At 53.9% G+C, this 56782-nt stretch carries 51 protein-coding genes and 5 tRNA genes (1 of these 56 cut by a window edge); 32 read left to right on the top strand and 24 right to left on the bottom strand.

Annotated features, from left to right (window positions below; translation table 11 throughout):
- The first annotated feature begins 502 nt into the window (after positions 1-502).
- Positions 503-1138, top strand: a complete 636-nt coding sequence (locus FAP39_RS17905; protein ID WP_281280264.1) for a sulfatase-like hydrolase/transferase — start codon at positions 503-505, stop codon at positions 1136-1138.
- Positions 1135-1914 (top strand): sulfatase-like hydrolase/transferase, encoded by a 780-nt coding sequence (locus FAP39_RS17910; protein WP_281280261.1) that lies wholly within the window; start codon positions 1135-1137, stop codon positions 1912-1914. The genes FAP39_RS17905 and FAP39_RS17910 overlap by 4 nt, the downstream gene beginning before the upstream one ends.
- A gap of 709 nt (positions 1915-2623) precedes the next feature.
- Here FAP39_RS17910 and FAP39_RS13380 read toward each other — a convergent pair.
- The 6 genes from FAP39_RS13380 to cysG form a co-directional block, all read right to left on the bottom strand.
- Positions 2624-3481, bottom strand: a complete 858-nt coding sequence (locus tag FAP39_RS13380) for a ferredoxin--NADP reductase (protein WP_138016906.1) — start codon at positions 3479-3481, stop codon at positions 2624-2626.
- A 101-nt stretch (positions 3482-3582) separates the two neighbouring features.
- Positions 3583-4008, bottom strand: a complete 426-nt coding sequence (locus tag FAP39_RS13385) for a DUF934 domain-containing protein (RefSeq protein ID WP_138016907.1) — start codon at positions 4006-4008, stop codon at positions 3583-3585.
- A complete protein-coding gene (locus tag FAP39_RS13390) occupies positions 4005-4802 on the bottom strand; it encodes a phosphoadenylyl-sulfate reductase (protein ID WP_138016908.1) in 798 nt (265 codons plus the stop codon). The genes FAP39_RS13385 and FAP39_RS13390 overlap by 4 nt, the downstream gene beginning before the upstream one ends.
- Positions 4792-6459 carry a nitrite/sulfite reductase gene (locus FAP39_RS13395; RefSeq protein ID WP_138016909.1) on the bottom strand — a complete coding sequence of 556 codons (1668 nt, stop codon included), beginning with the start codon at positions 6457-6459 and terminating at the stop codon, positions 4792-4794. The genes FAP39_RS13390 and FAP39_RS13395 overlap by 11 nt, the downstream gene beginning before the upstream one ends.
- The gene (locus FAP39_RS13400; protein WP_138016910.1) at positions 6452-6757 is read right to left on the bottom strand and encodes a DUF2849 domain-containing protein; all 306 of its coding nucleotides are present in this window, start codon (positions 6755-6757) and stop codon (positions 6452-6454) included. Before FAP39_RS13400 ends, FAP39_RS13395 begins: the two co-directional genes overlap by 8 nt.
- On the bottom strand, positions 6757-8145 hold the full coding sequence (gene cysG, locus FAP39_RS13405; protein ID WP_138016911.1) for a siroheme synthase CysG: 1389 nt from the start codon (positions 8143-8145) through the stop codon (positions 6757-6759). Before cysG ends, FAP39_RS13400 begins: the two co-directional genes overlap by 1 nt.
- A 143-nt stretch (positions 8146-8288) precedes the next feature.
- On the opposite strand from cysG, the gene FAP39_RS13410 reads away from it, so the two are divergent.
- From FAP39_RS13410 to FAP39_RS13420, 3 genes are all read left to right on the top strand, one after another.
- A complete protein-coding gene (locus FAP39_RS13410) occupies positions 8289-8759 on the top strand; it encodes an Lrp/AsnC family transcriptional regulator (protein WP_138016912.1) in 471 nt (156 codons plus the stop codon).
- Between the two features lie 92 nt (positions 8760-8851).
- Positions 8852-10606, top strand: a complete 1755-nt coding sequence (locus FAP39_RS13415) for a sensor histidine kinase (protein ID WP_138016913.1) — start codon at positions 8852-8854, stop codon at positions 10604-10606.
- Positions 10603-11832 carry a sigma-54-dependent transcriptional regulator gene (locus FAP39_RS13420; protein WP_138016914.1) on the top strand — a complete coding sequence of 410 codons (1230 nt, stop codon included), beginning with the start codon at positions 10603-10605 and terminating at the stop codon, positions 11830-11832. Before FAP39_RS13415 ends, FAP39_RS13420 begins: the two co-directional genes overlap by 4 nt.
- Positions 11833-11866: 34 nt before the next feature.
- Here the strand turns inward: FAP39_RS13420 and FAP39_RS13425 are convergent, their stop codons facing one another.
- Positions 11867-12943 (bottom strand): fatty acid desaturase, encoded by a 1077-nt coding sequence (locus tag FAP39_RS13425; RefSeq protein ID WP_138016915.1) that lies wholly within the window; start codon positions 12941-12943, stop codon positions 11867-11869.
- Positions 12944-13291: 348 nt separating this feature from the next.
- Here FAP39_RS13425 and FAP39_RS13430 point away from each other — a divergent pair, with 348 nt between their 5' ends.
- The 3 genes from FAP39_RS13430 (at position 13292) to FAP39_RS13440 (ending at position 16486) form a co-directional block, all read left to right on the top strand.
- The gene (locus FAP39_RS13430; RefSeq protein ID WP_138016916.1) at positions 13292-14296 is read left to right on the top strand and encodes a DctP family TRAP transporter solute-binding subunit; all 1005 of its coding nucleotides are present in this window, start codon (positions 13292-13294) and stop codon (positions 14294-14296) included.
- Positions 14297-14381: 85 nt separating this feature from the next.
- Entirely contained in the window at positions 14382-15092 is a 711-nt protein-coding gene (locus FAP39_RS13435; RefSeq protein WP_138016917.1) for a TRAP transporter small permease, read from the top strand.
- Entirely contained in the window at positions 15092-16486 is a 1395-nt protein-coding gene (locus tag FAP39_RS13440; RefSeq protein WP_138016918.1) for a TRAP transporter large permease, read from the top strand. Before FAP39_RS13435 ends, FAP39_RS13440 begins: the two co-directional genes overlap by 1 nt.
- A gap of 87 nt (positions 16487-16573) precedes the next feature.
- Here FAP39_RS13440 and tpiA read toward each other — a convergent pair whose 3' ends face one another.
- The 5 genes from tpiA to FAP39_RS13465 all read right to left on the bottom strand — a co-directional run bounded on the left by tpiA (position 16574) and on the right by FAP39_RS13465 (position 19557).
- Positions 16574-17323: a triose-phosphate isomerase gene (tpiA, locus tag FAP39_RS13445; RefSeq protein WP_138016919.1), complete on the bottom strand. Its 750-nt coding sequence runs from the start codon at positions 17321-17323 to the stop codon at positions 16574-16576.
- A gap of 160 nt (positions 17324-17483) precedes the next feature.
- Positions 17484-17834 (bottom strand): HesB/IscA family protein, encoded by a 351-nt coding sequence (locus tag FAP39_RS13450; protein ID WP_138016920.1) that lies wholly within the window; start codon positions 17832-17834, stop codon positions 17484-17486.
- A 28-nt stretch (positions 17835-17862) separates the two neighbouring features.
- Positions 17863-18225 carry an SUF system Fe-S cluster assembly protein gene (locus FAP39_RS13455; RefSeq protein ID WP_138016921.1) on the bottom strand — a complete coding sequence of 121 codons (363 nt, stop codon included), beginning with the start codon at positions 18223-18225 and terminating at the stop codon, positions 17863-17865.
- Between the two features lie 166 nt (positions 18226-18391).
- On the bottom strand, positions 18392-18667 hold the full coding sequence (locus FAP39_RS13460; RefSeq protein ID WP_138016922.1) for an NfeD family protein: 276 nt from the start codon (positions 18665-18667) through the stop codon (positions 18392-18394).
- Positions 18667-19557: an SPFH domain-containing protein gene (locus tag FAP39_RS13465; protein ID WP_138016923.1), complete on the bottom strand. Its 891-nt coding sequence runs from the start codon at positions 19555-19557 to the stop codon at positions 18667-18669. The genes FAP39_RS13460 and FAP39_RS13465 overlap by 1 nt, the downstream gene beginning before the upstream one ends.
- A 106-nt stretch (positions 19558-19663) precedes the next feature.
- Between FAP39_RS13465 and tgt the strand changes: the two genes are divergently transcribed.
- The 4 genes from tgt (at position 19664) to FAP39_RS13485 (ending at position 24089) form a co-directional block, all read left to right on the top strand.
- Positions 19664-20794 (top strand): tRNA guanosine(34) transglycosylase Tgt, encoded by a 1131-nt coding sequence (gene tgt / locus FAP39_RS13470; protein WP_138016924.1) that lies wholly within the window; start codon positions 19664-19666, stop codon positions 20792-20794.
- A 222-nt stretch (positions 20795-21016) separates the two neighbouring features.
- Positions 21017-23413 (top strand): endopeptidase La, encoded by a 2397-nt coding sequence (gene lon, locus FAP39_RS13475; RefSeq protein ID WP_138016925.1) that lies wholly within the window; start codon positions 21017-21019, stop codon positions 23411-23413.
- A gap of 182 nt (positions 23414-23595) precedes the next feature.
- Positions 23596-23994, top strand: coding sequence for an HU family DNA-binding protein (locus FAP39_RS13480; protein WP_138016926.1), 399 nt, complete (start codon positions 23596-23598; stop codon positions 23992-23994).
- A 19-nt stretch (positions 23995-24013) separates the two neighbouring features.
- Positions 24014-24089: transfer RNA gene (locus FAP39_RS13485), tRNA-Val, on the top strand.
- Positions 24090-24104: 15 nt separating this feature from the next.
- On the opposite strand, the gene FAP39_RS17915 is transcribed toward FAP39_RS13485, so the two are convergent.
- Positions 24105-24230: a hypothetical protein gene (locus tag FAP39_RS17915; RefSeq protein ID WP_281280263.1), complete on the bottom strand. Its 126-nt coding sequence runs from the start codon at positions 24228-24230 to the stop codon at positions 24105-24107.
- Between the two features lie 127 nt (positions 24231-24357).
- A tRNA-Thr gene (locus FAP39_RS13490) sits at positions 24358-24433 on the bottom strand.
- Between the two features lie 198 nt (positions 24434-24631).
- Between FAP39_RS13490 and FAP39_RS13495 the strand changes: the two genes are divergently transcribed.
- The 5 genes from FAP39_RS13495 (at position 24632) to FAP39_RS13515 (ending at position 28888) form a co-directional block, all read left to right on the top strand.
- Positions 24632-26575 (top strand): hypothetical protein, encoded by a 1944-nt coding sequence (locus FAP39_RS13495; protein WP_138016927.1) that lies wholly within the window; start codon positions 24632-24634, stop codon positions 26573-26575.
- Between the two features lie 123 nt (positions 26576-26698).
- A tRNA-Val gene (locus FAP39_RS13500) sits at positions 26699-26774 on the top strand.
- 302 nt (positions 26775-27076) lie between these two features.
- Positions 27077-27592, top strand: coding sequence for a sigma-70 family RNA polymerase sigma factor (locus FAP39_RS13505; protein WP_138016959.1), 516 nt, complete (start codon positions 27077-27079; stop codon positions 27590-27592).
- 1 nt (position 27593) lies between these two features.
- Positions 27594-28229: a ChrR family anti-sigma-E factor gene (locus tag FAP39_RS13510; protein ID WP_138016928.1), complete on the top strand. Its 636-nt coding sequence runs from the start codon at positions 27594-27596 to the stop codon at positions 28227-28229.
- A 152-nt stretch (positions 28230-28381) separates the two neighbouring features.
- Complete coding sequence (locus tag FAP39_RS13515) at positions 28382-28888, top strand: hypothetical protein (RefSeq protein ID WP_138016929.1); 507 nt, start codon at positions 28382-28384, stop codon at positions 28886-28888.
- A 111-nt stretch (positions 28889-28999) separates the two neighbouring features.
- Here the strand turns inward: FAP39_RS13515 and FAP39_RS13520 are convergent, their stop codons facing one another.
- Positions 29000-29182, bottom strand: a complete 183-nt coding sequence (locus tag FAP39_RS13520) for a hypothetical protein (protein ID WP_138016930.1) — start codon at positions 29180-29182, stop codon at positions 29000-29002.
- A gap of 204 nt (positions 29183-29386) precedes the next feature.
- Between FAP39_RS13520 and FAP39_RS13525 the strand changes: the two genes are divergently transcribed.
- The 3 genes from FAP39_RS13525 to FAP39_RS13535 all read left to right on the top strand — a co-directional run bounded on the left by FAP39_RS13525 (position 29387) and on the right by FAP39_RS13535 (position 29881).
- A tRNA-Asp gene (locus FAP39_RS13525) sits at positions 29387-29463 on the top strand.
- Between the two features lie 54 nt (positions 29464-29517).
- Positions 29518-29594: transfer RNA gene (locus FAP39_RS13530), tRNA-Asp, on the top strand.
- A gap of 59 nt (positions 29595-29653) precedes the next feature.
- Positions 29654-29881 (top strand): RND transporter, encoded by a 228-nt coding sequence (locus FAP39_RS13535; RefSeq protein ID WP_138016931.1) that lies wholly within the window; start codon positions 29654-29656, stop codon positions 29879-29881.
- Positions 29882-29967: 86 nt separating this feature from the next.
- Here FAP39_RS13535 and FAP39_RS13540 read toward each other — a convergent pair whose 3' ends face one another.
- Positions 29968-31341 carry a M20/M25/M40 family metallo-hydrolase gene (locus FAP39_RS13540; protein ID WP_138016932.1) on the bottom strand — a complete coding sequence of 458 codons (1374 nt, stop codon included), beginning with the start codon at positions 31339-31341 and terminating at the stop codon, positions 29968-29970.
- Positions 31342-31521: 180 nt separating this feature from the next.
- On the opposite strand from FAP39_RS13540, the gene hemA reads away from it, so the two are divergent.
- The 3 genes from hemA to ispG all read left to right on the top strand — a co-directional run bounded on the left by hemA (position 31522) and on the right by ispG (position 35295).
- Complete coding sequence (gene hemA, locus FAP39_RS13545; RefSeq protein ID WP_138016960.1) at positions 31522-32784, top strand: 5-aminolevulinate synthase; 1263 nt, start codon at positions 31522-31524, stop codon at positions 32782-32784.
- Between the two features lie 110 nt (positions 32785-32894).
- Positions 32895-34091, top strand: coding sequence for a helix-turn-helix domain-containing protein (locus tag FAP39_RS13550; protein ID WP_138016933.1), 1197 nt, complete (start codon positions 32895-32897; stop codon positions 34089-34091).
- Between the two features lie 85 nt (positions 34092-34176).
- Positions 34177-35295, top strand: a complete 1119-nt coding sequence (gene ispG / locus FAP39_RS13555) for a flavodoxin-dependent (E)-4-hydroxy-3-methylbut-2-enyl-diphosphate synthase (RefSeq protein ID WP_138016934.1) — start codon at positions 34177-34179, stop codon at positions 35293-35295.
- A gap of 66 nt (positions 35296-35361) precedes the next feature.
- Here ispG and FAP39_RS13560 read toward each other — a convergent pair whose 3' ends face one another.
- Positions 35362-36111, bottom strand: a complete 750-nt coding sequence (locus tag FAP39_RS13560; protein ID WP_138016935.1) for a DsbA family protein — start codon at positions 36109-36111, stop codon at positions 35362-35364.
- A 13-nt stretch (positions 36112-36124) separates the two neighbouring features.
- Entirely contained in the window at positions 36125-37480 is a 1356-nt protein-coding gene (locus FAP39_RS13565) for a M48 family metalloprotease (RefSeq protein ID WP_138016936.1), read from the bottom strand.
- Between the two features lie 22 nt (positions 37481-37502).
- Between FAP39_RS13565 and FAP39_RS13570 the strand changes: the two genes are divergently transcribed.
- The 3 genes from FAP39_RS13570 to FAP39_RS13580 all read left to right on the top strand — a co-directional run bounded on the left by FAP39_RS13570 (position 37503) and on the right by FAP39_RS13580 (position 42613).
- The gene (locus FAP39_RS13570) at positions 37503-38654 is read left to right on the top strand and encodes a pyridoxal phosphate-dependent aminotransferase (RefSeq protein WP_138016937.1); all 1152 of its coding nucleotides are present in this window, start codon (positions 37503-37505) and stop codon (positions 38652-38654) included.
- 57 nt (positions 38655-38711) lie between these two features.
- Entirely contained in the window at positions 38712-39935 is a 1224-nt protein-coding gene (locus tag FAP39_RS13575) for an N-acetylmuramoyl-L-alanine amidase (protein ID WP_138016938.1), read from the top strand.
- Between the two features lie 125 nt (positions 39936-40060).
- A complete protein-coding gene (locus tag FAP39_RS13580) occupies positions 40061-42613 on the top strand; it encodes a penicillin-binding protein 1A (RefSeq protein ID WP_138016939.1) in 2553 nt (850 codons plus the stop codon).
- On the opposite strand, the gene FAP39_RS13585 is transcribed toward FAP39_RS13580, so the two are convergent.
- Positions 42542-43678, bottom strand: coding sequence for a DUF418 domain-containing protein (locus FAP39_RS13585; RefSeq protein WP_138016940.1), 1137 nt, complete (start codon positions 43676-43678; stop codon positions 42542-42544). The genes FAP39_RS13580 and FAP39_RS13585 overlap by 72 nt on opposite strands.
- Positions 43679-43822: 144 nt before the next feature.
- On the opposite strand from FAP39_RS13585, the gene prfB reads away from it, so the two are divergent.
- Together prfB and FAP39_RS13595 are read left to right on the top strand one after the other, a co-directional pair.
- Complete coding sequence (gene prfB, locus FAP39_RS13590; protein WP_138016941.1) at positions 43823-44950, top strand: peptide chain release factor 2; 1128 nt, start codon at positions 43823-43825, stop codon at positions 44948-44950.
- A 220-nt stretch (positions 44951-45170) separates the two neighbouring features.
- On the top strand, positions 45171-45947 hold the full coding sequence (locus FAP39_RS13595) for a DUF2189 domain-containing protein (protein ID WP_138016942.1): 777 nt from the start codon (positions 45171-45173) through the stop codon (positions 45945-45947).
- Between the two features lie 114 nt (positions 45948-46061).
- Here FAP39_RS13595 and FAP39_RS13600 read toward each other — a convergent pair whose 3' ends face one another.
- On the bottom strand, positions 46062-46877 hold the full coding sequence (locus tag FAP39_RS13600; protein WP_342777190.1) for a helix-turn-helix domain-containing protein: 816 nt from the start codon (positions 46875-46877) through the stop codon (positions 46062-46064).
- 224 nt (positions 46878-47101) lie between these two features.
- Between FAP39_RS13600 and FAP39_RS13605 the strand changes: the two genes are divergently transcribed.
- The gene (locus FAP39_RS13605) at positions 47102-47476 is read left to right on the top strand and encodes a S1 domain-containing protein (protein ID WP_138016943.1); all 375 of its coding nucleotides are present in this window, start codon (positions 47102-47104) and stop codon (positions 47474-47476) included.
- A 67-nt stretch (positions 47477-47543) separates the two neighbouring features.
- Here FAP39_RS13605 and ilvN read toward each other — a convergent pair whose 3' ends face one another.
- From ilvN to FAP39_RS13625, 4 genes are all read right to left on the bottom strand, one after another.
- Positions 47544-48107 carry an acetolactate synthase small subunit gene (gene ilvN / locus FAP39_RS13610; protein ID WP_138016944.1) on the bottom strand — a complete coding sequence of 188 codons (564 nt, stop codon included), beginning with the start codon at positions 48105-48107 and terminating at the stop codon, positions 47544-47546.
- 11 nt (positions 48108-48118) lie between these two features.
- Entirely contained in the window at positions 48119-49873 is a 1755-nt protein-coding gene (locus tag FAP39_RS13615; protein ID WP_138016945.1) for an acetolactate synthase 3 large subunit, read from the bottom strand.
- A gap of 357 nt (positions 49874-50230) precedes the next feature.
- Positions 50231-50875, bottom strand: coding sequence for a response regulator transcription factor (locus FAP39_RS13620; protein ID WP_138016946.1), 645 nt, complete (start codon positions 50873-50875; stop codon positions 50231-50233).
- Complete coding sequence (locus tag FAP39_RS13625; protein WP_138016947.1) at positions 50872-52296, bottom strand: cache domain-containing protein; 1425 nt, start codon at positions 52294-52296, stop codon at positions 50872-50874. The genes FAP39_RS13620 and FAP39_RS13625 overlap by 4 nt, the downstream gene beginning before the upstream one ends.
- A gap of 245 nt (positions 52297-52541) precedes the next feature.
- Here FAP39_RS13625 and FAP39_RS13630 point away from each other — a divergent pair, with 245 nt between their 5' ends.
- The 3 genes from FAP39_RS13630 to FAP39_RS13640 form a co-directional block, all read left to right on the top strand.
- The gene (locus FAP39_RS13630) at positions 52542-53624 is read left to right on the top strand and encodes a TRAP transporter substrate-binding protein (RefSeq protein WP_138016948.1); all 1083 of its coding nucleotides are present in this window, start codon (positions 52542-52544) and stop codon (positions 53622-53624) included.
- 95 nt (positions 53625-53719) lie between these two features.
- On the top strand, positions 53720-54634 hold the full coding sequence (locus tag FAP39_RS13635) for a TRAP transporter small permease subunit (protein ID WP_138016949.1): 915 nt from the start codon (positions 53720-53722) through the stop codon (positions 54632-54634).
- 17 nt (positions 54635-54651) lie between these two features.
- A protein-coding gene (locus FAP39_RS13640; RefSeq protein WP_138016950.1) for a TRAP transporter large permease crosses the window boundary here: on the top strand, positions 54652-56782 show its 5' portion. It continues 224 nt past the right edge of the window; the window shows 2131 of its 2355 coding nt (coding positions 1-2131); the start codon lies at positions 54652-54654; its stop codon lies beyond the right edge, outside the window.

The following is a 56782-nucleotide window of genomic DNA, read 5'->3' on the forward strand; positions in this document are numbered from 1 at the left end:
ATAGTTCATCTCCTTTGTTGCAGTAAATGCTATCAAAGGAGCGGCATCAAACCGTGACAGGTCCACAATTGACCATTTAGCCTCTCCAGAACGGATCTCTTAACTGAGCACATTCTCGGCTCAAATCCGAGAATATATTGAACTGAATGCTCGTTTGACTTGGAGCTCAGTGGCTGATTGAAATGGAAAGGAATGGTCACGCTCCATGCCACAATTGTTCCGGTTTGGACGTTTTTTGAATTTCGATAAGGAGATAATAATGCGCTTGTCTAAGGCAATACTTTGAGCATTCGCAGGACTTTGTATCGGTCATCAAGCCTATGCAGCGGATATTATCTATGATGGTGAGTTCAATTTCATCAAGGCGCAGCATGAAAAAGAGTGGCAAGAGCAAGACCTGAGAATTGACGCCAAGCTGGCCGAAATACAAGAACAGCAGGGTGGGAAGCGCCCGAATATTCTTTACATCCTAGTTGATGACGTAGGTTTTGGCGATTTCGGAATTCCCGAGCTTAATTTTGTCCGGGGCACTCAGACTCCCCGCATCAACAAGCTGGCTGATCAGGGCATGTCTTTCATGCGCATGTATACCGAGCCATCTTGCACCCCGACTCGGACGGCAATGATGACGGGCAGACAACCGGTCCGCACCGGCCTGAAAGAAGTTAAAGTGGCGTTGGTCGGAGAAGGTTTGCCCGCGAGTGAGGTCACCATTGCAGAAGTGCTTTCGCAGGCAGGTTACAACACTGCGCATATTGGTAAGTGGCATATGGGGGATATTGAAGAATCGTATCCCCATAACCAAGGGTTTGATTTTGCAGCCTTTCCAATCCACCAACAGGTTCAGTTGGCTTGGATGACCACAGACGCGGACCACGCCAACACGATGATTGGTTTCATGGGGAGCTCTTATTCCGATCCCTATGCGATAGACACGAAATTCAAGCCATTTGGTTTGGTAACGGGTGTCGAAGCCCGCAAGGGTGAAGAAGCACATGAAGTCGGGATGCAACCCGGCGAGCAGTGGAGCCAAGCAAAATACAATGAATTGAACCAGCGTTACCAAGATCAAACGCTGGACCTGTTGCGGGATCTGTCTGCCAAGACGAGCCCTTCTTTCTACAGTACTGGCCTATGATCCCGATCAATCTGGCGCGGAACGATCGGGAACAATTCAAGACTCAGAACGGCGGCACCATTATTGAAAGCATGCAGCAGCTTGACGGTTGGGTCGGCAACATTTTGGATGAACTGGACACGCTGGGGATTGCAGAGAATACACTGGTTGTGCTCATGGGCGACAATGGCCCGTTTCTGTTGGGCTACCAAAAAACCACCGGCATGAATGATATGATTTATCGTGGCGGAAAATCTGATCACCTTGAAGGTGGGGTCCGGGTTAATGCATTTGCCCGGTGGCCTGCCGCCATTTCGCCCGACACTCTGGCCGGCGATATGATCCACGTCAGTGACCTTTACACGACATTTGCACGCGTGGCACAGGCAACTGATTTCATTCCAAGAGACCGCATTATTGACGGAGTTGATCAGGCGGCTTTGCTATTGGAAGGTGATACCAATGGACGCCGTGACTATGTGTATATTTACGAAGGTCCATTGCTTCGGTCCGTGGTGAAGCAGAAATTCAAAATGCACCTGCCTGCTCCGGGCGTACCAGGTGCTGCTGCACCCGTATTTGATTTGACCCGTGACCCTCGGGAACGGATTCCATTGATCGAGGCCGCTCTGTGGTCAGGCGCCAGCTTCCAAGACATGGTCAAGCGCCACAAGATGGGAATTCACCAGTACCCTCATGCAAAAGGCGGAAAAGGCGTACCATACGAGGGTATCAGCAATCTGCGTCCTGAATCAAAAGAGACTGTGAAAGTCTTTGAATCCTGGCAGATGAGATAACAAACACTCAAGCTATCTGCGGAGCTTGTCATAGTCATCTTGGAGACTTCAACCTCGACAAGTGCGAACTTGGAGATGAGCCTCCCCAGTTTCATGGGGAGGCTCAATTGCTTGCCAAAAGTAGTGGGGAAGTTGGCAGAGAGCCTTGAAGTGACCAGCTGACGCAACCGCGGTTCGTCAAACTTATTTGGTGAAACACAGTTCCCTAAATGTAGGTGGGAGCGCTCAACCATAGTGCGCTCTGAGTGCAAAACGTTCGTTCTGAGATCAAGTCAGGAGTCGATGGTACTGTCTGTGTTTTTCGTTGAAGAGCCATTTACACAATTCGAGACTGGTAGAAGGGCTTATAAAACCTTTGCCGCAAAACAGGAATGCGCACTCATTGAGGGTCATGCCAAACAAGAAATGCTCGGCATCTTGCAATCAAAGTCTGCTCAAGCGCCCACTATTGCACATTGGGGTACGGGTTCTTTGGACTTGCTGCATCCTGCACCCTAGCGTCGACTTATCCAGTTGAGGGGGGTGACATACAGGATCTACACGATTGCGCGCGGGCCTGTGTCATAAGAACGAAATATGGTCGCGACTCGATGAATCGCGACCAATTCTCAATTTTTGGAGACAACGGAATAGGTGTCCAATCGTGTCCCATAAGGTGGAATGCGTCACCACACAGGCGTGATCAATAATAAGCCTCTGGATGGTAATCCTAGTCCAGAAACGCCTTTTCGACCACGTATTGTGCGGGCTTGGAGTTGGCACCTTCTTCAAGGCCGGCCTCTTCAAGCATATCCTTGAGTTCGAGATTGAACGCGAGATTACCACAAATCATAGCTCGGTCATTTTGCGGGCAGAGCGGTTCGACGCTCAGATCTTTGTACGCTTCGCCCGAGCGGATCAGATCCGTGATCCGGCCCATTTTCGGGCTCTCTTCGCGAGTGGTGGTCGGGTAATATTTGATTTTTTTCCAGAAACCGTCGCCGATGACTTCGTTCAACAGCTCGTCTTCTTTCAGACCTTCAATCAGTTCACGACCATAAGTCAATTCGCCTGCGGTGCGGCAGGTATGCGTGATGATCACTTCTTCATAGTCTTCATAGGTTTGTGGCTCACGGAGCAAGGATGCAAAAGGCGCAAATCCTGTACCTGTGGCAAAGAACCAGATGCGGCGACCGGGAATCAATGCGTCATGCACCAAGGTGCCCACCGGTTTGGGACGCAAAATAATGTCGTCACCGGGCTGGATATGCTGAAGCTTGGATGTGAGCGGCCCGTCCTGAACCTTGATCGAGTAAAACTCGAGCTCTTCATCCCAAGACGGGGACGCAATAGAATATGCCCGCAGCAGCGGCTTTTGTTTGCCTGTCTTTGGGTCAGGATCGCCCATCAGGCCAATCATCACAAATTCTCCAGACCGGAACCGCAGCGACGCGGGGCGTGCGACGCGGAACGAGAAAAGACGATCTGTCCAGTGCTTGACCTCGGTAACTTTCTGAGCGTCAGGCAGGGTAGGGACTTTGGGGATGGCAGGTGCTTGAGTGTCGGTCACAGGTGTTTGCTCAGTCATATGATGTCAGACGGGAAATTCCGCCCCTCATTATCAGTTCGGGGGAAGTTTTGAAGGTGTATTTTCTGTACGTCTTTGATGTGGCGCAAATATTGGCGTGTTTAGGCGCTATTTTTGCCGCGTTGGCGCATACGGGCCTGATAATCATGTGACTGCCAATCGGCGCGAAATACCCAATCTTCTTGGGGCTGGCGTTCTGCCAGTTCGTCACTGATCTCGACTTCGTCAAATCCAGAACGGCGCGCCATCGCGTATTGGTCGGAAATCACGTGACCATGGGCGCGCAAACGCCCGGTAAAGCCCGCCAGTCTTAGCTGCCGTGCAAGGGTAAACCCGCGCCCGTCAGCAAAACTTGGGAAATCGATGCGGATCATGACAACGCCGCTTAGGTTCGCAACAAGATCCGTAACGTCCGCATCTGAGGCAACATCAAGCGCAGTTACATCATTCGCGGCCTCGCTTTTGGGGACAAACCCATGCGACCAGTCATCTTTCGCAAAGCCAGTATCGGTTACAAGTACGGTCATGCTGTTTCTCCAATTCGCACCATTTTGCCATCGACAACATGGATGCCACATTCTGTTTTGTTCTGTCCCCGCCAGCGGCCTGACCGTGGGTCTTCGCCTTCCTTGACGGGGGATGTGCACGGTGCACAGCCAATCGACGGATACCCCTGAGCGACCAGCGGATGTCGAGGCAGCCGGTTTTCTTCCATATAGGCGCGGACGTCTTCGGGGGCCCAATGGGCCAAGGGGTTCACCTTGATGCGGCCTGTCATGTCTTCGACCTCAAAGAAATCCAGAGCGGCGCGCGTGCCGGCCTGAAACCTCTTGCGTCCGGTGATCCAGCCATCAAACTCGCGCAGGGCTTTTTGCAAGGGTCGGGTTTTGCGCAATGCACAGCATGCGTCGGTGTCGACTTGATGTAACGTCCCGTCCGGATCTTCGGCCTGTTGGGTTGCTTCAGAGGCCCTGATTGTCTGGATGTTGCTCAGGTGCAGCCGCTCTGCCAACTCGGTCTGATACACCAAAGTCTCAGTAAAGAGCATTTCTGTATCAACAAACAGCACAGGAATTGACCGGTCCACGATGGCCGCCAAATGCAGCAAAACCACCGATTCCGCGCCAAATGATGACACCAGAGCGACTTTTCCAGCCTGCGGATCGCGCAGGGCGGCTTCGATGACCGAGGTTGCAGAATGGTGCTTGTAGCGCGCATTCAAATCCTCGACACGCTTGGCCAGCTCTTGCGCGCGGGGCGCAAGAGGGCCGCCGGCTGTAGTGCCGACCAAAGGTGTGATACCGTTTGGGCTATGCAGCATGAGCCCGAGCCTCTGGATAGAGATACGCCTTGAACGGTGCCAGACCAAGACGGCGATAGGCCTGAAGGAAGGTTTCTTCAGGGGCCGCGCGCAGGTCAAGATAGCCCAGCACAAGACGTTCGATTGCAGGCACGATTTCGTCATAGGCAAAGCCCGGACCTGCGCGCTCGCCTATGGCTGCGGTTTCGGTGGCATCGCCGCCAAGGGTGATCTGATAGTTTTCAACACCCGCACGATCCAGACCCAGAATGCCGATGTGGCCGACATGGTGGTGGCCACAGGCATTGATGCAGCCTGAAATTTTGATTTGCAGATGGCCGATATCGTGCTCGAGCTTGAGTTCATCAAACCGCGTGGCGATCTGTTGCGCCACAGGAATAGAGCGCGCCGTGGCCAACGCGCAATAATCCATACCGGGGCAGGCAATGATATCGCTGATTTTGCCAATGTTTGCGGTGTGCAGGTCGGCTTCGCGCAGGGCGGCATAGACATCCGGAAGGTCAGACTTGTGAACGTGCGGCAAGATCACATTCTGTTCGTGGCTGATGCGCAATTCGTCATGCCCATACAGGCGCGCCAGCTCGGCCAGCACGCGCATTTGTGCGCTGGATGCATCACCAGGTGTTTGCCCGTGTTTCTTGATGGATACCGTGACAATGGCATATCCCGGCGCTTTGTGGTCGCTCAGGTTGCTATCAGCCCAGCTTTGGAAGGTCGGGTTGCTTTGATAAGCTTGGTCAAAGGCGGCCGTCTCAGCAGACCGGAAGGCCGGCGCTGCAAATTCGGATTTGATGCCCGCAAACAGCTCTTGGTCAATTCCGTCAAAGGATGGGCGAATGGCGTCGAAACGCTCCTGAACGCGGGCGCGGATGTCCTCCAGACCATGTTCATGCACCGTGATCTTGATGCGTGCTTTGTATTTGTTGTCGCGCCGGCCCAGCAGGTTCCACACAGAGACCACCGCCTCTAGATACGGCAGAAGGTCCGCTTCGGGCAGGTGATCGTGCAGGACTTTGCCAATCATTGGCGTGCGGCCAAGACCACCGCCGACGATGACCTGATATCCGGTCTCGCCTTGGTCGTTCTGTACAATCCGCAACCCGATATCATGGGCTTTGATCACGGCGCGGTCGTTTGGGCTTCCGGTGACGGCAACCTTGAACTTGCGCGGCAGGAACTGGAATTCGGGGTGATCGGTCGACCACTGGCGGATCAATTCGGCCACAGGGCGCGGATCAGCGATTTCATCGGCGGCGGCCCCGGCAAAGTGATCTGCGGTCACATTGCGGATGGTATTGCCCGAAGTCTGGATCGCGTGCATCTCGACCTTGGCCAAGGCATCCAGCATATCAGGGATGTCATTCAGCTTTGGCCAGTTGTATTGAATGTTTTGGCGCGTCGTGAAGTGGCCATAGCCCTTGTCCCACGTATCCGCCAAATAGGCCAATTGGTCCATTTGGGCGCTGTTGAGTGTGCCATAGGGGATTGCCACACGCAGCATATAGGCGTGCAGTTGCAGATAGACGCCATTCATCAGGCGCAGAGGCTTGAATTCATCTTCGGTGAGGGCGCCCGATATGCGGCGTTCCACTTGGTGGCGGAACTGACGGTTGCGCTCTGCTACAAAGGCGGTGTCAAAGTCTGAATACTTATACATGGGTCTCTGCCTGTTTGCCGTGGAAGTAGTTCGAGGGGCCTGTGCGGCGGAACGCTTCGCGGAAATGGGTGGGTTCTGGGCCGTTAGGGCCCGCGATTGCATCTGCCAGATAGGCACCAACGATGCGCTCTGACTGTTGTTCGGCATGCAGCAAGCGTATTTGCGCGTCTGCCTCATCAGTCAAAAGCTCGGCGTCTGACAGGGTGCGGGTCCAGCTATCGTCTGCCGCAAGATAGATGACATCGCCTTCCAAGAGGGCATTGGCTGTGACGACTTTTGGGGTGAAAGCTCGGGCCATCAGGCTAGCTCCTGTTTCATAGGGTCAAGGACAAGTGCGCAAGCCGCGCGCGGATGGAGCCCAAGTAACATCAGGGCAGGGCCATCAAATGCGGCTGTGGCAAGTGCGTTTGGTAAGTTCGAGAGGGTGGTGGACAGAACACGCTGATTTGACCGCGAGGCGCTTTCGACCACGGTCACGGCTGTGTCAGGGGTGGCGCCATGCATAAGCAAGCGTCCTTGGACAAAGCGCGCGGCCTTTTTCCCCATATATATTGCGGCAACCTGATCTGGCATCGCAAGGGTGCGCCAGTCATGGTCTGCAAATCCTTGCATGTCATGTCCGGTCAAGAAACGCACAGAGCCGTTGCGCCCGCGTTTGGTCAGGCTTTGGCCGATAGAGGCGACCGATGCCGATGCGGCGGTGATCCCCGGTACAATGCTCCAGCTGACACCGGCGGCGTCGCAGGCCTCGATTTCTTCGTCGAGACGGCCAAACACAGTGGGATCGCCAGACTTGAGGCGCACCACTTGGGCACCTTGCTGGGCGTGCTCAACAATAAGGGCGTCGATATCTTCTTGGGGTGTGGATGGCCCAAATCCGTGTTTGCCAACATCCAATAGGGTGGCTTCGCGGCGGGCAAGTTCCAAAATCTCGGGGCTGATCAGGCGATCGTGAATCACCACATCTGCGGTATCCAGTGCTTTGCGCGCCTTAAGCGTCAGCAGCTCGGGATCGCCAGGTCCAGCACCAACAAACTGAACGTGGCCTGCGCGATCACGGGCTTCGAGATGTTGTGTGAGCAGTTCTTGCAGTTTCTCGTGCGCATCGTCTTGATTGGAAATGCGGGGGCCAGCGGTGAAGTAATAATCAGCCCAGAAATCCCGCCGCCGCCGCCCCATAGGCAGCGCATCCGCGGCCTTGCGAAACGATTTGCCGATGCGCGCCAAAAATCCCAGTCGGGGGGGCAGGCGTTCTTCCAAGTCGGCCTTGAGAGCGCGGGCCAATACAGGTGCGGCACCTTCTGTTCCAATGGCAATGGTCACCGGATCACGGTCAACGATCGCGGGGGTGATGAAGTCACTGTCCTTGAGGTTATCGACAACATTGAGCAGAACCCCCGCTTTGACAGCAAGCGCCTGAGTGCGGGCATCAACAGAAGGGTCTTCGTCAGCCGCATACACCAGCTTGGCGTTGGTCAGGTCCTCTAGCATGAGAGGCCGCGATACCAGTGTCAGACGTGACTGCTCTGCCCACTGTACGATCTCTGGGGCGGGTGTCGGCGCATAGACATCAATCTGGGCTTCGGTCTTCAACAGCAAACGCAGCTTTGCCAAGGCGGCTGCGCCCCCGCCAGAGAGCACGATACGCGTGTCTGTCATCGACAGATATATAGGGAAGTGTTTCATCTCAGACTCCACCACGGCAATAAATCTGGTTGTAATATAGGAAATTATTCCGTATTTCCGCTAGGTGTTCACAAAAATAGAAACGTTTGTTCTTCCTCTGTGAGAAAACAAACCACCTGTTCTAAATGAAAAGGGAAAACAGAATGGCGTTGCGAATTGATGACATGGATCGGAAGATCCTTGAGGAGTTGCAGCGGGATGCGTCGTTGTCTTTGGATGATATTGCCAAGCGTGTGGGGTCTTCGAAGACACCCGTCTGGAATCGCATCCGTAAACTGCGAGAGGCCGGAATCATCAAACAAAACACTGTGGTGCTTGATGCAGAGGCGCTTGGCTTTGAGGCCTGTTTTTTTGTGTTGATCCGAACCAGTGAGCACGAAGCCGATTGGCAGGCGAAGTTCCTCAAGGCATTGCAGGATCGCCCCGAAGTCCAAGAAGCGCACCGTCTGGCTGGAGATATTGATTACATTCTCAAGGTACGGGTTGCGAATGCGCGCGCCTATGATCTGTTCTATCAGCAATTGATATCCGAAGTACGCGTGCACAACGTCACCGCGTTGCTCTCCATGGAAGAAATCAAATCCACCACAAGCTTGCCAATGTTCACAGGATGATGCCTGTGTAAGCGCGTAAGGGGAGGAACGGTGAGAGCCGTTGTTGTCTTGTGGCTGGCCAATATGCGCATTGCCTTGGTACTCTGACAGGAATGAAAACTTGGGTCCGTCATAGGTTTGCGATTCTGGCGCTGTTTGTTGTCTTTCTGACAGCAATTACCGCCGGTGTGTGGCGGGCAGGGTATGGTCAGGCGCTTGATCAGCTTGCCCAGCGGGGGGCGGCTGACCTGGCTTTGGCTTCAGATCGTCTAACAGCCCAACTGCAAAGATATCAGGAATTGGCCGTTCTTATGGCTGGCCATCCCATCCTAGAGGCGTTGCCCAAGGATGGGGCCAGTGCCCGTGAGGCCACATCATTGTTGTTAGAGGCTGCGGATAAGACTGCGGCGCTTGATCTTGCCTATGTGGATATTGACGGGCGCGTCCTGGCGTCGGCGCAAAAAGACATCACAGCGTCCTTGTCTGGCACGCCGTATTTCGAACGGGCCTTGCATGGCGCACTGGGGGCGCATCATGGGGTAGATGCCCGCACGGGGCGGCGCGCATTCTATTTTGCCTCGCCCAGCTTCGGGGCAGATGGCCGTGTCAGCGGTGTTTTGGTGGTCACGGTTGATATCGAAAATGTCGAGTGGAATTGGCGTGGGGATCGGCCCGCCGTGTATTTTGTCGATGAATACGGAGTGGTGTTTATCTCCAACCGATCCGAGCTGTTGTTTTGGGAACGCCTGTCGGGCTCTGCTGCGATTGTCCCCGGTCAGGGGCGCGCTCCAGAGTTTCAGAGCTATGCGCGCGCTGGGCATACATTGTGGCGGCTGGACTGGGGGCCATACCTGCCCAAACGCGGGATGCATCTTGTGAAACCTTTGCCAGTGATTGGCCTAAGGGGGGAAGCCGTGATTGATGTGGCACCAGCAGTGCGCTTGGCGGCGCTCCAAGCAGCTATGGTTGCCGCGCTGATCTTCTTTTCGGGGGTACTGCTGTATCAAGCCATGTTGCGCCGGCAAGTTTTGGCGCAGGCCAACGCGGTGCTCGAAGAGCGTGTGTCACTGCGCACACGAGCGCTCTCGGAGACCAACGCACAGCTTCGTCGCGAGATATCCGAGCGCGAGGATGCCGAGGCAGCGCTTAAGAAAGCACAAGCAGATTTGGTTCAAGCTGGAAAACTGAGCGCGCTGGGCCAAATGTCAGCAGGGATCAGTCACGAGTTGAACCAGCCGCTCATGGCCATCCAGCAGTATTCAGAGAACGGAGCCTTGTTTCTTGAGCGTGGTAAGACGGATATTGCTGCTGACAATTTGGGGCGTATTTCGGCGATGGCCACGCGGATGGGGCGGATCATTCGTAATCTGCGGGCTTTTGCGCGCAACGAAAGCGAACCGATCGGGCGCGTTGACATTGTATCAGTGATCAATGCGGCCCTCGAACTCAGCGAGACGCGCTTTCGTCAGCATGACATTGTCTTAGAGTGGACGCCTCCCGAGAGCCCGATCTGGGTACGTGGTGGAGAGGTGCGTTTGGGTCAGGTTATGGTCAACCTGATTGCGAATGCCGTGGATGCAATGGCTGAAAGCGCGCCAAAAATTCTGAGTATCAAGGTGATTCGTGGGGCGCGCGCCCGCATATCTGTGCGCGATACGGGCCCGGGCATCCAAGAGCCTGAAAAAATGTTTGATCCGTTTTTTTCGACCAAAGCGATTGGCAGCTCCGAAGGCATGGGGTTGGGATTGTCGATTTCATATGGATTGGTGCAGAGCTTTGGCGGCCAGATTCGTGGTGCGAACGCAATCGACTCTGGCGCAATTTTCACAGTTGAACTTGATTACTGGACCGAGGAGCAGGCCGCATGACACGCAGGGTTCTTGTTGTGGATGATGATATCGCCGTACGGGACGCGCTGGGCCAGACGCTGGATCTTGCGGATTTGGTCAGCACAAAGGCCGGATCGTTCATCGAGGCCAAAGATCATATTTCGGCCGAATTTGATGGCGTGATATTATCGGATATTCGCATGCCCGGGCGCGATGGGTTTCATTTGCTTGGGTATACCAGAGACATCGATGCAGAGTTGCCAGTGATTTTGCTGACGGGCGAAGGCGATATTCCAATGGCCGTTTCCGCCATGGGGCAGGGGGCGTTTGATTTTCTGGAAAAACCATGTGCGCCCAAAGAGTTACTGTCGGTGCTGGAACGTGCGTTGAAAACCCGCGCATTGGTATTGGAAAATCGCCGTCTTAAGGCACAATTAGAGGTTGGCGACCCCGCTGCACGCATGATTTTTGGAGTGTCTGGGCTTGCCGATGGGTTGCGAACTCGGGTGCGCAGCGTCGCGCGGATCAATGCCGAGGTTTTGGTAACCGGTGCGCGTGGTGTTGGAATTTCCAAGGTGGCCGAGGTTATCCATTTATCGTCGCCTTTGGGTAAGGGGCCGTTTGGAAAGCACGCCGCTTCGGGGCTGGATGCACCTAGATTTGACAAAGCGGTTGCCGATGCAAAAGGCGGCAGTCTGTTTTTGGATGAAATCACGTCAATGCCCATGGAAACCCAGTTTTCCTTGTTGGGGTCAATGGAACAAGGGGATCATCCGCGTTTGATCTTTGGCAGCACTGCCGATCTGGCTGAAGCGGTCGAGCAAGGTGCGTTGCATGCGGATTTGTTTTACCGTCTGGATGCGATGCAGGTCCGCATTCCTTCGCTGTCGGAACGGCCAGAGGACATTCCGGTGCTGTTTCGACAATATGTCGCCCAAGCTGGTGAACAATCCGGCCTGACGCCGCCTGATATCACGTCTGATATCCTCGCAGATTTAATGGCGCGCGATTGGCCGGGGAATGCCCGTGCCCTCATGAGCGTGGCGATGCGGTTTGTGCTGGGGTTGAACGACAATGATCCGCGCCCCGAAGGAGGGCTTGGGCTTAGCGAGCAAATGGCCCAAGTCGAGCGGTCCTTGTTGCAAGAAGCGCTGCGTCGATCACAGGGGCGCGCCAGTACAGCCGCCGAAGCGCTTAAGCTGCCGCGCAAAACCTTTTATGATAAACTGGCCAAGCATAACTTGCGCCCCGAAGATTTTCGGTGATGTCACTGTTCCGCTATCTTACAAGCGACGGGGCCTAGGCATCCTGTCCCTTGCAGCGCTGCAGTTGATCTGTGTCGTGCAATTTTAGGCGGCGACTTGCGGTAAAGTCCTGTCTGACATGCGCCCACCAATGGGCGGCATAGCTTTTGTCCGAGATGGCGCAAAAGACCTCTGGGGCCGTCCTGCGCAAGGTCGGAAGCCGCGTCCAAGCCACATTTGGAAAGCTATGGTGTTCATTGTGATAGCCGGTGTTGAACAAAATCCAATTGATTGGACCATAGGTCGATCGCGTGGGGTTCACATCATCCGTGCCGGGGTGTTCACTTAGGGATTGTCCCAAGTTCGACACCCCGAGCTTGCCCAGAAAAAATGACAGGGACCAAATGTGATACAGCAAGGCCCAGGGTCCAAATACAGCTAACAGGGCGAGGTTCGACGCCAGTGACACAAGGATAAACGGACGCATGCTTTGTCCGGTGGGGCTTGTGCCCGTAAATCGCGTCTTTGGATCGTGGACAGGACGTCCGGATGCCCATGCATACAGATGTGGCAGGACCAAATCCCCCAACATAAACCCGAGCGGCAACGCATGCAGAACAAGCGTCAGCGCCGTCAGACAATGTTGCAATATTGGATGGGTGCGGCGAACATGTTGACGGGCCTGTAGCGCGCAGATGTCCTCGTGCTCGTAGTCACGCTCGTAATCGCCAACAAACGGGTGATGGCTGGTGACATGTTGGTGCTGATAGATCAGTTGCTTGCCATAAGACGTCAAAATAACTTCGAGTGCCAGATCAAAGCCCAGCTTGGCTTTGGGTCCCCGGAAAACCAGTTTGTGACAGGTCTCGTGAATAAGCGATGCGGCACTATGATAGACCAATTGTCCAACGAGAAAGGCGGTGATGCCCACCAAAAGCACCCCGCCACCTGATACGGCCCACGCGATGCCCCACTGAACCGCCAGTAGAACCGGGAGCGCCAATGCGGTGAGCGGCTGCGGGCCGGACAGCTTGGCCAATGCGGGGTGTGCCGCAAGCGCCTGTTTACGCATTTCATTGTGTCGGCGTGACTGAGGGGAAATGCCTTGGGCGCTGGTGGCAGGAGCATTCATAATTTTGTAATCCAAAAAACTGTCTGTCGTGCAAGTTATGCAATGTCGTCGGGGCGGGTCAATGAGGCCGATGATCTCATTGACGGCCTATATGGAAGATTACGGATTGTGCGGATTTTCGCACAACGCACAATTTCATTGTGTGAAATCCCGCACAGCATTGCATTCTTGGAATGTGGGCGTTGTGAATTCAGCATGACAACATAATGAATTTGTTTGAAATTTCATCACTTGGCCTGAAAATAAAACAAAGTCTTGAGCGCCAATCCGCTGATTGTCACAGTCTTACCATATCCTCCAGTCTTTGGGGGCGAGACAACCAAACGGGAAAAAACGGGAGGAGACCCTATGAAATTCCTTACAACAGCTGCAACCGCAATGGCTTTGGCCGTAACCGCTGGTACTGCTGCGCAAGCCGCATGTGACGAAGGTGAGATCGTCATCAAGTTTAGCCACGTGACCAACACAGACAAGCACCCAAAAGGAATTGCTGCGTCTTTGCTGGAACAGCGCGTCAATGATGAAATGAACGGCAAAGCCTGCATGCAGGTCTTCCCGAACTCGACATTGTACAATGATAACAAAGTTCTCGAAGCCATGCTTCAGGGTGACGTTCAGTTGGCAGCACCATCGTTGTCCAAGTTCGAAAAATTCACCAAGCAATTCCGCATCTATGACCTGCCATTCATGTTCAAAGACATTGATGCCGTCGACGCGTTCCAAGCCTCTGAAAATGGTCAGGCGCTGTTGGATTCAATGCAGCGCCGTGGTTTGCAGGGTTTGGCCTATTGGCACAATGGCATGAAACAGATGTCGGCAAACAAGCCTTTGATTTCGCCAACCGACGCAAATGGCCTCAAGTTCCGCGTACAGTCATCGGACGTTTTGGTGGCGCAAATGGAAGCAATCGGTGGATCGCCCCAAAAGATGGCCTTCTCTGAAGTGTACGGCGCGCTGCAACAGGGTGTTGTGGATGGCCAAGAAAACACATGGTCCAACATCTATGGCAAAAAGTTCTTCGAAGTCCAAGACGGTGTGACTGAAACCAACCACGGCATTATCGACTATCTAGTGGTGACATCGGTCGATTGGCTGGACAGCCTTGAGCCTGATGTGCGCGATCAGTTCCTGACCATTCTGACCGAAGTGTCGGCTGTTCGGAACTCTGAGTCGACCGCAGTCAACAATGCTGCAAAAGACTCGATCACGGCAGCAGGTGGCACAATTCGCCAACTGACAGCCGAGCAACGTCAGGAGTGGGTCGATACAATGCGCCCAGTTTGGGACAAGTTCTCTGGTGATGTAGGTCAAGAAAACATCGATGCTGCCCAAGCCATCAACGCCAAGATGTAAAATCATAGGTGCGCTGTGAGGCGCACCTGACTTGGACGGGCCTGTTGTGCCCGTCCTTTTTTTCTAATCGAAAAGGGGACAGCAGATGCATCCGCATCCAAGCGAGAGCTTTGTCGACCGCATCGAGGAAACGCTGATCGCCGCGCTCCTTGGTATCATGACATTGATTACCTTCATTAATGTGTTGGTCCGCAAATTGTTTGCAAATGACCCACCGTTTTTCATCGAACTTCTCAAACTCGAAAATATCGGACTTTGGGGTGGGGAACTAACCGTCTTTTTGTTCGGCTGGTTGTGTCTGTTGGGCGCCTCATATGCCGTCAAAAAGAACGCCCATCTGGGCGTTGATGCCATTATCAATATGTTTGGACCGTCTGCGCGCAAAGTTGCCGCGGTACTCACGGTCACCGTGTGCATAATTTACGCATTTTTGCTTCTTAAAGGATCGTGGGATTACTGGGCAAACTTTGCCAATTTACCCGCAACCGAGGGACGTTGGTTTCCGCTGGGGTTTGAAGAGAAATTCCGCGCAAAAGGCTGGTACGAGGTTGAAAGTGTGCCCAACCCAGGCGCGTTGAAGTTCCTTGAGGATGTGTTCAACGAAGGCGAGGCCTATGAGAAGCTGCCGCGTTTGGTGCCTTATCTCGTGCTGCCGCTGTCGATGGCGCTGTTACTGTTTCGCTTTGTACAAGCCGCGAAGCTGGTGTGGGTTGGCAAGATTGATCGTTTGGTCGCCAGCCACGAAGTGGAAGATGAAATTCAGGAAATCCGCGAACAGCGTGGGGAGTTTGACTAATGGAAGTGGCACTGCTTTTTGTCCTAATCATAGGGCTGATGCTGATGGGCGCACCGATTGCGGTGAGCTTGGGAACATCTTCGATTTTGTTTCTTCTCGTCTTTTCCGACAGCTCTCTGGCGTCGGTTGCACAAACGCTTTTCGGTGCGTTTGAGGGACACTCGACGCTCTTGGCGATCCCGTTCTTTATTTTGGCATCTTCATTTATGTCGACTGGCGGCGTCGCACAGCGGATCATCCGCTTTTCGATCGCATGTGTCGGGCATCTTAGAGGGGGCTTGGCGATCGCCGGCGTGTTTGCGTGCATGTTGTTTGCCGCGCTTTCGGGGTCATCCCCTGCAACGGTTGTGGCCATTGGATCGATCGTGATCGCAGCGATGCGCCAAGCGGGATATACCAAAGAATTTGCGGCGGGTGTGATCTGTAACGCAGGAACACTGGGCATCTTGATCCCGCCCTCCATTGTGATGGTTGTCTATGCAGCAGCCGTTGAGGTGTCGGTTGGGCGTATGTTCCTCGCTGGGGTCATTCCGGGAATTATGGCTGGTGTGATGTTGATGATTGCAATCTATGTCATGGCACGGGTGCGCAATATGCCCAAAGGTGAATGGGCAGGCTGGGGCGAAATCGGTGCATCCTTTCGGGATGCGGCGTGGGGTCTTGGGCTGATCGTCATCATCATGGTCGGGATCTATGGTATCCCAGGCGTGACAAAAGCGATCTTTACACCAACCGAGGCCGCCGCCGTGGCAGCGATTTATGCCTTTTTGATCGCAAGCTTTGTCTATCGTGACATGGGGCCGCTCTCGAGCAAGGGAGACGCCGCCAGAGTAAGCTTGCTCAGAAAGCCACAGGCATTGTTGACCGCATGGGTTCACAAAGACACGCGTCACACACTGTTCGAGGCCGGAAAGCTGACCATCACGTTGATGTTTGTCATCGCCAACGCCTTGATCCTGAAACACGTTTTGACTGATGAACAGGTGCCGCAGCACGTGGCAAACGCGATGTTGTCTGCTGGATTTGGTCCCGTGATGTTCTTGGTGGTTGTGAACGTGATCCTGTTGATCGGTGGGCAATTCATGGAGCCCTCGGGCCTGTTGGTGATTGTTGCACCGCTGGTGTTCCCAATCGCGATTGAATTGGGAATTGATCCAATCCATTTGGGCATCATCATGGTGGTGAACATGGAAATCGGGATGATCACGCCTCCGGTGGGTCTGAACCTGTTCGTGACCTCTGGGGTGGCAGGGATGCCAATGATGAGCGTTGTACGCGCTGCTTTGCCATTCTTGGCTGTGCTGTTCGTCTTCTTGATTATGGTAACCTATATTCCTGCAATCTCGACGCTGTTGCCAAACGCGCTGATGGGGCCAGAAATCATCACCAATTGATGACATCAGGTCTGAAACGAAAAAACGGCCCCCAAGAATTTTGGGGGCCGTTTTTGTGTGTCATCTTGCTTGGTGGTGAAGAAATATTCAGGCTGCGTCGAGCGCATCAATGATGGCTTGGAAATCGGATGCCTTTAGGCTGGCGCCCCCTACAAGCGCGCCATCGACGTTGGGCACGCCAAAGATCTCAGGTGCATTCGTGGGTTTGACCGAGCCTCCGTAGAGCAAGCGAATGGCCGCTCCGACTTCGGTGCCAAACCGCGTGCACAGTTGGGCGCGCATGAAATCATGAACTTCGCCGATTTGCTCAAGTGTGGGCACCTTACCCGTGCCAATGGCCCAAATAGGTTCATACGCCACCACAAGCGTGTCTGCCGTTGCGTGATCCGGAACGGATTCTGCGAGCTGCTCTCCGACAACAGTAAGGGTTGATCCATCTTCGCGCTGCGCAAGTGACTCTCCGAGGCACACGATGGCGGTCAGTCCTGCTGCCCATGCCGCCCGTGTTTTTTCACAAACGTTGGCATTGCTTTCTGCATGATCCTCGCGGCGCTCTGAATGTCCAAGAATGACCGCAGTGGCCCCTGCGTCGGCCAACATCTCGGCCGAGATATCACCGGTGTGTGCGCCTGTGGTTTGACTGTGGCAATCCTGACCGCCGATCATGATCTGGCTGTCGTTGACGGCGTCACCCGCTCGAGAGAGCAGCGTTGCAGGAGGGCAGATCAATATATCTGTGTGTTTGGTTGGTTGGGCCGTGCTGAGCTGGGACACCTCTGCCAGAGAGGAGCCAAGGCCATTCATCTTCCAATTCCCTGCTGCCAACTTGCGCTGCATCATCAATGTCCTTTGTAAAATTCAATTGGGGGGTCTTGTCGGCAAACAAAGCCAATAGGTCAAGAGGTCAGCGCGATCTCGACGATACACCCCGAGGTCGGAAACGATGAGATTTTCTCAAAGTGCGGATCGCGATCGGGGTGATCAGGTCTTGAACAGATTACATGCCGTCGAATTTGATGGATTCACCACAACCGCAGGCCTCGGTGACATTGGGGTTGTTGAATTTGAAACCGGCCTCGAGCAGTGACACTTCGTAATCGATTTCGGTCCCAAAAAGAAACATCTGCGCCATAGGGGCAATCATCACGCGAGCGCCGTCCTGCTCGACCACTTCGTCAAGCGGATCGGTTTCGGTGACATAGTCCATGGTGTATTCCATGCCTGCACAGCCACCTTTTTTGACACCAATGCGCAAACCGCTGTGTCCATCTTTTTTCATTAGGCGTGCGATTTGGGCCGCCGCAGCGGGCGTTATCGTCACAGCCTGTTTCCCAGGAATTCCGAACATGAGTTTGTCTCCTGAAGGATTGATTGTTCTACATAAATCCGAGTTCGAGGCGGGCCTCGTCGCTCATCATTTCCATGCCCCACGGTGGGTTCCAAACCAGCTCGGCCGCAACAGAGCGTACGCCGCTGACACCGCTGATGGCTTCTTCGACCCAACCCGGCATTTCCCCAGCGACGGGGCACCCAGGAGCTGTCAGGCTCATAATAACGCGGACATCGTTCTCGTCGTTGACCTCAATTGTATAGATCAAACCAAGATCATAGATATTCACCGGAATTTCCGGGTCAAACACGCTGCGACAAGCCTCGACCAACTGTTCGTGTAGCGGGTGATCCGTGCTGCTTGGGGCAATAAGCGGCGTGCCTTCTACGGGGTCTGGTGCCTGTGTCATCTGTGTTGTCCTGAATCTATTCCTGAGCGAACATATAGGGATTGTACAGCGGCGCGTCCAGAGGTGGGGTCACGTGTATTTGGCGCACAAGCCATATTTGGCATCATCTGTCCCGCTCAAGTCGCGCTTTGACGTTCTGAGCAGGACCGCTGAGGTGTGGCAAGGGTCAGTCGTTGATATCGCCGTCAAATGTCTTGACCTGACCTGTTGGCAAGGCAAACACACGCCGCAGGACAAGCCATGACGCCAGCGACAACGCTGCGCAAATCAGCAACAACAGGGCAGGTGAGAAACTTGCAGCTGGACCCAGAAGCAACAGTCCGACGATACCCGAACCTATGGCGAACCCCAAAAATACAAATCCGGGTGCCAAAACCTCAAGGATGGACAGGACCAACGCGGCCGCCAGCCATACCCACCATGTCGTGGCAAGATCGGTCATTATGCTTTTCCTTTTAGCAGCTTAAAGGCGTCCCCGAAGGCCTCGAGTGCGGCAGCTGGCAGCACGATGGTTTGTTTGCCTTCACCTTGTCCCAAGGCATTCAGGGCCTCGACTTGTTTGAGAGCCACCTGATATTGTGCGGCTTCGATGCCGTGTTCCGCGATTGCTTGGGCGACGACTTGGGTCGCATAGGCTTCTGCTTCGGCTTGGATGCGTCGGGCCTTGGCGATTTGCTCGGCCGCATAAAGCTCTGCATCCGCGTTCAATTCCACTGAGCGCTTGGCGCCTTCCGCCTCGGTCACTTGGGCACGGCGGGCGCGTTCGGCGTTCAACTGTTGTAGCATGGCGTCGCGCGTGGCCTGATCCAGATTTACATCCAAGATTTCGGCGCGGGTGACCTCGATGCCCCAATCATCAACGGCATCTTCGACCAAGATTTTGATTGTGGAAATCAACTGTGATCGGTTGGATTGCACTTCGTCCAGATCCATTTTGCCGATTTCGGCTCGGACTATGCCAGCAACGGTTGTCGAAATGGCCGCATCGACGTCGCGGATTCTGTAAACCGTTTTTTCTGGTTCTGTAATGCGGTAAAATACGGATGTATCAACCTGCACCAGGACGTTGTCTTTTGTGATGGCGTCTTGGCTGGCTGTGGGCAACTGGCGCTCAAGAATAGAGATTTTGTGGGCGACACTATCAAGCAATGGCACGACAAAATTGATCCCTGGCCCAAGAACCGAATGCAAGCGGCCAAAACGTTCGACCACATGTTTTTCAGATTGAGGAACAATCCGCACACCTTTGAAGATGACAACAATGAAGAATACTGCGCCCAGCAGGTACAAGATATTCCCGGCAAAAAGGTCAAACAACTGGTCTTCGGACATGAAAATTCTTTCTCTAATGCGTGTAATACTAATATTGCGATTGAACACTTGTTTTACAAGCAGGCGTGATTGCGCTTAGACAGACAAAAAACCTGAAAGGTGACAGATGACAAGCCGGTTTTCATTTGATTTGCAAGCGACTGATGGCAAAGCGCGCAAAGGCGTGATCTCGACGCCGCGTGGCGATATTCGGACACCAGCATTTATGCCGGTGGGTACTGCGGCAACGGTGAAAGCCATGATGCCCGAAAGTGTGCGCGCCACGGGCGCCGACATTTTGTTGGGCAATACCTATCATCTGATGTTGCGCCCGACAGCAGAACGGATTGATCGGCTCGGCGGATTGCACAAATTCATGAATTGGGATCGCCCAATTCTAACGGACTCGGGCGGGTTTCAGGTGATGTCTCTGGCAGGGCTGCGCAAGCTCACTGAAAAGGGCGTGACGTTTAAATCTCACATCGACGGCTCGCGGCATGAACTGACCCCAGAACGGTCCATGGAAATTCAACGGTTGCTGGGCTCGGATATCGTCATGTGCTTTGATGAATGTCCGGCATTGCCAGCCACGGACGCCGAAGTGTCCAAAAGTATGCAGATGTCGATGCGATGGGCCGCACGCTCCAAAGATGCGTTTGGTGATCGTCCGGGGCACGCATTGTTCGGTATCCAACAGGGCGGCGTCACAAAAGATCTGCGCGCCGAAAGCGCGGCTTTGCTGCGTGATATCGAATTTGACGGCTATGCCGTCGGTGGATTGGCGGTTGGCGAAGGCCAAGAGGCAATGTTTGGCGTGCTTGATTATGCGCCGGATATGTTGCCAGAACACAAACCTCGGTATCTGATGGGAGTTGGAAAACCCGACGATATCGTGGGTGCGGTCGCGCGCGGCATCGACATGATGGACTGTGTATTGCCATCGCGCTCTGGGCGTACCGGACAAGTATTTACCCGCCATGGTGTGGTGAATATCAAGAACGCGCGTCACGCCGATGATCCACGACCTCTGGATGAAAATTGTACGTGTCCGGCGTGTTCCAATTACAGCCGCGCGTATCTGCACCATGTGTTCCGGTCGAATGAGATGATCTCTGGCATGCTGTTGACGTGGCACAATCTGCACTATTTCCAAGATTTGATGCAGGGCATGCGGGATGCTATTGAAATCGGGGCGTTCGACAAGTTTGTGACCGACTTTCATGAGGGGCGTGCCCAAGGGGATATCGAGCCGCTCTAGGGCCCACATTCAGACGATTGCGGGCCATTTCGGATTTTTCTTCAATTGCCTGCAATCGGCGCTTGTCCCCGCCATTTCAGAGGGGCATTGTGTTCGCCACACATTCGGGGGCGGTTGAAACGGGCATTCTAAGGCCCCACTTAAATCTCCGAGGAAACGGAAACGGCCAACTGGTTGCCAATCGTGGGACCCGTGCTGTTTTGCTAAGAACAAGGACCGAGTATGCAAGAGCCACTCAATTCGTCTTATCCTGTCCTTCCGCTGCGCGATATCGTGGTTTTCCCACATATGATCGTGCCGCTTTTCGTGGGCCGCGAGAAATCCGTGCACGCGTTGGAAGAAGTGATGCAGGATGACAAACAAATTCTGCTGTCCAGCCAGATTGACCCCGCCGAGGATGATCCGGATGCGGACGGCATCTACCGTGTTGGTGTGTTGGCCAATGTGCTGCAACTGCTGAAACTACCTGATGGCACAGTCAAGGTGTTGGTCGAGGGCGTTTCGCGCGTACGCATCAGCGAGTTTCTGGAGAATGACACATTCTTTGAAGCTACCGCAGAATACATCAGCGAAATGCCTGGTGACGCGGCAACAATCGAAGCATTGCTGCGGACTGTGGGCGATGAATTCGAACGCTATGCCAAGGTTAAGAAAAATATCCCGGAAGAGGCGCTGACCGCAGTTTCGGACGCCGGGGAACCGGCACGTCTTGCGGATTTGGTTGCCGGACATCTGGGAATTGAAGTTGAACAAAAGCAAGAGCTTTTGGAAACGCTGTCGGTGTCTGAGCGTCTTGAAAAAGTCTATGGGCTTATGCAGGGCGAAATGAGCGTTCTGCAGGTCGAGAAAAAGATCAAGACACGCGTCAAATCCCAAATGGAAAAGACCCAGCGCGAATATTATCTGAATGAGCAAATGAAAGCCATTCAGAACGAGCTTGGCGATGGCGAAGAAGGCCAGAACGAGGTTGCCGAACTCGAGAGCAAAATCGAAGAGACCAAGCTGTCTAAAGAAGCGCGCGAAAAAGCCGACGCCGAGATCAAGAAGCTTAAAAACATGAGCCCGATGAGCGCGGAAGCCACCGTCGTGCGCAATTACCTTGATTGGATGCTGGCCATCCCATGGGGAAAAAAATCCCGTGTGAAAAAGGACTTGGGTCGTGCTCAGGATGTCTTGGATCAAGACCACTATGGCTTGGACAAGGTCAAAGAACGCATCGTAGAGTACCTCGCGGTTCAGCAGCGTTCGACAAAGCTCAAGGGACCAATTCTGTGTCTTGTGGGCCCTCCGGGTGTTGGGAAAACATCTCTTGGTAAATCTGTTGCCAAGGCAACGGGGCGCGAATTCATCCGGATTTCGCTCGGTGGTGTGCGTGATGAAAGCGAAATTCGCGGTCACCGTCGGACCTATATCGGGTCGATGCCGGGGAAAATTATTCAGGCGCTGAAAAAGGCCAAAACCACAAACCCTCTGATCTTGTTGGATGAGATTGACAAGATGGGTCAGGATTTCCGTGGTGATCCTGCGTCGGCGATGCTCGAAGTGCTCGATCCGGAACAAAACGGTACGTTTGTGGATCATTATCTTGAGGTCGAATATGATCTGTCCAACGTGATGTTTCTGACAACGGCCAACAGCTATAATATGCCTGGTCCGCTCTTGGACCGGATGGAAATTATTTCGCTTGCTGGATATACCGAAGACGAAAAGCGCGAGATTGCCAAACAGCACCTGTTGAGCAAAGTCACCAAAAATCACGGGCTACGTGCCGGTGAATTTGAAGTCACGGATGCTGCGCTGGACGAAATGATCCGTCGCTATACGCGCGAGGCTGGTGTGCGAAATCTCGAGCGCGAACTGGCCAAACTTGCGCGTAAATCAGTGACCAAAATCGTCAAAGGCGAAGCCACTCAAGTGGTTGTGACACCTGAAAATCTTGATGAATTCCTTGGCGTTAAGAAATTCCGCTATGGGTTGGCCGAGCAAGACGATCAGGTTGGTGTTGTGACAGGGTTGGCATGGACATCGGTTGGCGGTGATTTGCTATCGATCGAAGCTCTCAGATTGCCAGGCAAAGGACGGATGAAAACCACAGGCAAGCTTGGTGATGTGATGAAAGAATCCATCGACGCCGCGTCTTCTTACGTGCGTTCAATCGCGCCTGAAATTGGAGTGAAGCCACCCCAGTTTGAAAAATGGGATATTCACGTGCACGTACCTGACGGTGCGACGCCAAAAGATGGGCCCTCTGCAGGTCTGGCGATGGTGACATCGATCGTGTCAGTGTTGACAGGCATTCCTGTGCGCAAGGATATCGCAATGACAGGCGAGGTGTCGTTGCGCGGTAATGCGATGCCAATTGGCGGGCTTAAGGAAAAGCTGCTGGCGGCATTGCGCGGTGGTATCAAGACGGTGCTTATCCCGCAGGAAAACGAAAAGGATCTTGCCGAGATTCCTGACAACGTCAAAGAAGGGCTTAACATCATTCCTGTGACGCACGCGTCAGAGGTGCTTGAGCACGCTTTGGTTGCGGCACCTGTCGCGGTTGAATGGGATGAAGCGGCAGAAGCTGCGGCCGTATTGGCCAAAGAGGCCGGCGCAAGGGCCACCGCACATTAAGCCTATTCTTTGAAACAATCTAATGGGGTGTGCTGCAAGGCACGCCCCATTTTTTTCGAAGAGCAGACTTATGTAGCGTCATACAAACACAAATTTTGCTTTTGGCTACAACATGTAGGGTGGAGTCAAATCCGACAATCTGTTACGGTGTTTCCAATTCATAAACAATGGGATGACCCGAGATGGCCAAAGCCACAACGAGCACACGCAAAACCACAACGACCTCTGCTAAGACGGCTGTGCCAAGCGCACCCGCCGCAAAAAAGGCCGCACCGGTTGTTGTGACACAAGCGACACCTGTCGTGAGCGCCCCCGAAATGAAGAAAGTTGATCTTGTGGATGCCGTCGTCGAACGGTCGGGCATCAAAAAGAAATTTGCAAAGCCTGCTATCGAGGCCGCGCTCGCCATTCTGGGCGAAGCGATTGACGAAGGTCGCAGCCTGAATTTGCGTCCCATGGGCAAGCTTAAGGTTCAACGTGCAAAAGAGGTTGCGAACGGCAAGGTTATTACTGCGCGTATCCGCCAGCCAAAAGATCAGAACACTGAACCAAAAGATGGGGTTGCAGAGGCCGCCGAGTAAGTCTAGAGGTCTTGGCACCGGGTCGTTAGCTCAGTTGGTAGAGCGCTTCGTTTACACCGAAGATGTCGGGAGTTCGAGCCTCTCACGACCCACCATTTCCACCATGACAACTATCTGCCTTGCAACGGTGGCCATGACAGTATCCGGCTGTCAACTGTCTCAGGCATGACGGCGCCCTCTGAGGCCTTGACTTGAAATCCCACAATGATCGCGACGATCAGCACAAACGTCTTCATATTATCCCCCTATGTTTTGATAATATTACGGACCAAACAGAGATCTGGATCAAAGTCTGTTACATTTTCTGACCTTGGGGGAGGCAAATAAGCATATGAAGCGGGAAATGTGAGCCATCAAGTTGAATGGTGCCTCAAGAGGGACTCGAACCCCCGACCTTGTCCTTACGAAGGACCTGCTCTACCAGCTGAGCTATTGAGGCAGACCGGCACTTGGTGCCGTGATCTGCGGGATTAATGCCTCGAACTGTTTGAGTCTGCAAGATGTGGAAATTGAATTTTTCCGCATAGATTTCGCGGTGATCTGTACAAGTACATCTTTGCGTGGGCGGTCTTTTTTGCTGGGCGGCCATACGGTTTCGTGGTCAGATATAGCTCTGACAGTAAAAGGTTCCGATGGTATGAGCGCAAAGGTCGTCTTTCACGTATCAAGCAAATCTGTGGAGTCGTATCAACAGAAGCCGCATCTGGACCTATTCGGGAGAATTCATAAGCTTATCGAAGCGCGTGGCGGGCAGGTCGTGGCGACGGCACGCGATAAACGGTTGCGCAATCCGAGTTTGATTGGCTGGGATGGCGTGCTTGACGACGGCAATTTGCACATCGTCGAAAATGGTTGGGTTAACCAACCAAATGTATTGAACGCAACCATCGCCTATGTGCGGCCCTATTGGCATTTGGATGCTCAGGGGGTGCTGTGCAACAGTTCGATTTCAGGCCGCACCTACAGTCCTAAACGTGTCCCGTACAAGAAAGCCAAAGCATTCTTTCAATCGCTTAGGAGTAAGCATGTTGAGACGAGGCGCTCAAGATACGGGCAAAAATTAGAGTTCGAAGAGCTTCCGAAAGGAGCGATCGCAGTGTTCTTGCAGGGGGATTTGCCGCATCGCCAGCGTACAGCGTATTGCTCGACAGAAGAGATGCTGCGCGCGGTTGCTTCGGGGGCAGGGGGGCGCACCGTTGTCGTAAAGGCGCATCCTGAAAGCGATCCAATTCCCGCGATGGAAACTGTGCATCGGTTGCTGGAAGAGGGCTATGATATACTGCCGACCGACGCCAATATTCACGACATTCTGTCGACATGTTGCGCAACCGTGTCGTTCGGTTCTGCTGTGTGTTTGGAAGGGTTCATGCACCGGCGTCCTGCAATCATGTTTGGCCAGTGTGATTTTCATCATTACGTGGAAACGGTGCGCGATGTGGCGCGTTTCCCCGAGGCTCTTGAGCGTGCGCTTGCGCGCAAAGGCGGGTACGCGCAGTATCTGTATTGGTATTTCAACGAAAATTGCCTGTCGTTGGATGCGCCGGACTTTGATCAGCAGATATTGAAGCAGTTCTCATCCATAGGGTTTGATGCGCAGCACCTTGGATTAGATGTGCCAAGCGCTGTACCTGCTCCGACCAAAATGACGAGCCTTGCGCAAACGATCTCTGTTTTGGAGGATAAAGTTCGCAGTCATGATGGTGTGGACAGCTTTGTGATAAGCGAGCGCATCAAGACATCTCACGGAAGTGACGTCTATGATGCGATTTTGAACGCTGAACGGGTGGTGGTTAAAATCTTTCATGTTTCTGATCCCGTGACGCGGGTGACCGCAATGAAGCAAGAGCTTGATTTTGTGTCCCAAAACATGGCGCAGGGCCCGTATCAGGTGAACCAATGCAAGATGTGCATGCCCGAAATCGGGGCAATTGCAGTGTCACATGTGGGCTTGCAGAGATTGGACAAGCTGATTTGGCGCGCATCACGTTCCGAGCGCGCGCACCTGCTGCACCAAAGCGGGGCGTGGTTGTCTGCCTATATCGGGGATCGTCACCGAACTGGACCATCGCGCGCGTTAAAGATGATGCGCAAACTCGAGGGCAAAAGCCTGTCTGCCTTCACCAAGGAGGACCGGGCATTGATTGATGTCGCGATGGATCAGCTTTGGGGGGATGCGACGGGGCTTAAGGGGCGTGATGTGCTGGTCGCTGCCACACACGGCGATTTTGTCGGGATGAATATGCACGTCAAAGACAAGGTGTTTTACGGCGTGGATATTCAGGGGACCAGTTGGTTGCCGGTTGCCAAGGATGTGGCGCGTTTTTTGGTCTGGTTGCGAATGCACGAGCCCAAAGCACCTGTTAACCCCACATTCGGCCTGTGTACTGCAGACATAGATGCAATCTGCGCGTCGGGATTGCTTGACCTTGACGCTACGGATGACCGTGCTGTTCTTGCGTTCTTTATCGGCGAAAACCTGTGCTCTCGATTCATCGAGGAATACGCGCGTCCAGACTTGCGTTGGGCGATACGTCGGGCGTTGAAAGACTACCTTGGAAGTGTGTCTGGCAACGGTCGCTGAGCTTGTGATGTGGTGCTCGATAACGGGCGCCGTACATGATGCCGTACCGGCGGAAAAAAGAATTCAAAAATTCGAAAAATCCCTATTGAACCTCCCGCACAGCCTCGCTAAAAGGCGCGCACCGGGTCGTTAGCTCAGTTGGTAGAGCGCTTCGTTTACACCGAAGATGTCGGGAGTTCGAGCCTCTCACGACCCACCATTTCCATATGCCTAAAATCCATATCGTTTGCAGTTGATGTACCGTGCGCGGTGGCTGACTGATTACATTTTGCACCCCGCGCTTAAGGTGTTGGTATGTGTGTCTGACGCACGCATGCATCAGTGCGCTGTCTCCAGTGATGATGGGCGCGCGGTGCAACCGTGTCTTTCAATTCGTTGCAAAATGAGGATATATTTATCTGAGGTCGTATTTGGGACTGTGATCGATCCCAATTTTGTATGGCATAAGGATTGAACTACTTGAGGCAACCCTCGGCAGAACCATCGCTACAAACACAGTGGATGCTGGCCGTGCGGGATGCCCGCGATAAGGCTGCGTTTTCTGAGCTATTTGATTATTTTGGTCCACGTCTCAAAGGGTTTGTGATGCGCTCTGGGATGTCCGCCGCGCAAGCTGAAGAGGTTGTGCAAGATGTGATGCTGACGGTCTGGCGCAAGGCAGATCTGTTTGACCCACACAGAGCGCAGGTCTCGGCGTGGATCTATCAAATTGCGCGGAACCGACAGATTGATGTCATTCGCAAAGAAAAGCGGCCAGTCCCAGAAGAACTGCGTGAAGATCCAGAGGTGGAGCCGGATGCAAGCCAGATTCTGGCGGTGGAGCAAGAGGCTGGTAAACTCAAAGATGCGCTTGCAAGACTGAATGAAAATCAACGGGTTATCCTAGAAAAGGCATATCTGGGCGAGCTAACCCATCAAGAGATCAGCGCGCAAACCGGGCTGCCTTTAGGCACGATCAAGTCACGAATTCGGCTTGGACTAGAGCGGCTGCGTCATGAATTAGGAGAATTACGCTAAGATGGTTGTTGCAAGACATTATATTTCTGATGGCATGCTTGCCGCGTATGCGTCTGGAAATTTGCCACACCCTTTCGCGCTTGTGGTCGCTGCGCATGTTTCGATGTGTGAGGACTGTCGCGTCGCCCTTGAGGCACATCAAACCGTGGGGGGGGCAGTGCTTGAGACGACAGAGGTTGTGAACGTCTCCAGCGAATTGAAGAACAATATTCTTGCGCTGCTCGATGATCCAGTCGTTGCCACGCCCGTGTTTCGGTCGTCGGGGGTGTATCCCGAGCCTGTGATGGAAGTGCTCAAGGGGCAGCAACCTCAGTGGAAAAAACTTGGGGCAGGGGTCAAACAGAGCATTCTGTCAAATGACGAACAAGGGTCTGTGCGTCTGCTGTATATTCCTGCGGGTCAAGCGGTGCCAGATCACAGCCACGGTGGTCTCGAATTGACGCTGGTTCTCCAAGGCAGTTTTTCAGACGAAACAGGTCATTATGGCGTTGGTGACGTCGAAGTCGCGGATGAAAACCTGGATCATACGCCAATCGCCAATGCGGGGCCTGATTGCATTTGTTTGGCGGCCACAGATGCGCCGCTTCAGTTTTCCCAATTTTTGCCGCGTTTGTTGCAGCCGTTGTTCAAGATTTGACACGCGCATAGGGTTCCAAGGATCGTATTCTTATGGTCCGGCGAGGCGCGGAGCAATTTTTTATAAAACCGTGATCCAATCCCGTTTGCACTGCGTAATAGAGACATCAGTGGTCACCTTGGTGACGTTTCAATGTTGGGGGTGGAGGCGTAATGGGCCGGGAAATAAAGATTGTGGTCAATGACCGCATGCAATCTGACTATACTTACGTGTTGTCGGCGCCTTGTGGGTCTGACTTTGATGATGCGTTTACCCCAAAATACACACCCAAGCAGATGCTTGAAATGGGAGTGTTTGAAGGTAAATACTTGAATGATTGTACCGCCGAATTCCCGCATGATTGGTTCGACGGTGCCAAAATATCGGCCAAGCCCGATGTGGCGCTGAACTACTTTGGGATCAAAAGCCGGCAACCTTTAAGCGTTTGGCGCGAAAAGGGATGGATTTATGGGCCAGACCCGCGAGGATGGTTTCAATGGTATTGTCGATACTATCTTGGTCGCAGGGTGCCGGACATCGATAAACGCCAAATTGCGCGCTGGAAGGGGTTTGCACGCCATGCCGGACAAATCAGGGCGAACTGCTACCCCGGAGATGTGTACTGCCGTCCACGGCAACGTCAGGCATTGCTGCAATGGTCGTATGATCCGCTGATCTAAGTCCAGACGTACCGATCAGGCCGCCCAAGTATGGTTTGCGGTTTCTAGAGGAAACTGAACCGTACGCGATTGGAAATGCGGACAGCATTGGCAGCTGTCCGCAAAGTCAGTTTAGGATGCCGGAGCGCATGCTGGCTGGCCAGAGTCTGTCGTGACAAGCGCGTATCCGCCATCGCAGTGCGCATTGCCTGCTTTATCAAAGCTGGGCTGCATATAGACGGGTTCTGGGTCCGGTGAAGAGCAGGCCGAAAGGGCAAAGGCCATGGCACACAGCGCGACAATCGTTGGTCTCATGATTTCAATTCCTTGTTGGTCAAAATGGATTGCACACACAGCCAAGCACAATTTGGCGATTCTTCAAAGTCTGGTGGTAAAAATCAAAGAATCTCGGGCGCGCGAAAAAACTTTTAATAAGGGCTTGTTATACGCTTGACGGGGCAGGCGGCTGAGCATAAACCACGGCTCACGCTTCGGGGCATAGACCTGATGCGGCAGCGAGCGGTTGTAGCTCAGTTGGTTAGAGTACCGGCCTGTCACGCCGGGGGTCGCGGGTTCGAGTCCCGTCAACCGCGCCATCGCTGCCAGCCCTTGATCTAGGGTTAAACAGGATCACGTCGAAAGACATATGCGCGGTTGTAGCTCAGTTGGTTAGAGTACCGGCCTGTCACGCCGGGGGTCGCGGGTTCGAGTCCCGTCAACCGCGCCACTTTCCTGAAAAGGGATGTTCCCATGAAATTTCTGNCTTTCCTGAAAAGGGATGTTCCCATGAAATTTCTGGATAGAATGAGTTGGATCACAGTGGTCGCGGTCGCGTTGCTGTTGGGTTTGGCGCCGTTCACACCCGAGCCGCATATCGTTGAAAAATTGCGCATGCTGTTTCAAGGAACTCTTGTACAGCCCATCGATTGGTTCGATCTGTGCCTTCACGGCGCGCCGTGGGTCATTTTGATTTTGAAGATAGTGCGTCAGGTCGCAAAAGCGTCACGTTCTTAACATGCATCGCACCCGTCAGGCCGGGAATGCTGGCCTAGTGCCACCGCCCGAATGGTCGGACGGTGGCCTTGATGTTCGTTAAAGGCTTACTTGGTGAGGGCGTCGAGAATGCGCGCCCAGCTTCGCGTGCCTTTGTGAAAGCTCTCGAGGTCATATTTTTCATTTGGCGAGTGGATTTGATCGTCGTCTTTGCCGAATCCGATCAGCATGGCATCGACGTCGAGAATTTCCTTGAAATACCCCGCAATTGGAATCGAGCCCCCGCATCCGACATACGCCGCAGGGCTTGGCCATTCGTCCGAGAGCGCCTTGCGCGCTTTTTCAAAGGCGGGGTCTTCAATCGACATCTGTGACGCTGCCGAGCCTTTTTCGGTGCGATATTCTACGGAGAATCCCTCGGGCAGGCTGTTCTTCAGATATGTCCGGAAGGCGGTGCGAATGGCATCCGGATCCTGTGCCCCCACAAGGCGAAAGCTAAGTTTGGCCGAGGCTTGGCTTGGCAGTACGGTTTTGAAGCCGTCCCCAGTATAACCACCCCAGATGCCGTTGACATCACAGGTAGGGCGCGACCAGATTTGTTCAAGCGGCGTGCGATCCTGTTCGCCAGCGGGCGACTTGAGGCCAACATCGTTCAAGAAGCTTTGGTGATCAAAGTTCAGGCCCTGCCACTGGCTGCGAATATCATCGGACAGCTCTGGCACCCCGTCATAAAACCCGGGAAGCGTGATACGTCCGGTGTCGTCATGAAGGTCGGCGATGATGCGCGAGAGAACACGAATCGGATTCATCGCAATGCCACCGTACATCCCCGAATGGAGGTCACGATCAGGGCCAGTGATGGTAAAATCTTCGCCAAGCAGTCCCCGCAATTGGGTGGTGATGGCGGGGACTTTGCTGTCAAACAACCCCGTATCGCAAATCAATGCGATATCACTGGTCAGCTCTGCGGCGTTTTCCTTCATAAACGGCACCAGAGATGGCGACCCTGATTCTTCTTCGCCTTCAAAGAAAAAGCTGATTTTGCAGGGCAGGGACCCGTGAACGGCCTTCCAAGCGCGGCATGCTTCGACAAAGGTCATGAGCTGCCCCTTGTCATCGGACGACCCGCGACCGCGGATGACCTTACCCTGCGGCGTATCTTCGATAGCAGGATCAAACGGCGGTGAGTCCCAAAGCTCTAGAGGATCAACGGGTTGCACGTCATAGTGACCATAGAACAAGACGTGCGGTCCGTCGCCGTCGATATGCCCGATAACCATCGGATGTCCGGGGGTTTTCCGCTTTTCTGCTTTTACACCAAGTGTTTGCAGGTCATTCACCAACCAATCCGCAGCTGCATCACAGTCGGAAATATAAGCTGGGTCGGTTGATATGGACTGAATTTTAAGAAGCTCGATCAGGCGATCCGTCGCATCTCCGAGGTCGGCGTCAATACGGTCAAGTACGGTTTGCAATGACATTTTTGGGAGTCCCTCACATCTAAAAATGGGTGCATTTGGCGTGACCCTATCAGCACGCGTGTTGCTGTCCAGAAGTCTTGATGTAAATCAAGGATGGCAAAGCGGCAAAATGTAACCTATCTCCACATGAGAAAGCGCGTTATATCCATTCATGAAAGTGAATGTACGGGGTGCAGGATGATGCGCACGCAGCCCGTTAAGGATTTTGGAGGACAGCCAGTGGATTTTTCCGCCAAGCTAGATGAGGCCCTGAATCGTTTGCACGAGGAAGGCCGATATCGGACATTTATCGACATCGAGCGAGAGAAAGGAAATTTCCCCCACGCTGTTTGGAACCGGCCTGACGGAACGCAGCAACCTGTGACCGTCTGGTGTGGTAATGATTATCTGGGCATGGGCCAACATCCGGCTGTGCTCGAGGCGATGCACGAGGCGCTTGACGCCACGGGTGCTGGATCTGGCGGAACACGTAATATTTCCGGAACAACTGTGTATCACAAGCGCCTAGAGGCCGAACTGGCCGATCTGCATGGTAAAGAAGCAGCGCTCTTGTTTACCAGTGCATACATCGCAAATGATGCCACGCTGTCGACGTTGCCAAAGCTTTTCCCTGGCTTGATTATCTATTCGGATGCGTTGAACCACGCATCAATGATCGAAGGTGTGCGCCGCAATGGTGGTGACAAGCGCATTTTCCGCCACAACGATGTGGATCACTTGCGGGAATTGTTGGCTGCTGATGATCCTGCCGCGCCCAAAGTGATCGCGTTTGAGTCGATCTATTCGATGGATGGCGATTTCGGACCGATCAAAGCGATCTGTGATTTGGCTGACGAATTTGGCGCGCTGACATATATTGACGAAGTTCACGCTGTTGGCATGTACGGTCCGCGCGGGGCAGGTGTCTGTGAACGTGATGGCCTGATGCATCGTTTGGATATCATCAACGGCACGTTGGCAAAGGCATATGGCGTCATGGGGGGCTATATCGCGGCATCGGCCAAGATGTGTGATGCCATCCGCTCGTATGCGCCCGGGTTTATCTTCACCACATCGTTGCCACCTGCAATTGCGGCTGGCGCGGCGGCCTCTGTCCGTCACCTCAAGACCGATCAGGAACGTCGTGATCTGCATCAGCAGCAAGCGAAAATTCTCAAGCTACGCCTTAAGGGGCTAGGTTTGCCGATCATTGACCACGGCAGCCACATCGTGCCTGTTATTGTGGGGGATCCTGTACACACCAAGGCCCTGTCCGACATGATGCTCGATGAATTCGGGATTTATGTGCAGCCCATCAATTTCCCGACTGTACCACGTGGTACTGAACGGCTGCGGTTTACGCCGTCACCAGTGCACGGCCCCCGGGAAATGGATACGCTTGTGAACGCGATGGACCAGCTTTGGTCGCACTGTGCGCTGAATCGTGCCGAACTTGCGGGCTGATCAAGGGGCTTGGTGCAATAATTGTTGCACTGTGTTACTTTAGCCTCAACAAAGGGTCCGATCCGAATCGGGGGACGATAACGGATCGGCATTGCAGTGAGGCGAACGGCATGATCAGGCGCAAGGGACAGCGCGTAACCGACATCGTAGACGACGGACCGAAAGGCTTCGACGATTACGCCCTCAAGTTGGGCGATATGATGCGCGGCGAACGAGCGACGATGGGCAAATCTCTTTTGGATGTGCAGAGAGAATTGCGTATTCGAGCGTCTTTCATTTCAGCCATCGAAGATTGTGACCCCACAGCATTTGAAACACCTGGGTTTATCGCAGGATATGTGCGCTCTTATGCGCGGTATCTGGGAATGGATCCAGAGGTCGCATATGAGACGTTCTGTTTAGAGAGCGGGTTTGCCACTGCGCATGGGATGTCGGCCGATGCGTCGACCATTCGCAAGCCGGATGCAATAGCGGCACCCGCAAAAGAACGTGATCCGTTTACTCAGAAACCGATGTCTTTTGCACCCGTTCAAGAGTCGATCCTGTCACGCATTGAACCGCAAGCGATCGGGTCCTCTTTGGTGCTTGTGGCGTTGATTGCGACCATTGGATACGGCGGCTGGAGCGTTTTGAATGAAATTCAGCGCGTCAAGCTGGCGCCGGTTGAACAAACCCCGGTGGTGTTGTCAGATTTGGACCCATTGAATGGTGCAGAGCTGGCCACAAGCACTGATGCGTCTACGGATGTGACCGCTGCAGGCGTGTTCGCTCCGCCCTCTGATGCGTTGGATCGTCTGTATCGGCCTCAAGCGCTTGACGTTCCTGTGATGGTGTCGCGCGATGCGCCGATTTCCACATTGGATCCGGCTTCGTTTGGAACATTCACGCCAGTTGCTGAAGACATCCCTGTGATGACTGCTGCTGCTGATACGGTAATTCCTCAGGTTGTTGCAGACACGGCACCAGATGTTGTTCTGATGGCGGTGCGTCCTGCTTGGGTGCGGATCAAGGCAACAGATGGCACCGTGATTTTCGAGAAAATTCTGGACGCTGGCGAAGAATATACGTTGCCCACGACCGAGGAAGCCCCGGTTCTGCGCGCAGGCATGAGCGGATCTGTGTATGTGAAGCTGAATGGGGCGTTGTTTGGTCCAGTGGGTGAGGGCACAAGCACTGTGCGTGATCTTGCGCTTGATCTTGAAAGCCTGCAGCAAACCTATGATCTCGCGGATTTGGACCATGATCCCGAGCTGGCCAAGATCGTAGCACTGGCTGCTGCAAGCGATGTGGTCATCTCTCGCGATTGATATGGGTGTTGCGCGTGATCGCGCATTGCCCCTTACGCCCAAGAGACTTACATAGGCCATGAACCTGATTTGGTGAGGGCCTTTCATGTCGATGAATCATATTCGTCCGTGGCGTAATATCGAGCGCCGCAAATCCCGTCAAATTCATGTGGGAAATGTGCCGGTTGGTGGGGATGCCCCGATTGCGGTGCAAACCATGACCAACACCGATACTTCGGATGTCGCGGCCACCGTTGCCCAAGTTCAGGCGGCTGCCGAGGCAGGGGCCGATATCGTGCGTGTATCGACGCCGGATGCGGCATCGACCAAGGCCTTGCGTGAAATTGTGCGTGAAACGACGGTGCCAATCGTGGCTGACATCCATTTTCACTATAAGCGTGCGATCGAGGCGGCCGAAGCAGGCGCGGCCTGTTTGCGGATCAACCCCGGAAATATCGGCGATGAGCAACGCGTCAAAGATGTGATTCAGGCCGCCAAAGATCACGGGTGTGCGATCCGGATCGGCGTGAATGCTGGCTCGCTTGAAAAGCATCTCTTGGAGCAATACGCAGAACCGAGTCCGGATGCGATGGTGGCCTCTGGCCTCGAGCATATCCGCATTCTTGAGGACAATGATTTTCACGAGTATAAAATCAGTGTCAAAGCGTCGGACGTCTTCATGACAGCCGCCGCGTATCAACAGCTTGCCGAGGTCACCGATGCGCCGATCCACTTGGGCGTGACCGAGGCAGGGGGCTTTGTCAGTGGCACTATCAAATCAGCCATTGGCCTTGGCCAGCTCTTGTGGATGGGAATTGGCGATACGTTGCGGGTGTCTTTGTCCGCTGACCCGGTGGAAGAAGTCAAAGTCGGCTTTGAAATTCTCAAATCTCTTGGGCTTAGGCACCGCGGTGTAAACATCATCTCATGCCCAAGCTGCGCGCGTCAGGGGTTTGACGTCATTAAGACGGTGGATGCGCTGGAAAAGCGTCTGGCACATATTCATACGCCCATGAGCCTGTCAATCATAGGGTGCGTGGTGAACGGCCCTGGAGAAGCTTTGATGACAGATATCGGGTTTACCGGTGGCGGTGCTGGATCAGGTATGGTGTATCTGGCTGGTAAGCAAAGCCACAAACTGTCGAACGATCAAATGGTTGAACATATCGTGGAACAGGTCGAACGCCGTGCGGCAGAAATCGAAGCGGCATCGCCAAAAGAATAGAGTTTCAAGTGTCCCACCCGCGCCCCTTGTTGGGGGCGGATGGGGCGCGTTCATATCATTGTGCGATTAGCGCGAGCGTTTTTCCGCAACCAGCGCGGTCATGCTGTCCAGAGGCAGATACCCACGCAGCAGTTGGTCTTTCATCACAAATGTCGGCGTCCCTGAAATCTTGAGTTTGCCAGCAAGGGCGCGGGTTCTCTGAATTTCATCCGTGACCGAAGGATCGTTCATTTTGTCTAGGATCGCTGTGGCATCCAACCCCATTGAGTCAGCCAACCGCGTGAGCGTTGTGGGCGTGATATCGCCTTTAAACGTGATCAGCGCATCATGCATGTCTTCGTAGGCGTCGTCTCCGGCAATCTGCTTGACGGCAATCGCAAAGCGCGACGACAGCAATGATGCTTCTCCCAAGATTGGGAATTCTTTGTAAATCAGACGGATATTTCCATCGGCGGCGACCAGCTTTTGCACCTCGGCATGCGCTTTGCGGCAATATCCACAGCGATAGTCGACAAATTCAACCAGAGTGATGTCGCCGTCTAGGTTCCCGCCAACCCACGAATAGCCGTCGCTGAAAATATCTTGGGCGTTTGCTTGGACAAGCGCCAGATCATGGGCTGCGGCGGATTCAGATTCGCGCCGTTCGAGTAGGGCGACAGCCTCCATAATGACCTCGGGGTTATCTAGCAGATATGCCCTGATTTCCGAGCGAAACGCCGCGCGCTCGTCCGTGGTCATATCCCCAAGGTCAAAGGCCTGCGCAGGCACCGAGGCAAGGCAAAGCGCGGTTGCGGCGCTGGCGATGATCTTTAGCATGTGTGGTTCTCCATCATTTCTGGGCGCGTTTCGCGGCCCTCAATACATCTTCTGCGCGTCGCCACGGCCCTGATCCTGTCGGAAGCAGATGGCTGGCACGACGTGCGTGAATTTCTGCGTCTTTCAGACGCCCTTGAAAGGCATATCGCTCTGCGGTGGCCAAAGATGCCATGCCATTTTGACCTGTGTGCGCATAGGCCGCGCCCAGATCCCGCAACAGGCGCAAATCGCGAAAATCCCGCGAGCGCGCTGCCTCAAGGATTGGCAAAGCCTCTTCTGGATTGCCGGACACCAGCAAGGCCCGCCCATAGCTGGCCATACATAGCGCGTTTCCCGGGGCAAGCTCGGTGGCGCGTTTATAGGCCTCGACCGCGTCTGAGAAGCGGCGGCTTTCCAACAGAATTTGCCCCTTGAGCTCATAATAAAAGGGGTCGTCGGGGCGTTCGGCAAGCGCTTGGTCAATCTTGGCGCGGGCAGAGGCGTGGTCAGGCAGCTTGTGGTACGCGACGGCTTCTCGCATCAATGCGATGTCGCGCGTGGGGCTAGAGTTTGCACGGCGCAAGGTCCAGCTTGATGATCTCATAAAGGCGGATGCTTTGCCGCGGGCGCGCGCAAACCAGTATTCGGCGTCGGTTTGTTTATCAAAGGTGCCAGTGTGTGTATCCACATAGGTTTGCATGGCGCGAATACGATCGCGGGTTAAAGGGTGGGATCGCATATAGGGGTCTTGCCGCGAAATATTCAGCATCTCTTGACCGCGAAACAATTCGTGCACCGATACGGCGCCCGAGGGGTCGATGCCGGCACGTGTCATGTATCTGGCACCGGAATGGTCTGCCGATGTTTCTTCTGCACGGGAATGTGCCAAGAACCGCCGCTGTGCCGCTGAATTTGCCCCGATGGCCAACCCGGCACCGACCTCGGCATTTCCGGTCGCGGCTGCCGCCGCAAGTGCAAGCGCCATGCCCAGTCCCGCTGCCGATTGAACGTTGCCCATATTTGTGATGCGGCGTGCAATATGACCGTTGGTGATATGCGCGGCCTCATGTGCGATGATGGCCTGTAGCATTTCTGGGGTATCCATACGCATCAACATTCCGAGGTGAATGAAGATATGCTGGTTGTCGATGACAAACGCGTTCAGGGACTGATCGTTGACCACAAGAATTCTGACGTTGCTCCCCAATCCGGCCGCGCTCAGGATTGGATCGGCGACGCGCGCCAAAGCATATTCAATATCCGGATCACGGATCAACGAGATGGCCCGTGCCGGCAATGCGCTCAGCATCAACATCAGCCCCAGCATCAAACCGAGGATCAAGCGCAGAGAATGGATTGACGGCGCAGCCGTTTCGCGGTGAAAGATCATGGCGACACTAGGGACGAAAAATATGCGAAACTCAAGACGTGGGGAAGTCGATCCCTTTATTGTGATGGATGTCATGGAAGCGGCCCGTCAGGCCGAAGCCGCCGGACGCCATATTATCCATATGGAAGTCGGCCAGCCCAGCACTGCCGCTCCGAAAGCGGCCAGAGATGCGCTGACTGAGACAATGCAGTCGGATGCGCTTGGATATACGGTGGCGCTTGGGCTTCCGGCGCTGCGCCAGCGGATCGCCAAACTGTATGGTGACTGGTACGATGTGGATCTTGATCCAAACCGTGTAATTGTCACGCCGGGATCATCGGGTGCCTTTTTGTTGGCGTTTTCCGCCCTGTTTGATGCAGGCGACTCGGTGGCGATCGGTGCCCCAGGGTATCCGTCATATCGTCAAATTCTTAAGGCTTTGTCGTTGAACCCTGTCGATCTTCAGACTGCGCCGGAAAACCGGTTGCAACCGGTGCCCGATGATTTCGCAGAGTTGGATGTTCAGGGCCTCATGGTGGCCTCTCCGGCGAATCCGACGGGCACGATGTTGGATAAAACAGCTATGACCGCCCTGATTGATGCTACGCAGGCAAAAGGCGCAGCATTTATCAGTGACGAGATTTACCATGGCATTGAATACGAAGCCAAGGCTGTGACGGCCCTTGAAATGACCGACGACTGTTATGTCATCAATTCGTTCTCCAAGTATTTTAGCATGACGGGCTGGCGTGCGGGATGGATGGTGGTGCCAGAGGATCATGTGCGATTGATCGAACGGTTGGCACAAAACATGTTCATCTGCGCGCCGCACGTGTCCCAAGTGGCCGCTCTGGCCGCGATGGACTGTGATGATGAATTGCGCGGCAACCTTGCCGTTTACACACGCAACCGACAGATGATGATCGAAGGCTTGCCCAAGGCAGGGTTCACCAAATTTGCGCCGCCTGATGGCGCCTTTTATGTCTATGTAGACGTCAGCGACTTTACCAATGATAGCCGCCAGTTCGCCCGTGATATTCTTGATGAAGTTGGTGTCGCGGTCACACCGGGTCTGGATTTTGACCCGATCAGAGGCGCGGGCACATTACGGTTTTCATATGCAAGGTCTTCACAAGATATCGCGGACGGGCTTGAACGACTTGCACGCTTTATGCGGACCCATGGCCACGTGTGATATGTTCAGTTCGCGAAATTTAGGCTAGGCATTGAATCACACAAACCGGAGCACCGGATGCGCAGAATACTGAGTTTTCTTTTTGTCCTGTTATGGGCGTCGGTCGGGCACGCACAAGACTTCACGGGGTTGGCCCGCGTGTCTCCTGCTCAGAGCAAGCTGTCTGAGGGCTGGCAGGGCGCTGTGCGGCTCGAGCTTGGCTTGTCGCAAGGTGTGCCATGGCGCATTTTCCAACTTGATGACCCGCGCCGGATGGTGCTGGATTTTCGCGAAGTCGACTGGAGCGGATTTGATCGCGATGCGTTGGGGCAGGCCGAGGGGATTTCCGATATCCGGTTCGGCCAATTCCGCCCAGGCTGGAGCCGAATGGTGTTTGACCTTGAGGTGCCCTTGGTTGTTGAAACTGCGGGCCTTGTGGTGGATCAGACCACCGGTGGGGCGCTCTTGACGATCGATCTTGCGCGGCGCAGCGACGAAATTTATGCGCGCCATGCTGGCGCTCCGCGTGATCCACGTTGGGATTTGCCGCCTGCTGTTGAAACAACACCATCACCGCGCCAGACCAAGCCCGACTGGGCGCCGATTGTCGTCGTGCTTGACCCCGGTCATGGCGGGATTGATGTCGGAGCTGAACGTGACGGAACCCAAGAGAAGTCATTGATGCTGCAGTTTGCCCGCGAGGTGCGTGACAGCTTGCGGCGTGCAGGCGGGTTCGACGTCATTCTGACCCGGGACGGCGACCATTTTGTTTCGCTTGAACGGCGCGTGTCCCTTGCGCATGATGCGGGCGCTGATGTGTTCATTTCGTTGCATGCGGACGCGCTCCAGCAAGGTCATGCACGGGGCGCAACGGTGTACACCCTGTCGGATGAGGCGTCAGATGCAGCGTCTGCCATTTTGGCAGAACGCCATGATCGTGATGACATATTGGCGGGTATCGATTTGTCGGGGGCCGATGACGAAGTCGCCGATGTTTTGTTAGATCTCGCGCGGTTGGAAACACGACCACGCACCGCACTTTTGGCGGCAAATTTGATCTCGTCAATGCACACAGCGAGTGGAAGTTTGAACAAGAAACCGCATCGTGTGGCAGGGTTTTCGGTCTTGAAAGCTGCCGATATCCCGTCTGTCCTGATCGAAGTGGGGTTTTTGTCGTCTCCACAAGATCTTGCCAACCTGCGGGATCCAAACTGGCGTGCGGTGATGGCGGGGGCCATTCGTGATGGGATACAGGCTTGGGTCGACGAAGACAAAGCTCTGCGTGATTTGGTCCGCCAGTAAGAATAATGTGGAATTTTCAGGCAAAAAGACGCGCAGTAATGAGCCGCTAGTGTTTTGACCGCCCCGAAGCCAACCTATATAGAGTCTAGTAGACAACCCGAGCATGCGCGAGACAGGGGCCTAATGTGCTGAGAGCAATTCTATCATTCTTTGGAACCATCTTCACCTTTGTGACGATGGGCGCAGCCGTTGTGGCACTGTCGATTGGGGCAGTATTTTGGATGTATGGGCGGGAATTGCCCAGCCACGAAAGCCTTGCGCAATACAAGCCGCCAACCATCAGCCGAATTTATTCCGGCGAGGGCAACATTATTGACGAATTTGCCAAAGAGCGGCGTCTTTTTGTGCCATCCGACCAAATTCCGGATTTGGTCAAACAGGCGTTTATCTCGGCGGAAGACAAAAACTTTTATCACCATCATGGATATGATGCGCGCGGCATCGCTGCTGCGGCCGTCGAGGCCGTGCGCTCGCGCGGGTCAAATGTGCGCGGGGCTTCGACCATCACGCAACAGGTTATGAAGAACTTCTTGTTGTCAGGGGACCGGCGCGCTGAGCGTAAGATCAAGGAAATTATTCTGGCCACCCGTGTCGAAGAGTCGTTGAGCAAAGATCAGATCCTTGAATTGTACATGAACGAGATCTTTCTGGGCCAAAACTCTTACGGGGTAGCCGCTGCCGCACAGACGTATTTCAACAAATCCCTGTCGGAACTGGCCCCACACGAGGCCGCCACGTTGGCGTCCATGCCCAAGGCACCTTCGGATTTTCATCCTGTGCGTCGCAAAGATCGCCTGATGTCACGCAGGAATTTTGTGCTCAAGGAAATGGCCGAAAACGGGTACATCACCCAAGCCGAGTATGAATCTGAAAAGGCGCTCCCCCTTCGGTCGGTGCAAAACGGCGATTTCGAGAGTTTCAAATCCGCGTTGCCACCACGTGATTACTTTTCTGACGAAATTCGCCGCCAGCTCAGCGTGGACTTTGGCGAAGAGGAGTTTTTCTCGGGGGGGATGACAGTGAGTGCAACCGTTGACCCCGCAATGCAGGACATTGCCGCCAAGGCGCTGCAGCGGGCGTTGGAAAAATATGACCGGTCGCAGGGCCTGTGGCGCGGAACAGGTAAAACCCTGAGCGCGGAACAGATGGTCGATGAAGCGACTTGGCGTGAGGCGCTCGCAAATGTGGACGTCCCGCGTGATGTCAAACTTGAAGGCACATGGTACCCCGCCGTGGTCCTGAGTGTCGGTGCATCCGAGGCCAAGATCGGCATTGCAAAGCTTACGGACGACGGCACGCATGTGATCACACCAAAAGATGTGACTTGGGCACGCAAAGTTTTGCCAGATGGCAAACGGGGCAAAAAGGCGAAGGTTGCAGGGGATTTGCTTGAGACTGGCGATGTCATTTTGGTGCGCGCCATTACCAAGGATGACGGCGGCGAGTTCGTGCGGTGGTCATTGCGCCAAGTGCCCGAAGTTCAAGGTGGCTTTATGGCCATGGACGTCAACAACGGGCGTGTCATCGCGATGCAAGGCGGCTTTAGCTATCAGGACTCTGTGTTCAACCGTGCCACGCAGGCCAAGCGTCAACCCGGATCAAGTTTCAAACCATTTGTGTATGCATCAGCGCTGGATAGCGGGTATTCCCCGGCAACAATCGTGATTGACGCGCCTATCGAAATCAACACGCCGCAAGGCGTTTGGCGTCCGCGCAACTCGTCCAACAAATTCTATGGCCCGACACCGCTTCGGACAGGTATCGAGTATTCGAGAAACCTGATGACCATCCGTCTGGCGCAAGAGGTCGGGATGAATGTTGTCGCAAATTATGCCGAACGTTTTGGCGTCTATGATAGCATGGGCGAATTCTTGGCCAACTCTTTGGGTTCAGAAGAAACCACATTGTTTAAGATGGTGGCGGCTTATGCGATGTTTGCCAACGGTGGTGAACGTGTGGAACCGACATTGGTTGACCGTGTTCAGGATAGATATGGCAAAACCATCTATCGCCACGACAAACGCGATTGCACCGATTGTGCCCAAGCCGACATTGCGGCGTCTCGGGGGCCAAGAATTGTATCAAACCGTGAACGTGTGATGGATGCTGTGACGGCGTATCAGCTGACGTCGATGATGCAGGGCGTTGTCCAGCGCGGCACGGCGGCAAGCGCGATCAATCTGCCGGTGCCTGTCGCCGGCAAAACCGGCACTACAAATGAAGCCAAAGACGTCTGGTTTATCGGGTTTACAAACACTTTGGTGGCGGGCTGTTATATCGGCCATGACCGACCACGTCCCCTTGGGCGGGGGACTTATGGGGGCAACACCTGTGGGCCCGTGTTCCAAGAGTTCATGAAAGAAGCCATCGAAGAATATGGTGCGGGCAAATTCCGTGTCCCGCCCGGCGGCCATTTCATCAAGATCGACCGGTATACAGGGGCGCGCCTGTCTGACGATGCGTCCGGCCCTGCGGTTGTCGCGGAATATTTCCGTGACGGAGAGGAACCTGTCTTTGGCATCACCTATGATGGTGGCTTTGCGATGGGTGCCAACCTGCCGTTGGTCGAAGAAGTCGAAACCTATGGTGGTCGTGAAGTGACGACTTCAAGTGGTAAAAAGGCCGTCGTCGGGCCAAAGGCTGATTTTGGCACACTGAGTTCGGGGGGGCTGTATTAGGCCCTGTGTTACCCCCGCCGTCTGGCGCATCAAGGCCTCGATGGGTCCGCGTTTGAACACGCGGGACCAAGCATAGGCATAGATCACAGCGCAAGCGATAAAGGCGAACGACCATGTCAGGGCGCTTTGGGCTGAGGCCTCTGACTCGATCAATTGCAGGGCTTCCAGACATCCCATGCCCACCAGAATATGGCCAATGTACAATGTCAGCGTTTGCCGACCTGCGGGCGCACATATGGCTGTAAGCCCGAACCGTTTCGTGATCGGTGCCAAGGTCAGACACAAAGAGCACAAGATCATCGCGGCGCCGCTGCCAGCTAGGATATACAGTGGCATCGGAGGCACTGGTGCTGTGGTCAAGAGTTCTGCCAGCTCGGGATCTGTTGTCATCACCAGCGCGCGAAGTCCCCAAGACACACCTTCGGCGACGCTGACACACGCCAAACCAATGAGCCCAAGGCGCACCTGAACGCGACGGTCACTCAGTGACGCCCGCGCCAGTACAAGCCCCAAGAGCATAAAGCTGAGCCAGGGGATGACTGGATGCCATCCGTTGAAAAACAGATTGCGGATAAACCCTGTGACCGTCCAAAAGTCCTCGTACGTATAAGTGTCCCAGTTCCAGCCCGCGTCGTAATCCAAGGTCAAAATCATCACGACAAACGCCACGTTCAACAGCACGATTGCGCTCCAGATCCATCTGGAGGCAAGCGGAATGAAGAAGGCGGCGAACAGAAAATAGAACGCATAATAGTGCAGAATATCAGCGTCAAAAATGAGGCTGTTCCCCAAGCCAATACACAAAAGAAACACAGATCTGCGGACTGTCACCGACAAGCTCTGGCCAAAAGCAATGCCAGAGGCACCCAATCCCAACCCAAGCCCCGCAAGAACAACAAAACTTGCGGCGGCGCGTCCTTGTAGGGCTTCGGTAAACTGCCATGCCAAACTTGTGTCGGGTTTAACTCCGATGACCACTGAGAAGTTGACAATCACCATCCCTGCAAAGGCAATAAATCGGGCGAGGTCTAATCCCTCAAGGCGCGAAGATTTGGTGTCAGTCACTGTTTATGATCCTGAATTGGTCCTATTTTCTGAAAGCAATATGTGGGGCACCTTTGGTTTTGACAAGTTCAACGCGGCATTGCCTTGCTCGCACACCACGGGTGGTTTATCACCCGTGTCTGAAATCACAGGACGGACCAACCGATGCGCGCCGAGATACAGAACACCGTAACGGAAATTAACAAGTCGCTCGAGTTGTTGCGTCAACGGCTGGATTGGGAAACAGCCCCTTACCGTCTCGAGGAGTTCAATGCCCGGGTTGAAGACCCTGATTTGTGGAACGACCCTGAAGCGGCCCAAAAACTGATGCGCGAACGCCAGACCTTGGTGGATGCCATGCAGGTGTGTAGTTCCATTGAAACAGATTTGAACGACAACATCGAACTGATCGAACTTGGTGAGATGGAAGAGGACGACGAGGTCATTTCCGAAGCAGAAGACGCCCTAAAAGCTTTGGCGATCACTGCAGCGGAAAAAGAGCTCGAGGCGCTGCTGGATGGCGAAGCCGATGGCAATGACACGTTTCTGGAAATCAACTCTGGGGCAGGGGGCACCGAAAGTTGTGACTGGGCCAGTATGCTGGCACGGATGTATGTCCGTTGGGCCGAAAAGAAGGGCTATAAAGTCGAGTTGCAGTCCGAAACATCCGGGGAAGAGGCCGGTATCAAATCGGCCGCCTACAAGATTTCGGGGCACAATGCTTATGGTTGGCTGAAATCGGAAAGCGGTGTGCATCGTCTGGTGCGCATTTCGCCTTATGACTCGGCTGCCAAGCGCCACACATCATTCAGTTCCATTTGGGTGTACCCTGTTGTGGATGACAATATCGACATCGAGGTCAACCCGGCCGACATTCGCATTGATACGTATCGTTCGTCCGGCGCGGGCGGTCAGCACGTGAACACCACGGACTCTGCCGTGCGGATTACCCACCATCCGACGGGTATCGTTGTGACCAGCTCTGAAAAATCCCAACACCAAAACCGTGACATTGCCATGAAGGCGCTGAAGTCTCGTTTGTATCAACAAGAGCTGGATCGCCGGAACGCTGCAATCAACGAAGCGCACGAAAATAAGGGCGATGCCGGTTGGGGAAACCAAATCCGGTCATATGTGTTGCAGCCGTATCAAATGGTGAAGGATTTGCGCACAAATTTCGAAACGTCAGACACAAAAGGCGTTTTGGATGGGGATCTGGATGGCTTTATGGCCGCCACATTGGCAATGAATGTCGCAGGCAAAAGCCGAGCAGACGCGCAAAGCGAAGATTAGTCCCAGTCTCTGTCTGACACCGCTCCTTTGGGGGCCGAATTGCGCGGTGCAAGCCGACGCAGGGTCCTGTTCCGAGGGCATGCGGCGTGAATTCAACGCGTCGCAAGCCAATTTTCTTCCCTTCAAGCGACGAATTGGCGCTGTCATATTCGTAAAGGTTGATTTGTTGCCCAAAAGCGGGTCTTGTTCTTTGAACTGACACACATTTTGGGAGGGATGGATGCCAGAAACACCGAAACATGGTGTCCCGGAATTCGGGAGCGTGGATCTGGCGATGCTGCGCGAGGCTTTGCGTCTCGGTTGGCATGATTTCAGACGAAGACCCATATATGGTCTCGTGTTTTCAGCATTTTATGTGTTGGCGGGATGGATTCTCGCGTGGATCACGGTGCGCACTGGACAAACCTATTGGCTGGTTTTTGCAGCGATCGGATTCCCATTGATCGGACCGTTTGCAGCCGTTGGGCTCTACGAGGTCTCAAGACGGCTTGAGCAGGGCAGGGCGATGGACCTTTACGCCATTTTCGGTGTGATTGGACGGCAGAGCAAACGTCAGCTCCCGTCGATCTGTGCGGTGATCATCATTGTCTTTCTCTTTTGGTTTTTTCTGGCGCACATGATTTTTGCACTGTTTCTGGGGCTATCCACAATGACAAATGTGTCTAGCTCGTTTGAAGTCTACCTGAGCGGAAATGGCTTGATGATGTTGCTCTTTGGCTCAGCGGTCGGGGCCGCTTTCGCGCTATTGCTTTATATGATCACGGTGGTGTCGCTGCCTCTTTTGCTTGATCGTGAAGTGGACTTTGTGACTGCTATGATCGCCAGTTTCCAAGTTGTGACAGAGAATCCGGTTCCAATGCTGATGTGGGCAGGTTTCATTGCTCTGGCCACGTTCCTTGCGATGATTCCCGGGTTCTTTGGGCTGTTCATCGCGTTGCCATTGCTTGGGCATGCGACATGGCATCTGTATTCGCTGCTGAAGGCAGACGCAGAATAAGTTGGGCGTCAGCACAACCAGAATGCGGACGCCCATACGTATTGTCTCTGAAACTCGCGTCACATTCCGTACAGGATGGCGTCAGGCGCGATGCGCCGTCAGCCCATACCTAGATCAGGCAAATGGTCGATCAAGTTGGAGCAATTTCCGATGATAGGGAATCAACTCCTCTGGTGTGCAAAACCCGACGGACCGCGCGGCGTCTAGGACGGCAGCGGTGTTTGTTCCTAGGTGTTCATAGACCAAACGTGCGGCCCGACATCCATTCACAGTCTCACGCACTGTTCGTGTGGCGTAGCCAATCCAGTAGTGGTTCTGGAATGAGGCCACACGACTGAGATAGTGGAAGGACGTTGCCATCGTTCTGCTGTGAGACACCAATGCAGCCACGCCGTCTTCTTGCGGCAAAACCACTCCGCGAAATTCCCGGGTGTGCGGATCGGTCGGCAACCCTTGTTGGCGCATCGCTTCTTTGGCTTCATATCCGCGAATGAAGGTATGTTTGTCTTCACGGAAAACATACACAAGTCCCACGATAATGAGTTCAGCCTCGGTAAAGCTGCGACGCGAGAAGCGATAGAACCCATCTGGGAAAACATCCTGGGGAATATCGGTCATACCGGTTCCCACATAGTCCCCGATCAGCGGGTGGTTTAGCACACCGCGGTCAATCGAGAGCTTCTCAATGGGCTCCAACAGTATCCGTGCGTCCACATCAAAGAACGTACAAATTCTATGCAAGACATCGGGTCGGGGAAAACTTTCGCCAGAGAGATAGCGATTGAATTGCGTGCGATTGATTCCCAAGTCTCGGCAAAGTTGCGACACCGATGGATAGGTCTGGGCAAGCCCTCGTAGATTCGCGCCGAACATCTTCCGCAGTTCAGCGGGGGATATTTGCGGATCTGAGGATCCGGTCTTGGTATTCACTTCTCTCTCCGGTTGGTAGAATGATATCTTCGCTCGCCTTCTGCGCGCATTGATTTCATTATATTTTTGTTGATGACGCTATACCGCGCCAAGTAGATGCAGTTTGGCATCAAGAGTGCGCGATGTCGACACAATTTCGATGTCTCCGACGCGCAATTTTAGATGTCGTTAATCGATTTCTTTTGGAACACTTCAGTTAGAGGCAAAAAGGAGTTTGAACTCAGATGCTTGGCGTAGTTCTCTGGAGCGACAGTAATGACAATAAGGCGGTGATCTGGTGTGAAGATCACGGAGATTTGGCATTCTTTAACGGTGGGACAGACACGCCACTGGATTTCGTTGATCTTGATGAGGGCGATCTTGTCCGTTTTGATCTTAGCGAAGGTACGCAGACGCGGTTTGCCAAAAACCCGCGCCGCGTTGGGCAGGGGGTTTATGCCGGGCTTGCGGACAGGCTGCAGAATACGCCTTCTTCATCTCCTGCTGTGCAGCATGATGCGGTTCAGGACCGGGCAGTACGCGCGCTGTGTTCTGCTGAGATAATTCCATTTGCCACGCGAAAATCAGATCGGGCAAAGCGCGAGCTCGTCGCGGTATAAAGCTGGTTGATTTTAGACGAAAAAGGGGGCCAGCGGCCCCCTTAATTCATGCGCTATCTGGGCGTGTTTATTCCGCGCCACGTGAGAGTGCCGCAACACCTGTACGCGCAACCTCGAGCAAACCCAGAGGGCGCATAAGGTCCGCAAATGCATCGATCTTCTCAGGAGCACCCGTGATTTCAAACACAAAGCTCTCAAGTGTACTATCGACAACATTCGCACGAAAAATTTCAGCCAGACGTAAAGCTTCGATGCGCTTCTCGCCGTCGCCGTTGACCTTGAACAATCCAAGTTCGCGTTCAACTGCGGGGCCGTCTACTGTCAAATCATGCACAGCCGAGACAGGCACGATGCGCCCAAGTTGCGCTTTGATCTGCTCGATGACTTGCGGGGTGCCTTTGGTCACAATTGTGATCCGTGACAAATGCCCCTGATGGTCAACTTCTGCCACTGTCAGGCTTTCGATATTGTAGCCACGACCGGAAAACAGCCCAATGACACGCGCCAGCGCACCGGGTTCGTTTTCCACGACAACCGCCAATGTGTGCGTTTCCTGAGAGTCCGAAAAATTCGGGCGTAAATTGTAAGCAGAGTGCTTGGACGAGCCTTTTTCGATTTTTAGAGCAGCCATCTTCTTTCTCCTTACACCAGAACCGCGCCGCCAGCTTCGATCGCGTCATGCGTCGACGCTTCGCCCAGCAGCATTTCGTTGTGCGGCTTGCCTGATGGGATCATCGGGAAGCAGTTCTCGTGTTTTTCAACCAAACAGTCAAAGATCACCGGACCATCATAATTGATCATCTCCATGATCGCGTCATCCAGATCATCCGGATCAGAGCAAATGATACCCTTGGCGCCAAAGGCTTCGGCGAGCTTTACAAAGTCGGGCAATGCCTCGGACCAGCTGTGGCTATAGCGTTCGCCGTGCAGCAATTCCTGCCACTGACGCACCATCCCAAGACGTTCATTGTTCAAAATGAACTGTTTCACAGGCAAACGGAATTGCATGGCCGTGCCCATTTCCTGCATGTTCATCAACCAAGATGCCTCGCCTGCGACGTTGATCACAAGGCTGTCTGGGTGGGCCATCTGGGCGCCGATCGATGCAGGTGTGCCATAGCCCATGGTTCCCAAGCCACCAGATGTCATCCAGCGGTTTGGATCTTCAAAGTTCAGATATTGAGCCGCCCACATTTGATGCTGGCCAACTTCGGTCGTGATATAGCGATCATGGTCTTTGGTCAGGGCCTCAAGGCGTTGCAATGCGTATTGCGGCTTGATGATCTTGCCTTCTTGTTTGAAAGACAGGCAATCAACAGACCGCCATTGTGCGACTTGATCGTTCCACTTTGCGATTGCCGCTTTGTTGGTCTTACGGCCGCGCGCTTTCCAAACCTTGAGCAGGTCTTCCAAAACATGCCCCACATCCCCGACGATTGGAATGTCGATGCGGATCACTTTGTTGATCGAAGATGGATCGATATCGATGTGCGCTTTCTTTGAGCCGGGGCTGAACGCGTCAAGCAAACCGGTGATGCGGTCATCAAATCGGGCTCCGATATTGATCATCAGGTCGCACCCGTGCATCGCCATGTTGGCTTCGTACAGGCCATGCATACCCAGCATGCCCAACCAGTTCTTGCCAGACGCTGGATAAGCCCCAAGGCCCATCAACGTTGACGTAATTGGAATGTCGGTTGCGTCCACCAGCTCTCGCAACAATTGCGACGCAGCAGGTCCCGAATTGATCACGCCACCGCCAGTGTAAAATACGGGACGCTCAGCACTTTCGAGTGCTTCTACCAACTCAGTGATGGACTCGATGTCGCCCTTAAGCTGAGGTTGATAGTTGGATGTGTTCGTGGCCTGAGGCGGAGAGTATTCGCCATTGGCAAATTGAACGTCCTTTGGGATGTCGATCAGCACCGGACCTGGGCGGCCCGAGCGCGCCACATGAAAGGCCTGATGAATGGTCTCAGACAACGCATCAGTGTCTTTACACAGCCAGTTATGTTTGGTGCAGGGGCGGGTGATGCCCACTGTGTCGGCTTCTTGAAAGGCGTCAGACCCGATCATAAACGTCGGAACTTGGCCGGTGAGCACTACGATAGGAATGGAATCCAAAAGCGCGTCGGTCAAGCCGGTGACCGCATTGGTCGCGCCGGGGCCGGAGGTAACCAAAGCCACCCCCACTTTGCCGGTTGAGCGGGCATAGCCTTCGGCAGCGTGTACAGCACCCTGTTCGTGACGTACGAGAACGTGGCGAATATCGTTCTGCTGAAAAATCTCATCATAGATGGGAAGCACAGCCCCGCCGGGATATCCGAACACTGTGTCCACACCCTGATCCTTCAGGGCCTGCACTACCATTCTCGCTCCGGTCATCTGACGTGTCATTTGTCTCTCCGTTTTCAACGTCACAATTCACTCACAAAAAAGCCCCCGATCTTACTCGGAGGCGCATGGGGTACCAATATGGTGTCCGTTACCGGCCCATGCGCCAATTTTCCACGATGACGACTAGCGTCTCCATTGAATAAGCCCCTTTTGTGCGTGAGCGGACATTATGTCTGTCTCGGCGGGGCGTCAACAGCGAAATATGCAATTTTCGAGCGCTGTTCTGGACAAAATATCTCAGATAGGTGTGGATTCTTTCCAATAGTTGCGCCCAACATCTGATTTTCGAAATAACGCGAAAATGTCGCAGGCTACTGACGTCTTCAGCTTGGGCCGACTGCGCGGGCGATGCTGACACTACAGATCAAGGCTTGTCCCCTGAAGAACCCCATGCTCGAGCGCATAACGGGTCAATCCAGCCGTCGAGCTTATGCCGAGCTTGCGTTTGATGTTTTTGCGGTGCGTCTCAACTGTGCGCACCGAAATGTTCAGCTCACTTGCGACTTCTTTGTTGGATTTGCCTTGGGCCAGCTGCAAGAGGACGGTTTGCTCGCGGCTCGTGAGTTGTTCACGACTGCTGTCGCTTGGTGGCTCCAAAGATCCCTTGGCGCCTGTACACAAGTACCGCTCTCCGCGCATAACAGTGTCAATTGCGGTTTTGATTTCCTCGGTCGGAACATCTTTGAGGATGTAGCCCAACGCGCCATGGCTTAAGGCAGTGGAAATATATTCTGGACTGTCGTGCATCGACAGAATGAGAATGCGCGTGGCTGGATTTGCCTCTAGCAGCATTTCGGTTGCGGTGAGCCCGCCAATTTCGGGCATGTTCAAATCCATCAGAATGACATCCGGATTGAGTTCGGCCATGCGATCGACTGCCTCGCGCCCATTCGAGAGCGCGCAAAGAACTTCGATGTCGTCATAACTTTCCAGAATGGCCTGAATGCCTTCGGCGACCATTGGGTGGTCGTCGACAATAACGACTCGGGTATGCGTATTCATGCGCTGGCCTTTCCGGTATCAGGTGATTGTTTTTCGGGTTGCAGCATATGGCTTAGGGGAACTTGTACCACAATTACGGTGCCAGATCGGCTGGAAACAATTTTTAGCGTGCCATCTAGTTGTTCGACGCGTTCCTGCATGTTGCGAAGGCCAAGCCCCGATCCGGGATGTGACGATGCGTCAGGCTCGATGCCTTGACCGTCGTCCGCTATGCGCAAGGTGGCGCCTTTGGTGTGCCCGCGTACATCAATCGAAACTTTGGTGGCATTTGCGTGCCGCTCAATGTTGGTCAGTGCTTCTTGGGCGATCCGATACAGCGCGATCTTGGCGTTTTGATCTAGCCGGTTACGGAACACCACGGTGTTGAATTGTGTTTCAATACCGGTGCGGATGCCAAAATCTTCGGTCAGAGCCTTGAGGGCAGGGCCCAATCCCAAATCATCCAGAACCCCGGGGCGCAGGTCGCGGCTAATTCTGCGTACTTCTTGAATGGCTCCGGACAAATGGTCGATGCCCTTGTCCAGTGTTTCAGAGGCGCGCGTGTCACCTGCAATAAAGCGCCGACGTGCGCTGTCCAACGCATAGCGCACACCGACCAAGAGCTGGCTGATGCCATCATGAAGTTCGCGCGCCACGCGGCCGCGCTCTTCTTCCTGAGCATCGAAAACCCGCTGGGTCAATTCCTTGAGCTTTGCATCGGCAAGGCGTCGTTCCCGGATATTGATGAACATGCCTGACATAAAGACCATGACGAGGGCCGTGATGGTGACAACAACAATATAGAGCGATGTACGCCGCACGCGGGCTTCGACTTCGGCGCGTGATGACGCAACGGTTTCCAACACATCGTCAATGAAAATGCCAGTACCCACGGCCCACTGCCAGTCTTGCAGCCCGACCACATAGGTCACCATACGCGCCGTGTCACCGGAAGAGGGCTTGGTCCAGTCATAGGTGTGATACCCGCCGCCGCGCCGCGCGATTTCAATGAGAGAATCCGTGATATTGATACCGTTCGGGTCTTCAAGGCCCTGCCAGTTTTTTCCAATCAGATAGGTCTGCCGCGGGCTCACCAGATTGTTGCCTTGATAGTCAAAGACAAAGAAATACCCGTCTTGGCCGTATAACATCGACGACAGGATTTGTGTCACAGCGAGCTTTGCTTGGGCATCATCCGGAGCGGCGCGGCCATAGATATTCACAAATGCGGTGCGCGCAATCGACAGATAGTTCTTGAGCTCGGCTTTCTTTGCTTCGATCAACTGTGTCTCAAGTGCCTTGATCTCGCGTTCGGCGAATTCACGCGATTGATTGGCCACAATAATGGAAATCGCCGCAACCGCCAGAATCAACGGGAGCGTGGCAAGTAAGAACAGCTTTTGCCCATAAGATAGGCGCAGAAGAGCAAGAAGGCGGCGCATGGTGATTCGATACGTTGCTTTGGGCGCGAATCAAAGCGTGGAATCAGGAAAGGCCCCAAAAACGCGCAAAAATACCAAGTATTGCGGAGGGTCTGATTGCTTAAAAGAGACACCTTTGTGCTTTTCTACGCAATACTAGGTATTCCCTATGTGGGGGACCAAAGCTAGTCTCTTCACACTTGCAACGATCCGTCTGTGTGCTCAACGAGGCCGCAGGCTGTACTAATTCTGGGAGGAAGAACTCTATGGATCGTCGTTCTTTTCTAAAAACTTCTGCACTTGGTGGCTCTGCTGCCGCTGCCACGACGTTGGCTGCACCAGCATATGCATCTGGTAAGCGCACTCTGACTATGGTCACCACTTGGGGCCGTGGTCTGGCGGGCGTATTTGACGCTGCGCAGCGCACTGCCGACACCATTACAGCAATGTCAGATGGCATGCTGACTGTGGATGTCAAAGCTGCTGGTGAACTTGTTGGCGCATTCGAAGTGTTCGATGCGGTAACAGCCGGTCAGGCAGACATGTATCACGGCGCGGACTACTACTTTGTAGGCCAGCACCCTGGGTACGCATTCTTCACATCGGTACCGTTCGGTATGTCGGCTCAAGAGCTGTCAAACTGGTACTATCACGGCGACGGCATGAAAATGCACGACGAGCTGGGCGAAATCTTTGGCCTTAAGTCTTTCTTGGGCGGCAACACCGGCGCACAAGCTGGCGGTTGGTATCGTAAAGAGATCAATGGCCCTGAAGACTTTAACGGTCTGAAGTTCCGCATGCCGGGTCTTGGTGGCAAAGCTCTTGGTAAGCTGGGCGCATCTGTTCAGAACCTTCCGGGTTCGGAAGTATACCAAGCACTGGCTTCTGGCGCGATTGACGGCACAGAGTGGATCGGTCCTTGGGCAGATGAAAAAGCTGGTTTCCAAGAAATCACCAAGTTCTACTATACTGCGGGCTTCCACGAGCCAGGCGCAGGTCTTTCGGTTGCAACGAACCGCGAAGTCTTTGACTCGCTGTCTCCTGCACACCAGAAGATCATCGAGATCGCTTCTGCTGAAACACACCAGTGGAACCTTGCTCAATTCCTGAACAACAACGGTGCGGCTTTGCTGCGTCTGCAGTCAGCTGGCGTGAAAACGCTGGAATTCCCTGACAGTGTTTGGGATGCATTTGGTAAAGCTTCTGCCGAAGTGCATGCTGAAAACATGGGCGACGAGATCTATAAAAAGATCCACGACAGCTACATGTCTTCTATGAAAGCCTCTTCTGGCTGGATTCAAAAATCCGAAGGCGTTTACCGCGCACAACGCGACCGCGTTCTGGGCTAAGCCTATTTGCTGACGCAAAAAAGGGCTCCCCAAAGGGGGCCCTTACCAAAGTCGCGACAGCGCATCTCAAAAAAACAATAAGGGGATGAGGGACAATGCTGGACGCTTTTGTCTGGTTCTTCACGAACATTGGCCAAGCCTTTGTGAACTTCGGATATGCAGTTACGCATCCGTCGCTCTGGTTGGCTTGGATCACCGGACTCGATACTTTTGAAGACAAACAGGCCCTGATGCGCTTTGTGTATTATGGTGGCTCGGTCGAGTTCTTCTTTGTGGTTTTTACCACTTTCCTAATTATCACCGGCATCGGCCTGTGGCGGAATTCCGTCATGTGGGGGTGTGTCCGCGTTCTTGAAGGGTTTGCGAACACTCTGGGGCGGTTCTTTGCTTGGGCTGGCCTGCTTATGGTGCTCCAGCAAATCGTCATTGTCTTTATGCAGCGCATTTTTACGGTCGCAGAGATATCCCTGATCTATCAGGTGGATTTCCTGACCAAAGATGTGAGCTGGTGGGCCGAAGAACTGAAATTCTATAACGCCATGATTGTGACCATGTGTGCGACATACACCTTTGTACAAGGCGGGCATGTGCGCGTGGATCTGGTGTATTCGATTGTGTCCTACAAGACCAAAAAGATCATCGATATGTTCGGGTCTCTTGTCTTTATGATGCCTGCGGCTGTCCTGACATGGATGTATGGTTGGTACTTTATGTGGCGGCACCTGATGACGCCCAAAGTCTCTGCCAGTGACAAGCTTGATCTGTTGATGAAAAAGGCGCGCATTCTGAAATGGAATGTGGAAACCATCGGCTTCTCGCCGAACGGGTTTAACGGCTATTTCTTGTTCAAAATGCTATTGGTGGCCTTTGCGGGCATGGTGTTCTTGCAGGCAATCGCATTTTTCTACCGGTCTTTCCTAGAATGGAAAGAAGGCATGGCCAGCGAAGGCAAATATCTTGACCGTGATACGCTCGGTGAAGGTGAAGAAGCCTACGAAGGCACACACTGATTTAAGGGGCAGATACTATGCTATTCGGACTTGATGGGGTCGAAATCGGCCTGATTATCGTCTTTCTCTGCCTTTTCGGAGGCATTCTCTCCGGGTTTCCCGTGGCGTTCGCCATCGGAGGGGCAGGGATCATTTCTTTCGGGATTATCGCAGCACTGGACAGTGCGGGTATCCTGATCCACCAAGCTATCGACACGTCGTCGGGGATGTATGCGGATTTGATCTCGCAGGGGATCAAATCGGATACGATTTCGGTTTTCCGATATCCTGACCTTCCGCGCATCGCCGAGCCGATCTTTCCAAGTGGTTGGGAAACCGCCATGGACCGGAACCTGTCGTTTATTGTGAACCGCATGAACGAACGTGTGTTGGCTGGTCAATCCATTGAAACGCTTTTGGCCGTGTTGATGTTCGTGTTGATGGGCATCACGCTTGAACGTTCCAAAATCGCCAACGAGCTTTTGACAACAATGGCGCGTGTGTTTGGCCCACTTCCGGGTGGCTTGGCCGTGTCGGTTGTGGTCGTGGGTGCATTTCTTGCAGCCTCCACCGGGATCGTCGGTGCAACGGTTGTGACAATGGGGCTGTTGTCGTTGCCGACAATGCTGCGCCATGGGTATTCGCCACAATTGGCCACCGGGGTAATCGCAGCCTCGGGCACATTGGGGCAGATTATCCCGCCATCGATCGTGATCGTTCTGTTGGGCACATTGGCAGGCGATTTGTATTCTGCGGCTCAGGAAACACGGGCGCAGGTTGCAGGGTGTTCAGATGCTTTGACGTATCTTGGCGAACCAGCGGTTGTGTCCGTCGGCACGTTGTTTCAGGCGGCGTTGCTGCCAGGGATCATGCTGGCGGTGCTCTATGGTCTGTATGCCTTTGGGTATGCGTTGCTGAACCCGTCCAAGGCACCTGCCGTGGAATTTGGCGACACAAACAGCGAAGTGATCGGCAAAAATCATGGTTTGACATGGTTCCTTGGGGTGCCTGCTTTGTTGGTCGTCGGTCTTATTGGCCTCAGCAATGTTGGACTTGTGGGCAGCCAAGACGTCACCGTCGACAGCTTCTCCGATGCAGGCAAAACCGCATCTTTGCGCACCAAAGTTAGCGAAGAATGTGCTGCCTCGATGCTTGATCTGCATGGTCAATCCGCATGGGATGCGGCCGTGGCCGAACAGACCGAGATTGACGCTGCAGGTGGTGTGAAAGAAGCACGTGCTTTGTCTGACGAAGAGCGCACGGCTGCGTTCATCGCCAAAGTCAAAGATGCAGCGCCTGTTGGATCTGGATTGGCAATCGGGTTCTTGTTGTTGGCACTGGTTCTGACAACTGCGCGCGGTGTGTCGCCAACCTCTGATACCAGACCGCTTTTGATCGGTGGTGCGGGTATTTTGCTCGGCTTGGCCGTGGATGCATTCTTGATTGCACCGACGACCACACCGGGCATGACGGTGCTCTTCATTGCGATCCCCTTGGGGCTCACGTTTTACGGGTGCCACTATGCGGCCAGCTTGCTGGGTAAGAATGAACTATTGCGTGTGGTGTTCCCACCGTTGGTTCTGATTATTGCGGTGCTGGGATCGATCCTTGGCGGTATTACCAACCCGACGCCTGCTGCGGCGCTTGGGGCAGGTGGTGCCATCATGCTGGCGGCATACCGTCGCCTGCAAGACGAGGAACGGTCGGGTGCGATCATCATCTGGGCCACATTTGCTATCATCGTTATGATATTGGTGGGTGTGAACTTTGATTTGCGCGTCAGTAAATCCGTCGTCGAGGTCGAAAACTGGATCGCGTTTGCGGTTGCCAAATTCACCTATCTGTTTGCCATGTTCGGCATCTTGTACGGGTGTTGGGTGCTGTTCCGCGGCAAGGTTCTGACGCCGATTGTACGCGAAACGGCCAAAGTAACCTCAATGGTCTTTACCATTCTCATTGGCTCTCAGCTTTTGAACCTCGTGGTGATTTCCTTTGGTGGCGAGCACTATATCCAAGGGTTCCTCAAATCGTTCGACAATGAATTCACGGTCTTCCTGATTGTGATGCTGGTGTTGTTCGTCTTGGGATTTGTGCTGGACTTCCTCGAGATCATTTACATCGTGATCCCGATTGTCGGCCCTGTCATCTATGGCGGCACCTTTGATCCAA

This window comes from Shimia litoralis, assembly GCF_005518135.1.
GTDB classification, from domain to species: Bacteria; Pseudomonadota; Alphaproteobacteria; order Rhodobacterales; family Rhodobacteraceae; genus Shimia_E; species Shimia_E litoralis.

What these genes read in the sequence shown, in the direction of transcription:
- FAP39_RS17910 (WP_281280261.1), top strand. Translation starts at nt 1,135, where the DNA reads ATGATCCCGATCAATCTGGCGCGGAACGATCGGGAACAATTCAAGACT.
- FAP39_RS13380 (WP_138016906.1), bottom strand. Translation starts at nt 3,481, where the DNA reads ATGACTGAGCAAACACCTGTGACCGACACTCAAGCACCTGCCATCCCC.
- FAP39_RS13385 (WP_138016907.1), bottom strand. Translation starts at nt 4,008, where the DNA reads ATGACCGTACTTGTAACCGATACTGGCTTTGCGAAAGATGACTGGTCG.
- FAP39_RS13390 (WP_138016908.1), bottom strand. Translation starts at nt 4,802, where the DNA reads ATGCTGCATAGCCCAAACGGTATCACACCTTTGGTCGGCACTACAGCC.
- FAP39_RS13395 (WP_138016909.1), bottom strand. Translation starts at nt 6,459, where the DNA reads ATGTATAAGTATTCAGACTTTGACACCGCCTTTGTAGCAGAGCGCAAC.
- FAP39_RS13400 (WP_138016910.1), bottom strand. Translation starts at nt 6,757, where the DNA reads ATGGCCCGAGCTTTCACCCCAAAAGTCGTCACAGCCAATGCCCTCTTG.
- cysG (WP_138016911.1), bottom strand. Translation starts at nt 8,145, where the DNA reads ATGAAACACTTCCCTATATATCTGTCGATGACAGACACGCGTATCGTG.
- FAP39_RS13410 (WP_138016912.1), top strand. Translation starts at nt 8,289, where the DNA reads ATGGCGTTGCGAATTGATGACATGGATCGGAAGATCCTTGAGGAGTTG.
- FAP39_RS13415 (WP_138016913.1), top strand. Translation starts at nt 8,852, where the DNA reads ATGAAAACTTGGGTCCGTCATAGGTTTGCGATTCTGGCGCTGTTTGTT.
- FAP39_RS13420 (WP_138016914.1), top strand. Translation starts at nt 10,603, where the DNA reads ATGACACGCAGGGTTCTTGTTGTGGATGATGATATCGCCGTACGGGAC.
- FAP39_RS13425 (WP_138016915.1), bottom strand. Translation starts at nt 12,943, where the DNA reads ATGAATGCTCCTGCCACCAGCGCCCAAGGCATTTCCCCTCAGTCACGC.
- FAP39_RS13430 (WP_138016916.1), top strand. Translation starts at nt 13,292, where the DNA reads ATGAAATTCCTTACAACAGCTGCAACCGCAATGGCTTTGGCCGTAACC.
- FAP39_RS13435 (WP_138016917.1), top strand. Translation starts at nt 14,382, where the DNA reads ATGCATCCGCATCCAAGCGAGAGCTTTGTCGACCGCATCGAGGAAACG.
- FAP39_RS13440 (WP_138016918.1), top strand. Translation starts at nt 15,092, where the DNA reads ATGGAAGTGGCACTGCTTTTTGTCCTAATCATAGGGCTGATGCTGATG.
- tpiA (WP_138016919.1), bottom strand. Translation starts at nt 17,323, where the DNA reads ATGCAGCGCAAGTTGGCAGCAGGGAATTGGAAGATGAATGGCCTTGGC.
- FAP39_RS13450 (WP_138016920.1), bottom strand. Translation starts at nt 17,834, where the DNA reads ATGTTCGGAATTCCTGGGAAACAGGCTGTGACGATAACGCCCGCTGCG.
- FAP39_RS13455 (WP_138016921.1), bottom strand. Translation starts at nt 18,225, where the DNA reads ATGACACAGGCACCAGACCCCGTAGAAGGCACGCCGCTTATTGCCCCA.
- FAP39_RS13460 (WP_138016922.1), bottom strand. Translation starts at nt 18,667, where the DNA reads ATGACCGATCTTGCCACGACATGGTGGGTATGGCTGGCGGCCGCGTTG.
- FAP39_RS13465 (WP_138016923.1), bottom strand. Translation starts at nt 19,557, where the DNA reads ATGTCCGAAGACCAGTTGTTTGACCTTTTTGCCGGGAATATCTTGTAC.
- tgt (WP_138016924.1), top strand. Translation starts at nt 19,664, where the DNA reads ATGACAAGCCGGTTTTCATTTGATTTGCAAGCGACTGATGGCAAAGCG.
- lon (WP_138016925.1), top strand. Translation starts at nt 21,017, where the DNA reads ATGCAAGAGCCACTCAATTCGTCTTATCCTGTCCTTCCGCTGCGCGAT.
- FAP39_RS13480 (WP_138016926.1), top strand. Translation starts at nt 23,596, where the DNA reads ATGGCCAAAGCCACAACGAGCACACGCAAAACCACAACGACCTCTGCT.
- FAP39_RS17915 (WP_281280263.1), bottom strand. Translation starts at nt 24,230, where the DNA reads ATGAAGACGTTTGTGCTGATCGTCGCGATCATTGTGGGATTTCAAGTC.
- FAP39_RS13495 (WP_138016927.1), top strand. Translation starts at nt 24,632, where the DNA reads ATGAGCGCAAAGGTCGTCTTTCACGTATCAAGCAAATCTGTGGAGTCG.
- FAP39_RS13505 (WP_138016959.1), top strand. Translation starts at nt 27,077, where the DNA reads ATGCTGGCCGTGCGGGATGCCCGCGATAAGGCTGCGTTTTCTGAGCTA.
- FAP39_RS13510 (WP_138016928.1), top strand. Translation starts at nt 27,594, where the DNA reads ATGGTTGTTGCAAGACATTATATTTCTGATGGCATGCTTGCCGCGTAT.
- FAP39_RS13515 (WP_138016929.1), top strand. Translation starts at nt 28,382, where the DNA reads ATGGGCCGGGAAATAAAGATTGTGGTCAATGACCGCATGCAATCTGAC.
- FAP39_RS13520 (WP_138016930.1), bottom strand. Translation starts at nt 29,182, where the DNA reads ATGAGACCAACGATTGTCGCGCTGTGTGCCATGGCCTTTGCCCTTTCG.
- FAP39_RS13535 (WP_138016931.1), top strand. Translation starts at nt 29,654, where the DNA reads ATGAAATTTCTGGATAGAATGAGTTGGATCACAGTGGTCGCGGTCGCG.
- FAP39_RS13540 (WP_138016932.1), bottom strand. Translation starts at nt 31,341, where the DNA reads ATGTCATTGCAAACCGTACTTGACCGTATTGACGCCGACCTCGGAGAT.
- hemA (WP_138016960.1), top strand. Translation starts at nt 31,522, where the DNA reads ATGCGCACGCAGCCCGTTAAGGATTTTGGAGGACAGCCAGTGGATTTT.
- FAP39_RS13550 (WP_138016933.1), top strand. Translation starts at nt 32,895, where the DNA reads ATGATCAGGCGCAAGGGACAGCGCGTAACCGACATCGTAGACGACGGA.
- ispG (WP_138016934.1), top strand. Translation starts at nt 34,177, where the DNA reads ATGTCGATGAATCATATTCGTCCGTGGCGTAATATCGAGCGCCGCAAA.
- FAP39_RS13560 (WP_138016935.1), bottom strand. Translation starts at nt 36,111, where the DNA reads ATGCTAAAGATCATCGCCAGCGCCGCAACCGCGCTTTGCCTTGCCTCG.
- FAP39_RS13565 (WP_138016936.1), bottom strand. Translation starts at nt 37,480, where the DNA reads ATGATCTTTCACCGCGAAACGGCTGCGCCGTCAATCCATTCTCTGCGC.
- FAP39_RS13570 (WP_138016937.1), top strand. Translation starts at nt 37,503, where the DNA reads ATGCGAAACTCAAGACGTGGGGAAGTCGATCCCTTTATTGTGATGGAT.
- FAP39_RS13575 (WP_138016938.1), top strand. Translation starts at nt 38,712, where the DNA reads ATGCGCAGAATACTGAGTTTTCTTTTTGTCCTGTTATGGGCGTCGGTC.
- prfB (WP_138016941.1), top strand. Translation starts at nt 43,823, where the DNA reads ATGCGCGCCGAGATACAGAACACCGTAACGGAAATTAACAAGTCGCTC.
- FAP39_RS13595 (WP_138016942.1), top strand. Translation starts at nt 45,171, where the DNA reads ATGCCAGAAACACCGAAACATGGTGTCCCGGAATTCGGGAGCGTGGAT.
- FAP39_RS13605 (WP_138016943.1), top strand. Translation starts at nt 47,102, where the DNA reads ATGCTTGGCGTAGTTCTCTGGAGCGACAGTAATGACAATAAGGCGGTG.
- ilvN (WP_138016944.1), bottom strand. Translation starts at nt 48,107, where the DNA reads ATGGCTGCTCTAAAAATCGAAAAAGGCTCGTCCAAGCACTCTGCTTAC.
- FAP39_RS13615 (WP_138016945.1), bottom strand. Translation starts at nt 49,873, where the DNA reads ATGACACGTCAGATGACCGGAGCGAGAATGGTAGTGCAGGCCCTGAAG.
- FAP39_RS13620 (WP_138016946.1), bottom strand. Translation starts at nt 50,875, where the DNA reads ATGAATACGCATACCCGAGTCGTTATTGTCGACGACCACCCAATGGTC.
- FAP39_RS13625 (WP_138016947.1), bottom strand. Translation starts at nt 52,296, where the DNA reads ATGCGCCGCCTTCTTGCTCTTCTGCGCCTATCTTATGGGCAAAAGCTG.
- FAP39_RS13630 (WP_138016948.1), top strand. Translation starts at nt 52,542, where the DNA reads ATGGATCGTCGTTCTTTTCTAAAAACTTCTGCACTTGGTGGCTCTGCT.
- FAP39_RS13635 (WP_138016949.1), top strand. Translation starts at nt 53,720, where the DNA reads ATGCTGGACGCTTTTGTCTGGTTCTTCACGAACATTGGCCAAGCCTTT.